General features: G+C 63.7%; 48 protein-coding genes and 1 tRNA gene (2 of these 49 only partly in view). 18 read left to right on the forward strand and 31 right to left on the reverse strand.

Annotated features, from left to right (window positions below; translation table 11 throughout):
• The 6 genes from AC1MHZ_RS16105 to AC1MHZ_RS16130 form a co-directional block, all read right to left on the reverse strand.
• Nucleotides 1-1,013 carry the 5' portion of a PepSY-associated TM helix domain-containing protein gene (locus AC1MHZ_RS16105; RefSeq protein WP_482966606.1) on the reverse strand. Its footprint begins 100 nt before the window's first position, so 1,013 of the gene's 1,113 nt are visible here — the first part of the coding sequence; the start codon lies at nt 1,011-1,013; the stop codon falls past the left edge of the window.
• Nucleotides 1,014-1,129: 116 nt separating this feature from the next.
• A complete protein-coding gene (locus AC1MHZ_RS16110; protein WP_482966607.1) occupies nt 1,130-3,559 on the reverse strand; it encodes a TonB-dependent siderophore receptor in 2,430 nt (809 codons plus the stop codon).
• 103 nt (nt 3,560-3,662) lie between these two features.
• Nucleotides 3,663-4,619, reverse strand: coding sequence for a FecR domain-containing protein (locus AC1MHZ_RS16115; RefSeq protein ID WP_482966608.1), 957 nt, complete (start codon nt 4,617-4,619; stop codon nt 3,663-3,665).
• Nucleotides 4,616-5,134 (reverse strand): RNA polymerase sigma factor, encoded by a 519-nt coding sequence (locus tag AC1MHZ_RS16120; RefSeq protein ID WP_084856276.1) that lies wholly within the window; start codon nt 5,132-5,134, stop codon nt 4,616-4,618. The genes AC1MHZ_RS16115 and AC1MHZ_RS16120 overlap by 4 nt, the downstream gene beginning before the upstream one ends.
• A gap of 118 nt (nt 5,135-5,252) precedes the next feature.
• The gene (locus AC1MHZ_RS16125; protein WP_084856274.1) at nt 5,253-5,963 is read right to left on the reverse strand and encodes a 3'-5' exonuclease; all 711 of its coding nucleotides are present in this window, start codon (nt 5,961-5,963) and stop codon (nt 5,253-5,255) included.
• A complete protein-coding gene (locus tag AC1MHZ_RS16130) occupies nt 5,960-7,897 on the reverse strand; it encodes a putative nucleotidyltransferase substrate binding domain-containing protein (protein ID WP_482966609.1) in 1,938 nt (645 codons plus the stop codon). The genes AC1MHZ_RS16125 and AC1MHZ_RS16130 overlap by 4 nt, the downstream gene beginning before the upstream one ends.
• A gap of 210 nt (nt 7,898-8,107) precedes the next feature.
• On the opposite strand from AC1MHZ_RS16130, the gene AC1MHZ_RS16135 reads away from it, so the two are divergent.
• Nucleotides 8,108-8,560 (forward strand): response regulator, encoded by a 453-nt coding sequence (locus AC1MHZ_RS16135; protein ID WP_324812455.1) that lies wholly within the window; start codon nt 8,108-8,110, stop codon nt 8,558-8,560.
• 157 nt (nt 8,561-8,717) lie between these two features.
• Here AC1MHZ_RS16135 and AC1MHZ_RS16140 read toward each other — a convergent pair whose 3' ends face one another.
• Entirely contained in the window at nt 8,718-10,895 is a 2,178-nt protein-coding gene (locus AC1MHZ_RS16140; protein ID WP_482966610.1) for a malate synthase G, read from the reverse strand.
• Between the two features lie 463 nt (nt 10,896-11,358).
• On the opposite strand from AC1MHZ_RS16140, the gene AC1MHZ_RS16145 reads away from it, so the two are divergent.
• The gene (locus AC1MHZ_RS16145) at nt 11,359-11,877 is read left to right on the forward strand and encodes a glycine cleavage system transcriptional repressor (protein WP_084856265.1); all 519 of its coding nucleotides are present in this window, start codon (nt 11,359-11,361) and stop codon (nt 11,875-11,877) included.
• Between the two features lie 248 nt (nt 11,878-12,125).
• Here AC1MHZ_RS16145 and rarD read toward each other — a convergent pair whose 3' ends face one another.
• The 4 genes from rarD to AC1MHZ_RS16165 form a co-directional block, all read right to left on the reverse strand.
• Complete coding sequence (gene rarD / locus AC1MHZ_RS16150) at nt 12,126-13,013, reverse strand: EamA family transporter RarD (protein WP_084856263.1); 888 nt, start codon at nt 13,011-13,013, stop codon at nt 12,126-12,128.
• Between the two features lie 63 nt (nt 13,014-13,076).
• Nucleotides 13,077-14,051, reverse strand: coding sequence for a serine/threonine protein kinase (locus tag AC1MHZ_RS16155; RefSeq protein ID WP_084856262.1), 975 nt, complete (start codon nt 14,049-14,051; stop codon nt 13,077-13,079).
• A gap of 108 nt (nt 14,052-14,159) precedes the next feature.
• Nucleotides 14,160-14,924 (reverse strand): TOBE domain-containing protein, encoded by a 765-nt coding sequence (locus tag AC1MHZ_RS16160; RefSeq protein WP_482966611.1) that lies wholly within the window; start codon nt 14,922-14,924, stop codon nt 14,160-14,162.
• Nucleotides 14,925-15,032: 108 nt separating this feature from the next.
• Nucleotides 15,033-15,770: a ComF family protein gene (locus AC1MHZ_RS16165; RefSeq protein WP_084856258.1), complete on the reverse strand. Its 738-nt coding sequence runs from the start codon at nt 15,768-15,770 to the stop codon at nt 15,033-15,035.
• An 89-nt stretch (nt 15,771-15,859) separates the two neighbouring features.
• On the opposite strand from AC1MHZ_RS16165, the gene bioB reads away from it, so the two are divergent.
• The 9 genes from bioB to AC1MHZ_RS16210 all read left to right on the forward strand — a co-directional run bounded on the left by bioB (nt 15,860) and on the right by AC1MHZ_RS16210 (nt 26,227).
• Nucleotides 15,860-16,918 (forward strand): biotin synthase BioB, encoded by a 1,059-nt coding sequence (gene bioB / locus AC1MHZ_RS16170; protein ID WP_224457690.1) that lies wholly within the window; start codon nt 15,860-15,862, stop codon nt 16,916-16,918.
• 2 nt (nt 16,919-16,920) lie between these two features.
• Entirely contained in the window at nt 16,921-18,093 is a 1,173-nt protein-coding gene (gene bioF / locus AC1MHZ_RS16175) for an 8-amino-7-oxononanoate synthase (RefSeq protein ID WP_416768075.1), read from the forward strand.
• A complete protein-coding gene (locus AC1MHZ_RS16180; RefSeq protein ID WP_084856252.1) occupies nt 18,086-18,817 on the forward strand; it encodes an alpha/beta fold hydrolase in 732 nt (243 codons plus the stop codon). The genes bioF and AC1MHZ_RS16180 overlap by 8 nt, the downstream gene beginning before the upstream one ends.
• A complete protein-coding gene (gene bioC / locus AC1MHZ_RS16185; protein WP_368829616.1) occupies nt 18,810-19,634 on the forward strand; it encodes a malonyl-ACP O-methyltransferase BioC in 825 nt (274 codons plus the stop codon). The genes AC1MHZ_RS16180 and bioC overlap by 8 nt, the downstream gene beginning before the upstream one ends.
• Nucleotide 19,635: 1 nt before the next feature.
• A complete protein-coding gene (gene bioD / locus AC1MHZ_RS16190) occupies nt 19,636-20,316 on the forward strand; it encodes a dethiobiotin synthase (protein ID WP_324812426.1) in 681 nt (226 codons plus the stop codon).
• Nucleotides 20,317-20,489: 173 nt separating this feature from the next.
• Nucleotides 20,490-20,786, forward strand: coding sequence for a pyrroloquinoline quinone biosynthesis protein PqqE (locus tag AC1MHZ_RS16195; protein ID WP_482966612.1), 297 nt, complete (start codon nt 20,490-20,492; stop codon nt 20,784-20,786).
• 243 nt (nt 20,787-21,029) lie between these two features.
• Complete coding sequence (locus tag AC1MHZ_RS16200) at nt 21,030-22,835, forward strand: phenylacyl-CoA dehydrogenase (protein ID WP_084856245.1); 1,806 nt, start codon at nt 21,030-21,032, stop codon at nt 22,833-22,835.
• Nucleotides 22,836-23,042: 207 nt separating this feature from the next.
• Entirely contained in the window at nt 23,043-24,326 is a 1,284-nt protein-coding gene (locus tag AC1MHZ_RS16205; RefSeq protein WP_084856243.1) for a GGDEF domain-containing protein, read from the forward strand.
• 122 nt (nt 24,327-24,448) lie between these two features.
• Entirely contained in the window at nt 24,449-26,227 is a 1,779-nt protein-coding gene (locus AC1MHZ_RS16210; RefSeq protein ID WP_416768073.1) for an acyl-CoA dehydrogenase C-terminal domain-containing protein, read from the forward strand.
• 316 nt (nt 26,228-26,543) lie between these two features.
• On the opposite strand, the gene AC1MHZ_RS16215 is transcribed toward AC1MHZ_RS16210, so the two are convergent.
• Nucleotides 26,544-27,467: a LysR family transcriptional regulator gene (locus tag AC1MHZ_RS16215; RefSeq protein ID WP_084856238.1), complete on the reverse strand. Its 924-nt coding sequence runs from the start codon at nt 27,465-27,467 to the stop codon at nt 26,544-26,546.
• A gap of 201 nt (nt 27,468-27,668) precedes the next feature.
• Here AC1MHZ_RS16215 and AC1MHZ_RS16220 point away from each other — a divergent pair, with 201 nt between their 5' ends.
• Nucleotides 27,669-28,946 carry an aspartate aminotransferase family protein gene (locus AC1MHZ_RS16220; protein WP_324812419.1) on the forward strand — a complete coding sequence of 426 codons (1,278 nt, stop codon included), beginning with the start codon at nt 27,669-27,671 and terminating at the stop codon, nt 28,944-28,946.
• Nucleotides 28,947-29,137: 191 nt separating this feature from the next.
• The gene (locus AC1MHZ_RS16225; protein WP_009681539.1) at nt 29,138-29,296 is read left to right on the forward strand and encodes a YqaE/Pmp3 family membrane protein; all 159 of its coding nucleotides are present in this window, start codon (nt 29,138-29,140) and stop codon (nt 29,294-29,296) included.
• Between the two features lie 32 nt (nt 29,297-29,328).
• Here AC1MHZ_RS16225 and AC1MHZ_RS16230 read toward each other — a convergent pair whose 3' ends face one another.
• From AC1MHZ_RS16230 to AC1MHZ_RS16275, 10 genes are all read right to left on the reverse strand, one after another.
• A complete protein-coding gene (locus tag AC1MHZ_RS16230; protein WP_482966613.1) occupies nt 29,329-31,161 on the reverse strand; it encodes an alpha/beta hydrolase family protein in 1,833 nt (610 codons plus the stop codon).
• Complete coding sequence (gene pqqE / locus AC1MHZ_RS16235; RefSeq protein ID WP_416768070.1) at nt 31,127-32,287, reverse strand: pyrroloquinoline quinone biosynthesis protein PqqE; 1,161 nt, start codon at nt 32,285-32,287, stop codon at nt 31,127-31,129. Before pqqE ends, AC1MHZ_RS16230 begins: the two co-directional genes overlap by 35 nt.
• Complete coding sequence (gene pqqD, locus AC1MHZ_RS16240) at nt 32,259-32,534, reverse strand: pyrroloquinoline quinone biosynthesis peptide chaperone PqqD (protein WP_084856229.1); 276 nt, start codon at nt 32,532-32,534, stop codon at nt 32,259-32,261. Before pqqD ends, pqqE begins: the two co-directional genes overlap by 29 nt.
• Nucleotides 32,531-33,286 (reverse strand): pyrroloquinoline-quinone synthase PqqC, encoded by a 756-nt coding sequence (gene pqqC / locus AC1MHZ_RS16245; protein WP_084856227.1) that lies wholly within the window; start codon nt 33,284-33,286, stop codon nt 32,531-32,533. The genes pqqD and pqqC overlap by 4 nt, the downstream gene beginning before the upstream one ends.
• A 144-nt stretch (nt 33,287-33,430) precedes the next feature.
• Nucleotides 33,431-34,342, reverse strand: coding sequence for a pyrroloquinoline quinone biosynthesis protein PqqB (gene pqqB, locus AC1MHZ_RS16250; protein WP_084856225.1), 912 nt, complete (start codon nt 34,340-34,342; stop codon nt 33,431-33,433).
• Between the two features lie 76 nt (nt 34,343-34,418).
• Nucleotides 34,419-34,490 (reverse strand): pyrroloquinoline quinone precursor peptide PqqA, encoded by a 72-nt coding sequence (gene pqqA / locus AC1MHZ_RS16255; RefSeq protein WP_003243383.1) that lies wholly within the window; start codon nt 34,488-34,490, stop codon nt 34,419-34,421.
• A 168-nt stretch (nt 34,491-34,658) separates the two neighbouring features.
• A complete protein-coding gene (gene pqqF, locus AC1MHZ_RS16260) occupies nt 34,659-36,968 on the reverse strand; it encodes a pyrroloquinoline quinone biosynthesis protein PqqF (protein WP_482966614.1) in 2,310 nt (769 codons plus the stop codon).
• A gap of 123 nt (nt 36,969-37,091) precedes the next feature.
• A complete protein-coding gene (locus AC1MHZ_RS16265) occupies nt 37,092-37,886 on the reverse strand; it encodes a carbon-nitrogen hydrolase family protein (protein WP_482966615.1) in 795 nt (264 codons plus the stop codon).
• A 15-nt stretch (nt 37,887-37,901) separates the two neighbouring features.
• Nucleotides 37,902-39,584 carry a flavin monoamine oxidase family protein gene (locus AC1MHZ_RS16270; protein WP_224457704.1) on the reverse strand — a complete coding sequence of 561 codons (1,683 nt, stop codon included), beginning with the start codon at nt 39,582-39,584 and terminating at the stop codon, nt 37,902-37,904.
• Between the two features lie 182 nt (nt 39,585-39,766).
• Nucleotides 39,767-40,228, reverse strand: a complete 462-nt coding sequence (locus AC1MHZ_RS16275) for an Lrp/AsnC family transcriptional regulator (RefSeq protein ID WP_084856216.1) — start codon at nt 40,226-40,228, stop codon at nt 39,767-39,769.
• 157 nt (nt 40,229-40,385) lie between these two features.
• Between AC1MHZ_RS16275 and AC1MHZ_RS16280 the strand changes: the two genes are divergently transcribed.
• Entirely contained in the window at nt 40,386-40,934 is a 549-nt protein-coding gene (locus tag AC1MHZ_RS16280) for a serine acetyltransferase (protein WP_084856214.1), read from the forward strand.
• Nucleotides 40,935-41,032: 98 nt separating this feature from the next.
• On the opposite strand, the gene AC1MHZ_RS16285 is transcribed toward AC1MHZ_RS16280, so the two are convergent.
• Nucleotides 41,033-41,809: a lipopolysaccharide biosynthesis protein gene (locus AC1MHZ_RS16285; RefSeq protein WP_368829611.1), complete on the reverse strand. Its 777-nt coding sequence runs from the start codon at nt 41,807-41,809 to the stop codon at nt 41,033-41,035.
• A gap of 239 nt (nt 41,810-42,048) precedes the next feature.
• Between AC1MHZ_RS16285 and AC1MHZ_RS16290 the strand changes: the two genes are divergently transcribed.
• A complete protein-coding gene (locus AC1MHZ_RS16290; protein WP_368829610.1) occupies nt 42,049-42,732 on the forward strand; it encodes a hypothetical protein in 684 nt (227 codons plus the stop codon).
• Nucleotides 42,733-43,064: 332 nt separating this feature from the next.
• Here AC1MHZ_RS16290 and AC1MHZ_RS16295 read toward each other — a convergent pair.
• The 5 genes from AC1MHZ_RS16295 to rpsU form a co-directional block, all read right to left on the reverse strand.
• A tRNA-Ile gene (locus tag AC1MHZ_RS16295) sits at nt 43,065-43,141 on the reverse strand.
• 15 nt (nt 43,142-43,156) lie between these two features.
• Nucleotides 43,157-46,900, reverse strand: a complete 3,744-nt coding sequence (locus AC1MHZ_RS16300) for a bifunctional diguanylate cyclase/phosphodiesterase (RefSeq protein WP_482966616.1) — start codon at nt 46,898-46,900, stop codon at nt 43,157-43,159.
• 159 nt (nt 46,901-47,059) lie between these two features.
• The gene (rpoD, locus tag AC1MHZ_RS16305) at nt 47,060-48,913 is read right to left on the reverse strand and encodes an RNA polymerase sigma factor RpoD (protein WP_084856205.1); all 1,854 of its coding nucleotides are present in this window, start codon (nt 48,911-48,913) and stop codon (nt 47,060-47,062) included.
• Nucleotides 48,914-48,980: 67 nt separating this feature from the next.
• Nucleotides 48,981-50,963 carry a DNA primase gene (gene dnaG / locus AC1MHZ_RS16310; RefSeq protein ID WP_084856203.1) on the reverse strand — a complete coding sequence of 661 codons (1,983 nt, stop codon included), beginning with the start codon at nt 50,961-50,963 and terminating at the stop codon, nt 48,981-48,983.
• Between the two features lie 283 nt (nt 50,964-51,246).
• Nucleotides 51,247-51,462: a 30S ribosomal protein S21 gene (gene rpsU / locus AC1MHZ_RS16315; protein WP_003255575.1), complete on the reverse strand. Its 216-nt coding sequence runs from the start codon at nt 51,460-51,462 to the stop codon at nt 51,247-51,249.
• A 205-nt stretch (nt 51,463-51,667) separates the two neighbouring features.
• Here rpsU and tsaD point away from each other — a divergent pair, with 205 nt between their 5' ends.
• Nucleotides 51,668-52,693: a tRNA (adenosine(37)-N6)-threonylcarbamoyltransferase complex transferase subunit TsaD gene (tsaD, locus tag AC1MHZ_RS16320; RefSeq protein ID WP_084856201.1), complete on the forward strand. Its 1,026-nt coding sequence runs from the start codon at nt 51,668-51,670 to the stop codon at nt 52,691-52,693.
• A gap of 16 nt (nt 52,694-52,709) precedes the next feature.
• Here tsaD and plsY read toward each other — a convergent pair whose 3' ends face one another.
• Nucleotides 52,710-53,279, reverse strand: coding sequence for a glycerol-3-phosphate 1-O-acyltransferase PlsY (gene plsY / locus AC1MHZ_RS16325; protein ID WP_084856199.1), 570 nt, complete (start codon nt 53,277-53,279; stop codon nt 52,710-52,712).
• A 74-nt stretch (nt 53,280-53,353) separates the two neighbouring features.
• Between plsY and folB the strand changes: the two genes are divergently transcribed.
• Nucleotides 53,354-53,710, forward strand: a complete 357-nt coding sequence (folB, locus tag AC1MHZ_RS16330) for a dihydroneopterin aldolase (protein ID WP_084856197.1) — start codon at nt 53,354-53,356, stop codon at nt 53,708-53,710.
• The gene (folK, locus tag AC1MHZ_RS16335) at nt 53,701-54,210 is read left to right on the forward strand and encodes a 2-amino-4-hydroxy-6-hydroxymethyldihydropteridine diphosphokinase (RefSeq protein ID WP_368829608.1); all 510 of its coding nucleotides are present in this window, start codon (nt 53,701-53,703) and stop codon (nt 54,208-54,210) included. Before folB ends, folK begins: the two co-directional genes overlap by 10 nt.
• Nucleotides 54,211-54,339: 129 nt before the next feature.
• On the opposite strand, the gene AC1MHZ_RS16340 is transcribed toward folK, so the two are convergent.
• Nucleotides 54,340-55,467 (reverse strand): tRNA nucleotidyltransferase/poly(A) polymerase-related protein, encoded by a 1,128-nt coding sequence (locus AC1MHZ_RS16340; protein ID WP_368829607.1) that lies wholly within the window; start codon nt 55,465-55,467, stop codon nt 54,340-54,342.
• A 59-nt stretch (nt 55,468-55,526) separates the two neighbouring features.
• On the reverse strand, nt 55,527-56,713 hold the 3' portion of the coding sequence (locus AC1MHZ_RS16345) for a SpoVR family protein (protein ID WP_084856190.1). 382 nt of this gene lie beyond the right edge of the window; 1,187 of the gene's 1,569 nt are visible here — the last part of the coding sequence; its start codon lies beyond the right edge, outside the window — the gene reads right to left on this strand; the stop codon is at nt 55,527-55,529.

Here is a 56,713-nt window from a genome sequence, read left to right on the forward strand (position 1 = left end):
ATCTGCATCGGCCGGCCGCCGTAGTCACCAAAGTGCAGCGGTTGCGACAGGAGCATGGTGTCCATGTACCAGGGCCTTTCACCGACGGCCGTGACCGCCAGCGTGCGGGCATCGATCAGTACCGGTGTCAGCAGATGCGACGTCAGGTGCGTGGCGCCTTTCATGAACACTGCATAGTGGTGCTCGCTGGAAAAGCGCGTGCCCGGGAAGGCGATGAAGTCTGGCTGCATGCCCGGTGCGGCCTGGGTGGCGATGTCCAGCAGGCGGCTGGCCGGCGCGCGCTCGGTGAGCGGCGGGGCATCGTGGTAGGGGGCGACCATCGCCGCCAGGCTGTCGTTGCGCCAGGCGGCGATGACCAGGTCGGAGAGGGCGCTGATCACACCGGTGACGCCGACCACCAACGCCCAGGTGAGGGTGACGACGCCGATCAGGTTGTGCAGGTCGAGCCAGCGCAGCCGGCGTGAGCGGTCGTTGCGCACCGTGGCGAACGTCAGGCGGCGCATGAACGGCGCGTAGAGCACGGTACCAGAGACGATCGCCAGCACGAACAGCACCCCCATGAACGCCAGCACCAGCTTGCCCGGCAGGCCGGCGAACATGTCCACGTGCAGGCGCAGCATGGTCATCATGAAGCCGCCGTTGGCTGCAGGCATAGCAACGGCTTCGCCCGTGCGGGCGTCGAGCATGAAGGTGTGCGACGAATTCGGCTCGGTACCGGCCGTGGCTGCCGTGATGGTGATCACGCCGTTGCGGTCATCCTCGTCGTAACCGAAATACTGCACCACTTCGCCGGGGCGATGGGCCTGGGCCTTGAGCACCAGTTGCTGCAGGTCCAGGTGTGGGGTATGGGCGGGCATTTCGCGCAGCTCGGGGGCGTCGCCCAGCAGGTGCTCCAATTCGTGGTGGAAGATCAGCGGCAGGCCGGTCAGGGCCAGCAACAGCAGGAACAGGGTGCAGACCAGGCTGCTCCAGGTATGGATCGCCGACCAGCGGCGGATGGTTTGGCTTTTCATCGCGATTTCCGAAAGGTGCTAGCGACGCAATCGCGGGCAAACCCGCCCCCACAAACTGCATCCCCTGTGAGAGCGGCCTTGCGCCGCGAAAGGGCCGCGCAGCGGCCCCCCGTTACTCAGAACTTGTAGGTGGCGCTGGCCACGACGCTGCGCTGGTCCCCGTAATAGCAGTAGTACGCGTCACAGGTGGAGATATAGTCCTTGTCCAGCAGGTTGGTGGCATTGAGCGCCACCGAGGCCCCCTTGAGGCTGTTGTCCAGGCGCCCGAGGTCGTAGTGCACGGCGGCATCGAACACCGTGTACGCATCGGCCTTGCCCAGCCAGGTATTGCCCTGATCGCCATAGGTGTTGCCGGTATAGCGCGCGCCGAGACCGATCCCGAAGCCGTCCAGTACACCGGTGTGCCAGGTGTAGTCGGCCCACAACGAGGCTTGCTGGTTGGGCATCAACTGCAGGCGGTTGCCCTTGTACAGGCCATCCTGCACTTCGGACTTGGCCAGGGTATAGGCCGCGACCACCTTCAGGTTCTCGGTCACGTCGGAGACGGCTTCGAGCTCAAGGCCGCGGACCTTCACTTCGCCGCTCTGGCTGGTGACGGTCACGCCGCCCACGTTGTTGGTGACCGAGACGTTTTTCTGAGTCAGGTCGTAGACGGCCGCAGACAGCAAGGTGTTGGAGCCTGGCGGCTGGTATTTGATGCCCAGTTCCCACTGCTGGCCTTCGGTGGGCTTGAACGAATTCACCGGGTCGGCAGAGGCATTGCTGGTCGGTTGGAACGACTCGGCATAGGACAGGTAGGGCACGAAGCCCGAGTCGAACACGTAACTGATGGCCGCGTTGCCGCTGAAGTTGCTGTCGCGCTCGGTGTTGGTGGCATCGCCCTTGTTGAAGAAGGTGGTGCCGGTATGCACCCAGTCCTCACGCCCGCCCAGGGTCAGGCGCCAATTGCCGAGGGCCATCTGGTCCTGGACGTAGACGCCAGTCTGACGGGTCTTCTGGTTGTAGTCGTAGAAGGCCGAGGACCGAGGTGGGCGGGTGATCGGCAGGCCATATACCGGGTCGTTGACGTTGCTGTCCGGGACAGAGCCATAGATCGCCAGGTAGTTGGTATTGGTGCGCTGGTGGTCCAGGCCGATCAGCAGGGTATGGCTGATATCACCTGTGCTGAAGTCGGCCTGGAAGTTGTTGTCGACGGCGAACTGGCTGATGTCTTCATCGACATTGGTGGACATCCGTTTGACATTGCCCAGGTCGTCCACCGGTGGGGCGGAGGTGTTGTAGGCGTTGACCGTGATCGTCTGGAACGCCAGGTCCGACTTGGTATAGCGCAGGTTCTGGCGGAACTGCCAGACGTCATTGATGCGATGCTCGAAGGCGTAGCCCAGCGCGTAGTAGGTGCGGTCGTAGAACTCGTAGTTCGGGTCGCCCAGGTTCTTGTGGTGGGAGACCTTGCCGAACGGCATGTCGATCTTGGTGCCCTGGATCGGGCGGAACTGGCTGGTAACGCCGGTATCGTCGCGGGTGAACTGGGTCAGGAAGGTCAGCGAGGTGTCTTCGTCGATGTTCCAGGTCAGGCTGGGCGCGAGGTTGTAGCGTTTGTCGTCGACATGGTCGATCTGCGTGCCGCCGTCGCGAAGCACGCCACTGAGGCTGTAGAGGAACTGGCCTTGGTCGTCGAGCTTGCCGGTACTGGCGAAGTTGATCTGGCGGTGGTTGTCGCTGCCGTACTGGAGCTGGATCTCCTGGTGGCTTTCAGCCTGTGGCCGGCGGCTGACCATGTCCAGCAAGCCGCCTGGGGGTGTCTGGCCGTAGATCGACGACGCCGGGCCACGCAGCAGCGCGAGGCGGTCAAGGTTCCAGGTTTCGGCCTTGGGATTGGCGTACACGCCACGGGGCAGCGGCAGGCCATCGAGGAACTGGGTCGGCTCGAAACCGCGTACGCGCATCCAGTCATAGCGCTTGTCGCTGCCGAAACTGGCCGAGACGATTCCCGGCATGTAGCGCACGGCATCATCGAGGCTGTTCACGCTGCGGTCGTCCATCTGCTGGCGGGTGGCGACGGAAATGGAGCGGGGGACTTCGACCAGCGCGGTATCGGTCTTGGTGGCGGAGGCGGTGCGGGTCGCGGTGTAGCCTTCCACCGGCCCCCATGCCGTTTCGTAGTGGCTACTGGCATTGATCGCCGTCTCCGGCAGTGCCAGGGTGCCGTCGGGCGCGGCCACCAGGCTGTAGCTCCCTACGCTGCTCTGCTGCAACTGCAGGCCGGTGCCGCGCAGGGCGGCTTGCAGGGCGCCGAGGGCGTCGTACTGGCCACTGACCGGGGCGGAGCTGCGACCATCCACCAAGGCCGGGTCCAGCGCCAGGGCGATGCCGGCTTGGCTGGCGATCCGGGTCAAGGTGCTGGCCAACGGGGCGCTGGGCAGGTCATAGGCGCGCAGGGTCGACTGCTCGGCGGCCTGCAGGGCGGGGCTGGCCAGCGGGACAGCGAGGGCGATGGCCAGGGCCATCAGGCTTGGGCGCAGGAAAGAATCAACGGCACGGGGCATGCAGCGGCTCCTCGACGGATAAGTGCTAGTTGCTTCCTTGCCGAGCGAGAATGGAAAAGTGACAGAGGCTTTCGAAAAAAATGATGGCGGCCCCTAGGGGCTGTTACTTGGCGCTGATGGTTACCCACCAGGGCGTATGCCGCTCGATCTTCACCGGCAGCACTGGCATGAGCGACGCCAGGGCCAGGTCGGTGTCGGTCAGCGGGAAGCTGCCGGTCACGCGCAGGTCGGCCACTTCGTCGGCAACGCCCAGGTGGTCGTTGCGGTAACGGCCCAGCGTTGCGACCAAGTCGGCCAGGCGCACGTTGTCGACCACCAGCATGCCGCGGGTCCACGCATCGGCACCCATGGCTACCGGGTCGACCCGGCCAAGACCATCGACGGTCATCAGTACTTGCTGGCCTTCGCGCAGAACCTGCTCGTCGCTGCTGTTGGATGGCCTGGCGGCTACCGCCGACTGCAGCACTTCCAGGCGCGTACCCTGGCTCTCGCGCTTGACCAGGAAGCGCGTACCCAGGGGACGCAGGCGTCCATCGTCGGTGCGCACCAGCAACGGCCGGGTGTCTTCATGGCCGGTTTCCACGGAGATCTCGCCCTGGTGCAGGACGATCAAACGTTGCCAGCCTGCATAGTCGATATCCACCGCGGTATTGGTGTTCAGGCTCAGCAGGGTGCCGTCTTCCAGGCGCAGTGTACGCAGCTCTCCGGTGCCGGTGCGCTGGTCAGCCAGCCAATAGCCCGGCGACAGCGATGGCGAGGCGATGCCGAGCAGCAGCGCACCCAGCAACAGCACCCCGGCCAAGCCGCCGCCGAACCCGCCCAGGCGCCTGCGCAGGTCTGCCCGCGATTGCAGCAGTGCCTGGCGGGCGGGGCCGGCGGCAGCGCTCACGCGTTGGTCGAGCATGCCCAGCTGGTGCCAGGCACGGGCGTGTTCCTCACTGGCGGCATGCCAGCGCAGGAAATCACTGCGTTCGTCTGGGGTGCAGCGGCCTTCGTCCAGGCTCAGCTTCCAGGCGATGGCGGCATCCAGGACCCTGGCCGACACCGGCGCGTTGTTCACAGCGGCGCCCCATAAAGGGCCACATAGCACTGGCGCATGCCTTGGGCGATGTACTGGCGCACGCGTGACACCGACACCCCCAGGCGTTCGGCGATCTCGGCATGGCCCATGCCGTCCAGGCGGTTATGCAGGAAGGCCGCGCGAGCCTTGCTCGACAGTTTGCCGAGCAGGCGGTCGATGGCCTTGAGGTCTTCGAGGATCAGGTGCTGCAGCTCAGGGGAGGGGTGTTCTGCCTCCGGCAGGCGCGCCAGCTCCGCCAGGTAGGCCTGCTCAAGGGCGGCGCGGCGGAAGTGGTCGAACAGCAGGCCCTTGGCCACGGCAACGAGAAAAGCGCGGGGTTCGCGGGGAGTGACCAGCTGCTCGCGACCGAGCAGGCGCACGAAGGTGTCCTGGCTCAGGTCTTCGGCGCGCTGGCGGCAGGCCGTGCTGCGTTGCAGCCAGGCCAGCAGCCAGGCGCGGTGGTCGCGGTACAGGGTACCGACCAGCTCGGCATGTGGGCTCTGCGCAGACGACAAGAAGCGTCTCCCGGGAATGAATGCGTTAACTAACGATAATTATTCGCGATTGTGACAGAGCCGGGGCACAGGGTGCAATTGACGCTTATCGGATAGATGCCTGGTGATTAGCCCGCTCCTACAGGCTGTACTGGTGCGCCTTGCGCCGACGCCACTGCTGCAGGCGCAGGTTCAACTGCAGGGGGCTGTCCAGCTGCTGGCGACGGGCCTGGCTGAACAGGATCAGGGCCAGTTCGGCGGTGACCTGGGCATCGGCACTGGCGTGGTGACGCTCTTCTACCTGCAGGCCGAAGCGGGCAATCCAGTCGTCCAGGCTGGCCTCGCGCAGCACGGTGTCGGGGTTGAGCATGGGGGCCAGCTCGGCCATGTCGAAGAACGGGTGCTGCAGGCGGTAGCCGAGGCTATCTTTGAGCGCCCGGGCCAGCATGCGCTGGTCGAACGGCGCATGGAAGGCCAGCACCGGGCTGTCCCCGATGAACTCCAGCAGATCGAGCAGCGCGTGGGCCGGGTCGCAGCCGGCGGCCAGGGCGCTTGGGCCCAGGCCGTGGATCAGCACGCTGGCGTTGGTCTTCTGGGCCGGCCGGTGCAAGGTGCGTTCGAATTGCTGGCCCAGGTCGATGGCACCGTCCTCGATGGCCACCGCACCGATCGACAATACCTGGTCGCGGTTGACGTTAAGGCCGCTGGTCTCCAGATCCAGCACCACCCAGCGTTGCTCGCGCAGGGACGAAACGCCCAAGGTCGGCGCCTTGGGCAAGCGCGCGAGGCGCTGGCGCAGGGTGTTGTCGAGCTCCGGCAGGGCCGGGCGCAGCCAGGCGAGCAGGTTCATAGCTGGTACCGCAGGGCCAGGCTGCTTTGCAGGCGCTGGGCCTGGCGCAGGGACTCGCGCAGGATGCGACGGTCCAGGTGGTTGAGGCTGTCTGGATCCAGCCGGTTGGAGTAGGGCAGGTTGTCGCGGCTCTGGCGCTGGTGCTGCTGCATGCGGGTCTGCTGGATGAAATGATAGGCCTCTTCGTACGCGGCGCCGTCCAATGGGTCGATGATGCCGCGGGCCACCAGGTGGCGCAGGCGCTCGAGGGTGTTGCAGGCCTTGATGCCATGAGCCAGTGCCAACAGCCGGGCGCCGTCGACGAAGGGTGTCAGGCCCTGAACCTTGAGGTCGAGGGTAGCGGCCTTGTCATTGCCCTGGCGGGTCAGCACGAATTCGCGCAGGCGCCCTACTGGCGGGCGCTGACGCAAGGCGTTGTCGGCCATCATGCGCTGGAAGATGCGGTTGTCGGCCACTTGTTCGAGCAGGGTGCGGCGCAGCTGTTCGCAACCGCTCTCATCGCCCCAGACCACGCGCAGGTCGAAGTAGATGCTCGAGCCGAGCAGGTTCTCCGGGCTCGCTTCGCGAATGAAGCCGCTGAAGCGTCGCGCCCATTCGCTGCGAGACAGGCACAGTTCTGGGTTGCCGGCCATCACGTTGCCCTTGCAGAGGGTGAAGCCGCACTGAGCCAGGCACTGGTTGATGTACTGCGCCAGTGGCAGCAGGCGGGCGCGGATCGCTTCGGCCTCGGCAGCATCGGTGGCCTCGAAGAGAATCCCGTTGTCCTGGTCGGTGTGCAGGGTCTGCTCGCGCCGGCCTTCGCTGCCGAAGCACAACCAACTGAACGGCACGCCCGGGTCGCTGCGTTCGGCCAGGGCCAGCTCGATCACCCGGCACACGGTGTGGTCGTTGAGCAGGGTAATGATCTGGGTGATCTGGGTGGAGGAGGCACCATGGGCGAGCATGCGCTCGACCAATTGGCCGATCTCGCCGCGCAGCGACACCAGGTTCTCCAGGCGCGGGGCGTGGCGGATGGTGCGGGCTAGGTGCACCAGGTCGACCCGCTGCAGGGAGAACAGGTCACGTTCAGAGACCACGCCGCACAGGCGCTGGTTGTCCACCAGGCAGACATGGGCGATATGCCGCTCGGTCATGGCCATGGCCGCGTCGAAGGCGCTGGCCTGGGGGCTGAGGTAGAACGGCTGCGCGGTCATGTAGCGCTCGATCGGCGCGGTCAGTTCGGCGCTGGCATCGGCCACGACGTGGCGCAGGTCGCGCAGGGTGAAGATACCGATGGGAAAGCGCTGCGGGTCGACGATCACGATGCTGCCGACCTGCTGCTCATGCATCAGCCCCACGGCTTCGCGCAGGGGCATCTGTGGCGCGCAGACCACCGGGTGGCGCATGGCCAGTTCACCCAGCGGGGTATTGAGCGAATACTGCGTTCCCAGTGTTTCCACTGCACGCTGGCGTACCTGCTGGTTGACCTGGTCGAGCAGGCTGCTGACACCGCGCAGGGCGAAGTCGCGGAAGGGCTCCGAGAGGGAGAACACGCGGATGAACGCGCCCTTGTTCAGTTGCAGGCAGAACGTGTCTTCGCCTGCCAGGTGCTCGGTGCGGGTGGCCCGTTCCCCGAGCAGCGCGGCGAGCGGAAAGCATTCGCCGCTGGCGATCTCGAACGTGGTCTCCACGCCCGGTTTGGTCACGTGCTGGCGCTCGCCGACCACCCGGCCCTGCTTGACGATATAGAAATGCTCCACCGGGCCGTCGGCCGGCTTGATGATACTTTCGCCGCTGGCGTAGAAACGCAGCTGGCACTGCTCCACCAGGTAGGCCAGGTGGCTGTGCTCCATCTGGTTGAACGGCGGAAAGCGCTGCAGGAACTGCAGGGTGCCTTGAATGTTTTGCAGAACCGCCGTTCTGCCGGCCTGGCTGTAGGCGTCCTTCTTGCTCATGGAACTGACCGCTTGGGGGGACCGTTGCAGGCCCTGTTGTTCTAAGGCTCCATGGTCGGCCGGTGGCCTTGCGGTGCCCATTGGACGTAAGTCTATAAGCTGCGGCGCGCGCTGCCCGGAGGCGCTTGGGTGTCAAATAGACGACGAAAGGCAGCTTGCATAGCGGTGTTTTGCGGTCTCAACTTTCAGCAACGGGATTTTTTTGACGAGATGACCATGGCTGAGCATGACGAGATCCTGAGTGACGCCGAGCGCGAAGCCTTGGCCAGGGTGAGCGCGCCTTCTGCTCCGCCGCAGGTGGTGCTGGTGGTGGATGACGATGCTGCGACCCGCGAGGCCCTTTGCCTCTATCTGAAGGCGAAGGGTTTTGAGTGCCTGTCTGCCGACGGCGCACAGGCAGCGTTGGAGCAGCTCAGGGGTAACCGGGATATTGGCCTGATGATCACCGATTTGCGTATGGCGCCAGAGGATGGCCTGGGGTTGATCCGGCTGGTGCGCGAATCGGAGCGGGCGGAATTGTCGATCATCGTGGTGTCGGGCGACACCGACGTGAAGGAGGCGGTGGATGTGATGCACCTGGGGGTGGTGGACTTCCTGCTCAAGCCGGTGGACCTGGGGAAGTTGGTGGCGCTGGTGAGGAAGGAGTTGCGGCTCGACCCGTAAAAGCAATCACGGGACAAGGCCGTGATGAGGGCCGCAAGGCGGCCCCGGGTAACGCCAGTCAGTTAAGCCTTATCGGCTGCATTTGGGGCTGCTTCGCAGCCCATCGCCGGCAAGCCGGCGATGGGGTCTTAACTGACAGGCATTCGCCCCTGGGGTATCACAGCCCGTTACGTGCCTTGAACTCGCGACGACGGCGGTGCAGCACTGGCTCGGTGTAGCCGTTCGGCTGCTTGGCGCCTTCGATCACCAGTTCGATGGCGGCCTGGAACGCGATGTTGTCATCGAAGTTCGGGGCCATCGGGCGGTACTGGGCGTCGCCGGCGTTCTGCTTGTCCACCACCGCGGCCATGCGCTTGAGGCTTTCAAGCACCTGCTCTTGGGTGACGATGCCGTGGCGCAGCCAGTTGGCCAGCAACTGGGCCGAGATGCGCAGGGTGGCGCGGTCTTCCATCAGGCCGACGTCGTTGATGTCTGGCACCTTGGAACAACCCACGCCCTGGTCGATCCAGCGGACCACGTAGCCGAGGATGCCCTGAGCGTTGTTGTCCAGCTCGTTGCGGATCTCGTCGGCCGACCAGTTGGTGTCGGCCGCCAGCGGGATGGTCAGGATGTCGTCCACCGAGGCCGGTGCACGCTTGGCCAGCTCGCGCTGGCGCTCCTGCACGTTGACCTTGTGGTAGTGCAGGGCGTGCAGGGTGGCGGCGGTCGGCGACGGTACCCAGGCGGTGTTGGCGCCGGCCAGCGGATGGGCGATCTTCTGCTCGAGCATCGCGGCCATCAGGTCAGGCATGGCCCACATGCCCTTGCCGATCTGGGCGCGGCCTTGCAGGCCGGTGGCCAGGCCGATATCGACGTTGTTGTTCTCGTAGGCGCCGATCCATTTTTCGTTCTTCATGGCGCCCTTGCGCACCACGGCGCCGGCTTCCATGGAGGTGTGGATTTCGTCACCGGTACGGTCGAGGAAGCCGGTGTTGATGAACACCACGCGCTCGGCCGCCGCCTTGATGCAGGATTTGAGGTTGACCGTGGTACGGCGCTCCTCGTCCATGATGCCGACCTTGACGGTATTGCGCGCCATGCCCAGCAGGTCTTCGACGCGGCTGAAGATCTCGGCGGCGAATGCCACTTCCTCAGGGCCGTGCATCTTCGGCTTGACGATGTAGACGCTGCCGGTGCGGGTGTTCTTGCGGGTGGTGTTGCCCTTGAGGTTGTGCAGGGCGATCAGGTTGGTGAACAAGCCGTCCTGGATACCTTCCGGGATCTCGTTGCCCTGGCCGTCGAGGATCGCCGGGTTGGTCATCAGGTGGCCGACGTTGCGCACGAACAGCAGCGAACGGCCGTGCAGGGTGACGGTGCCGCCAGCGGCCGCGGTGTATTCGCGGTCAGGGTTCATGGTGCGGGTGAAGGTCTTGCCGCCTTTGGTCACGTTCTCGGACAGGTCGCCTTTCATCAGGCCCAGCCAGTTGCGGTAGACCACGACCTTGTCGTCGGCATCGACGGCGGCGACGGAGTCTTCGCAGTCCATGATGGTGGTCAGCGCCGATTCCATCAGGATGTCCTTCACGCCGGCGGCGTCGGTGCTCCCGACCGGGGTGTTGGCGTCGACCTGGATCTCGAAGTGCAGGCCGTTGTGCTTGAGCAGGACTGCGGTCGGCGCGGCGGCGTCGCCACGGTAGCCGATAAGCTGGGCATCGTCGCGCAAGCCGCTGTTGCTGCCACCTTTGAGGGCGACGACCAGCTTACCGCCTTCGATGCGGTAGCCGGTGGAATCGACATGGGAGCCGGCAGCCAGGGGCGCGGCTTCGTCGAGGAAGGCGCGGCCGAAGGCGATGACCTTGTCGCCACGGACCTTGTTGTAGCCCTGGCCTTTCTCGGCGCCGCCTTCGTCGCTGATGGCATCGGTGCCGTACAGCGCGTCATACAGCGAGCCCCAGCGGGCGTTGGCGGCGTTCAGGGCGAAGCGGGCGTTCATCACCGGCACCACCAGCTGCGGGCCGGCCATGTGGGCGATTTCTTCGTCCACGTTCTGGGTGGTGGCCTGGAAATCGTCGGCTTGTGGCAGCAGGTAGCCGATTTCCTGGAGGAAGCTCTTGTAGGCTACGGCGTCATGGGCCTGGCCTTTGCGCGCCTGGTGCCAGGCGTCGATCTTGGCTTGCAGTTCGTCGCGCTTGGCGAGCAGGGCTTTGTTCTTTGGAGCGAGGTCGTTGATGATCTTTTCCGCACCCGCCCAGAACTGCTCGGCGACGATGCCGGTCCCTGGAATGGCTTCGTCGTTGACGAAGTCGTACAGGACCTTGGCGACCTGAAGGCCACCGACTTGAACGTATCCAGTCATTGCTTGCCTCACTCTGCTCAGCTATTTCGCTCTTCTGTATTAAGCCTGTAGCGCTTCTCTAAACACGGCACCAGTACTTGCCCTCGTGTGTGAGCGCGGCTGGGTGCGGCTCGCCAGACGGGCCGGCGGGCGGGTTGCGTATTTTCACAGGCGCCTTGGCAGACATCCAAACGACGTTTTGTAGTCCGCGCCGCGGCATACTACATGAAGCAGTAGGCGGGGTGGAATCAGACTAAAAGCGTCGTTGTGCGACCAACAGATCGCATAGGGTCACGCTGGGAGACGTTATGTTCGCAAAAAACAGGTGGATTGTTCCAGATAAATCTTGAAACAGTACACGATTCGTTGTGCGGACCGCCCTGCGGCAGGTTGCCGCGCCTTGCCTATACTGTTGCGATGCCCCCGTATTTCGCCGTGCGCAGCGGCGCCGGCCACCTGACTAGCAGAGCTGAGGAGCGGCCCCGTGGACCATCTTGTACTGACAGTGATCGCCCCCGACAAGGCCGGGCAGGTCGAACGCATCGCTCAATGCATTGCCGAGCATAACGGTAACTGGCTGGAGAGTCGCATGTCGCGGATGGCCGGGCAATTCGCCGGGATCCTGCGGGTCGCGGTGCCGGCCGAATCCTACGATGACCTGGTCGAGGCCCTGCACAAGCTGTCCAGCCATGACATCCGCGTGCTGATCGCCGAGAGCGGCATCGAGCCGTCCTGCACCTGGAAGCCGATCGCCATGGAGCTGGTGGGCAACGACCGGCCGGGTATCGTGCGGGACATCACCCGCTTGCTGGCCGAGCAAGGCGTGAACCTGGAGCGCTTCACCACCGAGGTAAGGCCGGCGCCTATGAGTAGCGAGCCGCTGTTCCATGCCGATGCGTTGCTGGCGCTGCCCCTGACCCTGTCACTGGATGATCTGCAGCACAGGCTGGAGAGCCTGGCCGACGACCTGATGGTGGAGCTCAAGCTGCGGCCCGAAGACTGAGCGCCGAGTATGTTCGCGGGTAAACCCGCGAAAGAGGTTATCCCAAGATCATGGGGGCGGTGCTGTGGATAACCTGGGGGCGCTCCTCCCCAGCCCAAGAAATTCGCAGGCTCCAGAGCTTTGAGCAAAAAACGTCCAGATATCAGGGGCTTGTGCACAAAGCACGGGGACGAGGGTGTGGATAACCTTTGGAGATGTCTCTGCAGGCCCCGTAATACGAGGCCTCCAGAGATTTGATCGTTTTTTGATCAGCTTCGCTTGCGCAAACTCAACCAGGCATCGACGCTATAGATGGCCAGGCCCGCCCAGATGAACATGAACGCCATCAGGGTGCTGGAGGACAGCTGCTCACCGAACAGCAACACCGCCTGCAGCAACACCAGGGTCGGCGCCAGGTACTGCAGGAAGCCCAGCGTGGTGTAGGGCAGGTGGCGTGCGGCGGCGTTGAAGCACACCAGCGGCACCAGGGTGACCGGCCCTGCGGCCATCAGCCAGAGCGCTTCGCTGCTGGTGTAGAACTCGGCCTGGGCGCTGGTCGCCGTTGGATGCAACAACAGCCAGCCGAGGGCCAGGGGTACCAGCATCCAGGTTTCCACCACCAGCCCTGGCAGGGCTGCCACCGGCGCCTGCTTGCGGATCAGGCCATAGAAGCCGAACGACAGCGCCAGCACCAGCGAAACCCAGGGCAGGCTACCGACCTGCCAGACCTGCTGGGCCACACCCACCGCCGCCAGCCCCACCGCCAGCCACTGCAGGCGACGCAGGCGCTCGCCGAGCAGCAGCATGCCCAGCAGCACGTTGACCAGCGGGTTGATGTAGTAGCCCAGGCTCGCCTCGAGCATGCGCCCGTTGTTCACCGACCAGACATAGGTCAGCCAGTTGCCAGCGATCAGTGCCCCGCTCAGGGCCAGGATGGCCAGGCGGCGCGGGTTGTCGCGCAGTTCGCGCCACCAGCCCGGGTGCTTCCAGACCAGCAGCAGGAGCGAGCCGAACAGTGCCGACCAGAGTACGCGGTGGACGATGATCTCGACCGCCGGAACGCTCTGGATGGCTTTGAAGTACAAGGGGAACAGGCCCCAGATGATATAGGCGCTCAGGCCCAGGATATACCCGCGACGCGGGTTTGCGGCGTGCATGCAGATTCCTTGCTTAGGTAACTAAATACAGCACGCCTATTGTAGACAGAGCGCCCAGCGCTTCTAAAACAATTTCAGCGGTTCTTCATCCAATGCGGCGATCTGTTCGCGCAGGGCGAGGATCTGGTCGCCCCAGTAACGTGGCTGGCCGAACCAGGGGAAGCTGGGCGGGAACGCCGGGTCGTCCCAGCGTCGGGCCAGCCAGGCACTGTAGTGCAACTGGCGCAGGGCGCGCAGGGGTTCGATCAGCGCCAGCTGGCGTGGGTCGAAGTCATGGAACTCGTTGTAGCCGTCGATCAGTTCGGCCAATTGGCCCATGCGTTCTTCGCGGCTGCCGGCGAGCATCATCCACAGGTCCTGGACCGCCGGGCCCATGCGGCAGTCGTCCAGATCGACGATATGGAACGTCTCGTCACGGTACATCAGGTTGCCGGGGTGGCAATCGCCGTGCAGGCGGATCACCTGGTGCGGGGTGCGTGCATAGATGGCTTCGACCCGCTGGAGCACGTCGCGGGCGACGGACTCGAAGGCCGGCAGCAGCTCGCGGGGAACGAAATCGCCGGCGAGCAGGGTTTCCAGCGAGGCGTGGCCGAAGTTATCCACTGCCAGTGCTTCACGGTGCTCGAACGGCCGCGCCGCGCCGACCGCGTGCAGGCGGCCGAGCAGTTGGCCAAGGCGGTAGAGCTGGTCCAGGTTGCCGGGTTCCGGCGCGTGGCCGCCCCGCCGTGGGAACAGGGTGAAGCGAAAGCCCTGGTGTTCGAACAGGCTGCGGCCGTCGTGCTGCAGCGGGGCGACGACCGGTACCTCGCACTCGGCAAGTTCGGCGCTGAAGCGGTGTTCCTCGAGGATGGCATCGTCGCTCCAGCGGCCGGGGCGGTAGAATTTGGCGATCAGCGGTTGCGCCCCTTCGATGCCCACCTGGTAGACGCGGTTCTCGTAGCTGTTGAGCGCCAGCACCCGGGCGTCGCTGAGAAAGCCCAGGCTTTCCACGGCATCCAGGACCAGGTCGGGGGTGAGGGTATCGAAGGGGTGGGACATGGAAGCTCCAGGCACGAGGGTGCGATGGACGCCATGGTAACGCAGGTTTGGAATGGGCTGGGGAGCCTTCGCGCAGGCCTCTTCGCGGGTGCGCGGCAAATGGTCGGGCTACAGCGGCACGCCCAGCAGCACGTAAGACGGGTGGAACTGCGCCTGCACCCGGCTGCCTGGGATGACCTTGGTCTGCTCCAGCCAGCGCGTCTCGGCGAACGCACAGAGCGTCTGCCCATTGCCCAGGACCAATCGCACCTCGCTGGGCCCGTTGTCATCGGCCAGCATGTCCTCGACCGTGGCCTGCAGGCAGTTGCTGCCCTCGGCGGCCGAGTCAGCCTCGCCGAGCACCTGCACCCAGCCTGCCTTCAGCAAGGCCACCACAGGCGTGCCCAGCGCCAGCTCCAGACGCTCGGTGCTGTCGCGGGTGATCAACGCTTCGATTTCCAGGCTGCCGCCCAGGTCCAGGCTGACACGGTCATGCCGCCCTTCACGGCGCAGCCCGCTGACCTGTCCATGCAGCTGGTTACGCGCACTGGTACGCAGCATCAAGCGGCCGAGCAGGTCGAGGTCGCTGCTTTCTTCCGCCGCCTCGAAGACCTGTGCTTGCAGCGCCTGCAACCGTTGGTACAGACGCAGGACCCGTTCGCCCTCGGCGGACAACCGCGCCCCGCCGCCGCCCCGCCCTCCGGTGCTGCGCTCCACCAAGGGGCGGCTGGCCAGGTTGTTGAGCTCGTCGATGGCATCCCAGGCGGCCTTGTAGCTGATGCCGGCAGCCTTCGCGGCGCGTGTGATCGAGCCCTGTTCGGCGACGTGCTGCAGCAAGGCGATGCGCTGCGGGCGACGGGCGATGTGCTGGGTGAGCAGGGCGGGTAGGGACATGGTGGCGTATCGGTCGTGGTGAGGATGCAGTGACGGTGCCGCTCGCCTGCAGGCAAGTCAAGGTTATGCAACAGGTACGGTAGGCCAGCCCCCAAGGCTGCGCGACACTCAACCCTGCCCCGGCTTGGGCGTACGCGCCAGGCAATACACATCGACCCGCCGCGCCCCGGCCTTGCGCAGCAATATCGCGATGGCCTGGGCGGTTGCACCGGTGGTCAGCACGTCATCGACAATGGCCAGGTGCAGCCCATCGAGCCGCGCCCCGGGCGCCAGGCCGAAGGCCATTCGCAGGTTACGCTTTCGTGCCCGGGCACCGAGGGTTTGCTGGGCCGGTGTATCGCGGGTGCGCTGCAGCAGCGTTTCATTGCACGGGACCGCCAACTGCCTGGACAGCCATCGGGCAAGCATCGCCGCCTGGTTGAAGCCCCGCTGGCGCAGTCGACGCCGTGTCAGGGGCACGGGCAACAACTGGTCAGGTTTTGCCATGCCCTCCCCGTAGCGATGCAGCAGGGCCTGCCCCAGCAGCAAGGCCATCAGCCGGCCCAGCGGCCACTGGCTGCGGTGCTTGAAGCGGCTGACCAATGCATCGACCGGAAAGCCGAAGTGCCACGGTGCCACGACTTGCTCGAAGGCTGGCGACACGCGACTGCACTGGGCGCAGGTCAAGCCGCTCATCGGCAAGGGCAGGGCGCAACGGGTGCAGTGCTCGTCCAGCCAGGGCAGGGCCTGTTCGCAGTGCATGCACAATGGGTAAGGCTGTGCGCTGGTTTCATCGCAGAGCAAACAGGTGTGATCAATATTTGAGCACTTGTAAACCATGCGCTTTATGGGTGGTTGACAGTCCATGGTCCTTCCCTGAGTATGCGGCGTATCCGTGATGCGCTGGCGGGCTTTCCTGTCCCGGCGCCAGTCAAAGCCTAAACAAGGAAACGCCGATGAGCGCCAGCACAACTGCAACAACACGTCACGACTGGACCCTCGCCGAGGTCAAGGCTCTGTTCCAACAGCCGTTCAACGACCTGCTTTTCCAGGCGCAGACGGTGCACCGCGCGCATTTCGACCCTAACCGCGTGCAGGTTTCCACCTTGCTGTCGATCAAGACTGGCGCCTGCCCGGAAGATTGCAAATATTGTCCGCAGTCCGGCCACTACAACACCGGGCTGGAAAAGCAGAAGCTGATGGAAGTGCAGAAGGTCCTGGAAGAAGCCGCCCGCGCCAAGGCCATCGGCTCTACCCGCTTCTGCATGGGCGCTGCCTGGAAACACCCGTCGGCCAAGGACATGCCCTACGTACTGGAGATGGTCAAAGGGGTCAAGGCCATGGGCCTGGAAACCTGCATGACCCTCGGCAAGCTCGACCAGGAGCAGACCAAGGCCCTGGCAGAGGCCGGTTTGGACTACTACAACCACAACCTTGATACCTCGCCGGAGTTCTACGGCAGCATCATCACCACCCGCACCTACGGCGAACGCCTGCAGACCCTGGCCTACGTGCGCGACGCCGGGATGAAGATCTGCTCCGGCGGCATCCTCGGCATGGGCGAGTCGCTCGATGACCGCGCAGGCCTGTTGATCCAGTTGGCCAACCTGCCGGAGCATCCGGAGTCGGTGCCGATCAACATGCTGGTCAAGGTCGCCGGTACGCCGTTGGCCGACGAGGAGGATGTCGACCCGTTCGATTTCATCCGCATGCTGGCGGTGGCACGCATCCTGATGCCCAAGTCCCATGTGCGCCTCTCCGCCGGCCGCGAGCAGATGAACGAACAGATGCAGGCCCTGGCCTTCATGGCCGGTGCCAACTCGATCTTCTACGGCGAGAAACTGCTGACCACGGCCAACCCTCAGGCCGACAAGGACATGCAGCTGTTCGCCCGCCTTGGTATCCAGCCAGAAGCCCGTGAAGAGCACGCCGACGAAGTGCACCAGGCGGCCATCGAACAGGCGTTGGTCGAGCAGCGCAGCAGCGAGCTGTTCTACGACGCAGCTTCGGCCTGACCATGGCCTTCGACCTGGCGGCCCGCCTGGCCGAACGGCGCGCTGCGGACCTGTATCGGCGGCGGCCGCTACTGGAAACCCCCCAGGGGCCGGAGGTGGTGGTCGACGGCCAGGCGCTGCTGGCCTTCTGCAGCAACGACTACCTGGGGCTGGCCAACCACCCCGAGGTGGTCGCGGCCTGGCGCGCTGGCGCCGAACGCTGGGGCGTCGGTGGCGGCGCCTCCCATTTGGTGATCGGCCACAGCACCCCGCACCATGAGGTGGAAGAAGCCCTCGCCGAATTGACCGGGCGCCCGCGTGCGCTGCTGTTCTCCACGGGCTACATGGCCAACCTCGGCGCCATCACAGCGTTGGTCGGGCAGGGCGATACCGTGCTGCAGGACCGTCTCAACCATGCCTCGCTGCTCGATGGTGGCCTGCTCAGCGGTGCGCGCTTCAGTCGCTACCTGCACAACGACGCGGCCAGCCTGGCCAGCCGCCTGGCCAAGGCCACCGGCAATACCCTGGTGGTTACCGATGGCGTGTTCAGCATGGATGGCGACCTGGCCGACCTGCCGGCGTTGGCACGAGCCGCGCGCGCGCGCGATGCCTGGCTGATGGTCGATGATGCCCATGGCCTGGGCACGCTCGGTGCCAATGGCGGCGGTATCGTCGAGCACTTCGGCCTGGGCGTGGAAGACGTACCGGTATTGATCGGCACCCTTGGCAAGGCCTGCGGCACCGCAGGTGCCTTCGTGGCCGGCAGCGAAGAACTGATCGAGGCGTTGGTGCAGTTCGCCCGGCCCTACATCTATACCACCAGCCAGCCGCCGGCGCTGGCCTGCGCCACGCTCAAGAGCCTGGAGCTGCTGCGCCGCGAGCGCTGGCGTCGCGAGCACCTCGAGGCGCTGATCCGCCAGTTCCGCCGGGGCGCTGAACAGATTGGCCTGGACCTGATGGACAGCCCGACCGCGATTCAGCCGATCCTGATCGGTGACAGCGCGCGCGCCCTGCAGTTGTCACGCATGCTGCGCGAGCGGGGCCTGCTGGTCACCGCCATCCGCCCGCCGACCGTACCTGCCGGCAGCGCCCGTTTGCGCGTGACCCTCAGCGCAGCGCACAGCGAGGCCCAGGTCCAGCTATTGTTGAATGCATTGGCCGAGTGTTACCCCTTGCTGGAGTCCGCCGATGCGTAACCGATTGATCCTTCTGCCGGGCTGGGGCCTGGGCACTGCTTCGCTGGAACCGTTGGCCGCGAGCCTGCGCGCGCAGGACCCGCGCTTGCAGGTCGAACTGCGGCCATTGCCGGAGCTCGCCGATGGCGATGTCCAGGCCTGGGTCGAGCGCCTCGACCGCACGCTGCCCACCGACAGCTGGTTGGGTGGCTGGTCGTTCGGCGGCATGCTCGCCAGCGCGCTGGCGCACAAACGCGGCGACCATTGCTGCGGCCTGCTGACACTGGCCAGCAACCCCAGTTTCGTCCAGCGTCCGGATTGGGCCCATGGCATGGCGGTGGACACCTTCGGCACCTTCCTCGATGGTTGTCGCAGCCACCCCCAGGTGACCCTCAAGCGTTTTCGCACCCTGTGCAGCGAAGGCGCGCAGATGCCGCGCACCTTGTTGCGGCAATTGGGCATAGGCGTGCCCGACACCGACCCGTTGTACCTGGCCACAGGCCTCGAAGTCCTGGCCAAGCTCGATACCCGCAATGCCCTGGAGCAATACGGCGGGCCTCAGCTGCATTTGTTCGCCGGCAGCGACGCGCTGGTACCGGCAGAAGCGGCCAAGGCCCTTAGCGAACTGTTGCCGGACGTGGAAGTCGGCCTGGTCGAAGACAGTTCCCACGCCTTCCTGCTGGAATACCCACAGGAACTGGCGGCGGGCATCAAGAGTTTCCTGCATGAGAGTGGCGATGACTGACCTTTCCCGTCCGACCCTGCCCGGCACGTTGCCGGACAAGCGCCAGGTCGCGGCCTCGTTCTCCCGCGCAGCGGCCAGCTATGACAGCGTGGCGGCCTTGCAGCGTGCGGTAGGTATGTCCCTGCTCGAGCAGTTGCCGGCAGGCCTGCAACCTGCGTGCTGGCTTGACCTGGGTAGCGGCACAGGGCATTTCAGCCGAGCATTGGCCAAGCGTTTCCAGGGGAGCGCCGGCGTGGCGGTGGACATCGCCGAAGGCATGTTGCGCCACGCCCGTGAGCAGGGTGGCGCCCAGCATCATGTGGCCGGCGATGCTGAACGGTTGCCGCTGCGCGATGAAAGTGTCGACCTGGTGTTCTCCAGCCTCGCGGTGCAGTGGTGCAGCCAGTTCGCCAGCGTGCTGGGCGAGGCCTGGCGTGTGCTACGGCCAGGCGGTGTGCTGGCATTCAGCAGCCTGTGTGTTGGCACGCTCGACGAGCTGCGCGCCAGTTGGCAGGCCGTGGACGGGCTGGTGCATGTCAACCGCTTCCGGCGCTTCGAAGACTACCAGCGACTGTGCGGCGAGAGCGGCTTGCAGGTGCTTGGCCTGCAGCGGCGCCCCCATGTGCTGTATTACCCCGATGTACGCAGCCTGACCCATGAGCTCAAGGCCCTGGGCGCGCACAACCTCAACCCGGGGCGGCCATCCGGGCTGACCGGACGGGCGCGCATGCAAGGTTTGTTGCAGGCCTATGAAAGCTTCCGCCAGCCGCAGGGCCTGCCAGCCACCTATCAGGTGGTGTATGGGGTGTTGCGCAAACCGCTCGCAGGCGAGGTGTGACATGGGCCAGGCCTATTTCATTGCCGGTACCGACACCGACGTCGGCAAAACCACCATCGCCGCCGGGTTGCTGCATGCAGCACTGTCCCAGGGGCTGAGCACCTTGGGTGCCAAGCCAGTCGCCTCGGGGTGTACGGTGACGGCCAAAGGGCTGCGCAATGCCGATGCCCTGGCGCTGATCGACCAGAGCTCTGTGAAGCTGCCTTACGAGCAGGTCAACCCTTTCGCCTTCGAGCCGGCCATCGCTCCCCATGTGGCGGCCCGCGAGGCAGGCGTAAGCCTGGAGGTTTCGACGTTGCTGGCCGCCATGCGCCATGTACTGGACCAAGGCGCCGACTTCACCTTGGTCGAGGGGGCCGGGGGCTGGCGGGTGCCGTTGTCTGGTCATGCCAACCTGTCGGACCTGGCCATTGCCTTGAAGCTGCCGGTGATCCTGGTGGTGGGCGTGCGCCTGGGCTGCATCAACCATGCCCTGCTCAGTGCCGAGGCGATCGCCCGGGATGGCCTGCAGCTGGCCGGGTGGGTGGCCAATATCGTCGACCCGCGGACCTCACGGCTGGAGGAAAACCTCGCCAGCCTGGCCGAGCGCCTGCCGGCGCCCTGCCTGGGCAGGGTACCGCGGCTCAAGCAAGCGACGGCCGAGGCGGTGGCGGAGCACTTGCAACTGGATTTGCTGGACTAGCGCCACACGTTCACGCACCTCTGTAGGAGCGGACTTGTCCTGCGGTCGGACATATAGCTCCATGGCCACACGCTATTGCATGGCATAAGGCTATTAGGGATTTAAACGGGCCTTTTCCGCCAATGGCTGCTTTAATGAGGCCTGCTCTTCATCCGATTCTTTGGAGCCCTGACATGGAAATCACCGGTAGCACTGCCTATTACGCAGGCCTTGGCGCCCTCCAGGCCGGGCAGCACCGTGTCGACCAGGCTGCCAGTCAAATCGCCAACGGCGCCGTCGAGCGTGCCGCCACCAGCCAGTCCAGCGACTATCAGGCCGAGCGCTTGCGCGCCGTCGACCGCAGCCAGCAGATAGATCTGGCCACCAGCAGCGTCGAGTCGGCCCTGGGCAAGCATCACGTCGAGCTTGGCGCCAAGATCGCCAAGGCTTCGGACGAAATGCTCGGGCGATTCATCGATACCTACGCCTGATTAACGGGGCGCGTTTCCCTGTAGGTCCGCCGCACCGTCGCACCTGCAGGGACCCGCGCGGTCATTGGGTGCGCGGGATGGTGGCATTTATGCCATGTTTCGCGGCACAAATGGCACCATAGTCCGTCCTTGACATTGGCCTGTGCTAAACGTAAGTTTCAAACAACTGTTTGACGCAAAGCCGCCAAGAGCTGGTCGGTGCCCGCGGTCTTTCCACCGGACTCATCACAGAGGTTCATCGCTATGCCTGATTACAAAGCCCCCTTGCGTGATATTCGCTTCGTTCGCGACGAACTGCTCGGCTACGAGGCGCACTATCAGAGCCTGCCGGGTTGCCAGGACGCCACGCCCGACATGGTCGATGCGATCCTCGATGAAGGCGCGAAGTTCTGTGAACAGGTACTGGCCCCGCTGAACCGCGTCGGCGACCAGGAAGGCTGCACCTGGAGCGAGTCGGGCGTTAAGACCCCGACCGGCTTCAAGGAAGCCTACAAGCAATTCGTCGAAGGTGGCTGGCCGAGCCTGGCCCATGACGTCGAGCACGGCGGCCAGGGCCTGCCGGAGTCGCTGGGCCTGGCCCTGAGCGAAATGGTCGGCGAGTCGAACTGGTCGTGGGGCATGTACCCAGGCCTGTCCCATGGCGCGATGAACACCATCTCCGCCCACGGCACGCCCGAGCAGCAGCACACCTACCTGACCAAGCTGGTATCCGGCGAATGGACCGGCACCATGTGCCTGACCGAACCGCATTGCGGTACCGACCTGGGCATGCTGCGCACCAAGGCCGAGCCCCAGGCCGATGGCAGCTACAAGGTGTCTGGCACCAAGATCTTCATTTCTGCGGGCGAACACGACATGGCCGAGAACATCGTCCATATCGTCCTGGCCCGCCTGCCCGACGCCCCGGCGGGCACCAAGGGCATCTCGCTGTTCATCGTGCCGAAGTTCCTGCCCAACGCCGAAGGCGGTGTAGGTGAGCGCAACGGCGTGAGCTGCGGTTCCATCGAACACAAGATGGGCATCCACGGCAACGCCACCTGCGTGATGAACTTTGACGGTGCCACCGGCTATCTGATCGGCCCGGCCAACAAGGGCCTGAACTGCATGTTCACCTTCATGAACACCGCTCGCCTGGGTACCGCGCTGCAAGGCCTGGCTCACGCCGAAGTGGCTTTCCAGGGTGGCCTGAAGTACGCCCGTGAACGCCTGCAGATGCGCTCCCTGACTGGCCCGAAGGCGCCAGACAAGGCCGCCGACCCGATCATCGTCCACCCGGACGTGCGCCGCATGCTGCTCACGATGAAAGCCTTCGCAGAGGGTAACCGCGCGATGGTGTACTTCACCGCCAAGCAGGTGGACATCGTCAAGTACAGCCAGGATGAAGAAGCGCGCAAGAAGGCCGACGCCCTGCTGGCCTTCCTCACCCCGATCGCCAAGGCGTTCATGACTGAAGTCGGTTTCGAAGCGGCCAACCACGGCGTGCAGATCTATGGCGGCCACGGCTTCATCGCCGAGTGGGGCATGGAGCAGAACGTGCGCGACAGCCGCATTTCCATGCTGTACGAAGGCACCACTGGTATCCAGGCCCTGGACCTGCTTGGCCGCAAGGTGCTGATGACCCAAGGCGAGGCGCTCAAGGGCTTCACCAAGATCGTCCACAAGTTCTGCCAGGCCCAGGAAGGCAACGAAGCCGTCCAGGAGTTCGTCACGCCGTTGGCGGCGCTGAACAAGGAATGGGGCGAGCTGACCATGAAGATCGGCATGGCGGCGATGAAGGACCGTGAGGAAGTCGGTGCTGCTTCGGTGGATTACCTGATGTACTCCGGCTACGCCTGTCTGGCCTACTTCTGGGCCGATATCGCCCGCCTGGCTGCGGAAAAACTGGCCGCCGGTACCGACGAAGTCGCGTTCTACACCGCCAAGCTGCAGACCGCGCGCTTCTACTTCCAGCGCATCCTGCCGCGCACCCGTGCCCATGTGGCCGCGATCTTGTCCGGTGCCGACAACCTGATGGCGATGAAGGAAGAAGACTTCGGTCTGTCCTGCTAAACCGCCCGGCTGTACCAGAAACCGTCTGCCCTGACCGGCAGGCGGTTTTTTTTGGCTGCGTTTGATGGAGTGGGGCTTAGGGGGGGCGAAGATCGCGCGCCACCCGCGCGGGCGCTTGCCCGATGCGCATATTCATCTATTCATGTGCGCTGCCGATGAACTAAAGGCACAATGCCATTATTGATCTGCCGGGTCGGAGATTGCCTTTTGTTTCGTCTATCCGCTGTACGCGCGAGCCACTTCCTGCCCTCGCTGTTCCTGTTGCTGGGAGGGTTGGCGGCGGCCTATGTGAAGGACCTCAATGTGTTCTTCACTTCCTTGTTCAACGTACTGCCCACCCTCGTGCTGCTGCTGGGTGGAGCCTATTGCGCGGTGTATCGAAGGCAGCGCGAGCTGTTCCTGATGGTCACGGTGTATATCGCCTATTTCCTGCTCGATACCCAGACCGATTTCTACCGCGACAACGGTAAGGTGCGTGAGGACGCGGCAGTGGTGTTCCACATGGTCTGTCTGCTGTTACCGGCGTTGTTCGGGCTGTACGGGGCCTGGCAGGAGCGCACTCACCTGGCCCAGGACCTGCTGGCGCGTTTCGCGGTGCTGTTCGCGGTGGGCAGCGTGGCGTTGGCCCTGGAGCAGCGCTACCCGGACGCCTTGCTGGGGTGGTTGGCGGAGATTCGCTGGCCTTCGCTGCATGGACAATGGATGAGCCTTGTCCAACTGGCATATCCCGTGTTCCTGGGCATGTTCATCCTCCTCGTGGTGCAGTACCTGCGCCAGCCAAGGCCGTTGCATGCGGCGCAGGTCATCGGCCTGCTGGGCATCTTCTGGATGCTGCCCAAGACCTTCATCCTGCCGTTCACCCTCAACATCATGTGCAGCCAGGTGATGCTGATGATCGCCGCAGCGGTGTCCCACGAGGCCTACCAGATGGCGTTTCGCGACGAACTGACCGGCCTGCCGGGCCGGCGGGCACTGAACGAGCGCTTGCAGCGGCTGGGGCGCAACTATGTGATCGCCATGACCGACGTGGACCACTTCAAGAAATTCAACGACACCCATGGGCATGATGTCGGTGACCAAGTGCTTCGCCTGGTCGCCAGCCGGTTGGGCCGGGTGACCGGAGGAGGGCGTGCCTACCGCTACGGCGGCGAGGAGTTCGCCCTGGTGTTTGCCGGCAAGACTGCCGAGGAATGTACGCCGCACCTGGAGGCCGTGCGCGAAATGATCGCCAACTATGCGATCCAGCTGCGCGACCGGAACAACCGCCCACAGGACGACTCGGCAGGGAGGCAGCGCCGCGCTGGGGCGCCGGGCAATGCGGTATCGGTGACCATCAGTATCGGCGTCGCCGAGCGCCAGGCTGCCCATCGCACGCCGGACGACGTGCTCAAGTCCGCCGACCAGGCGCTCTACAGCGCCAAGGGCGCGGGTCGCAACTGTGTCATGGTGTTTGGCGAGCATTCCAGGCGTGGTGCAGTACGCATGGCGTGACTATGTATGATTATTTGGTCGCGTGATGACCCTATGTCTCGCAAACGTTGTTCGGGTACACTCGTTTCACCTAGTGCCGCGGTCCTGCCGGATCGCCCCGACCCTTATAGCGAGAGGTTGTCATGGCTGACTATAAAGCGCCCCTGCGCGATATGCGTTTCGTTCTGAATGAAGTCTTCGAGGTGGCCAAGCTCTGGCAGCAATTGCCTGCCCTGGCCGAGGCTGTCGATGAAGAGACCGCCATGGCCGTGCTGGAGGAAGCGGGCAAGGTCACCAGCAAGACCATCGCCCCGCTGAGCCGCAGTGGCGATGAAGAGGGGTGCCATTGGGAGAACGGCGCCGTACGCACGCCGGCAGGCTTCATCGAGGCCTACAACACCTATGCCGAAGGTGGCTGGGTGGGCGTCGGGGGCGACCCGCTGTTCGGCGGCATGGGCATGCCCAAGGCGATTTCCGCTCAGGTCGAGGAGATGGTCAACGCTTCTAGCCTGGCCTTCGGCCTGTACCCGATGCTGACCGCCGGGGCGTGCCTGTCGATCAACGCCCATGCCAGCGAAGCGCTGAAGGAAAAATACCTGCCCAACATGTATGCAGGTGTGTGGGCAGGCTCCATGTGCCTGACCGAGCCCCATGCCGGCACCGACCTGGGTATCATCCGCACCAAGGCCGAGCCCCAGGCAGACGGCAGCTACAAGGTCAGCGGTACCAAGATCTTCATCACCGGCGGCGAGCACGACCTGACCGAGAACATCATCCACCTGGTGCTGGCCAAGTTGCCGGACGCACCGGCCGGCCCGAAGGGGATCTCGCTGTTCCTGGTGCCGAAGTTCCTGGTCAACGACGATGGCAGCCTGGGCGCACGTAACCCGGCCAATTGCGGGTCGATCGAACACAAGATGGGCATCCAGGCCTCGGCGACTTGCGTCATGAACTTCGACGGCGCCACCGGCTACTTGGTGGGCGAGGCGAACAAGGGCCTGGCGGCGATGTTCACCATGATGAACTACGAACGCCTGGGTGTCGGTATCCAGGGCCTGGCGTCGGCCGAGCGCTCCTACCAGAACGCTGTCGAATACGCCCGCGAGCGCTTGCAGAGTCGTGCGCCAACCGGGCCCCAGGCCAAGGACAAAGCGGCCGACCCGATCATCGTTCACCCCGATGTCCGCCGTATGTTGCTGACCATGAAGGCGTTGATCGAAGGTGGCCGCGCGTTCTCCACCTACGTTGCCATGCAGCTGGACAGCGCCAAATACAGCGAAGACGCCACGACCCGTAAGCGCAGCGAGGACTTGGTGGCATTGCTGACGCCAGTGGCCAAGGCCTTCCTCACTGATCTGGGCCTCGAGTGTGCGGTGCACGGTCAGCAGGTATTCGGCGGCCATGGCTACATCCGCGAGTGGGGTCAGGAGCAGTTGGTGCGTGATGTGCGTATCACTCAGATCTACGAAGGCACCAATGGCATCCAGGCCCTGGACTTGATGGGGCGCAAGGTGGTGGGCAATGGCGGTGAGTTCTACCGCCTGTTCTCCGACGAGATCCGCCTGTTCATCGCCAGCGCCGGCTCCGAGCTGGGCGAGTTCACCACCCCGCTCGCCACATCGCTCGAGCAACTCGACGGGCTCACCGAATGGGTGTTGGCGCGGGCCAAGGGCAACCCCAACGAAATCGGGGCGGCATCGGTGGAATACCTGCATGCCTTCGGTTACGTCGCCTACGCGTACATGTGGGCGCTGATGGCTCGCGCTGCGCTGGCAGGTAAGGGCGACGAGGCCTTCTATGCCGCCAAGCTGGGTACCGCACGCTTCTATTTCGCTCGTCTGTTGCCGCGTGTGGGCTCGCTGGTGGCCTCGGTCAAGGCGGGCAGCGAAACGCTCTACCTGCTCGACGCCGCGCAGTTCTGACCTGGTTGGTGTAAGCCCGCTCCTACAGAGCCCTGGCGGTGAAGTAGGAGCGGGCTTTTTTGTGGATGGCTTTTAACAAGAAGTTACATTCATGTGTGATTTTGTAAGCTATCTCCTACACGACGTGACGGTGTTTTTCCTCTTTCCTAAGATTGGATCCACGGTTAATCTTTCTCACAAGGACGTAGCGCAGGAAGCGCAAAGGACAGAACAGGGACACGTAGGATTCCTGCCAGGACGGTGGGGCGATAGGGATGTCGAAGGGAAACAGTCTGGGAAACCCCGCTTAGGCGGGGTTTTCTTTGTGTGCGTTTTTTCAGCCAAGCACGTCCAGGGGCGACATGCCGGGCTGACGTACGTCGGCCTCCTCTTCCAGCAATGTGCGCAGCAACTCCACCGAGGCCTGCTGGCGTTGGGCATCGCGAAATACCAAGCCTACCTTCAGTGGTACCCGCGGTTCGCTCAAGGGCTTCCACAGCAATGTCTGGTCGTCTTCTCCTACATCCTTGGCCCGCCCAGGCAAGATGGTCGCCAACGCGGTGTGCGCCAGGCTGTCGAGAATCCCTGCCATGTTGTTCATCTCTGCCTCCACTTGCGGCCTGCGCCCCAGGTTGGCCAACTGGGTCTGCCAGATCTGGCGCATCTGGAACTCCTCGCCGAGCATCAGCATGGGCAATTCCGCAGCCTGGCGTACCGAGACCTTCTTGAAATCCTTCAGGGGGTGGGTATTGGGGATGACCAACTGGAGTTCGTCTTCATACAGCAACAGGCCATGCAAGCCAGGTTGGCGGGGTGGCAGGTAGCTGATACCGATGTCCAGGCTGCCGTTGAGTAGGCGCCGCTCGATTTCCATCCCCGAGAGTTCATAGATCTGCACCACCAGGTGCGGCTGAGCTTTGCGCACACGTTCGAGCAATTGCGGCACCAGGCTGGGCCGCAGGGTGCGCATGACGCCGATGGCCAGGGTACGCAGGGCTTGGCCCTTGAAGTTGCGCATGGCCTCGTGGGCGCGCTGCAGGCCATCGAGCAACGGCAAGGCATGGTTGTACAGGGTGTGGGCGGCCAGGGTGGGCAACAGGCGCTTGTTGCTGCGCTCGAACAGGTTCAGGTCGAGGCTGTGCTCGAGGTGGCGGATCTGCTGGGAGAGTGCGGGTTGAGACAGCGACAGGCGTTCGGCGGCCCGGCCCACATGGCCTTCTTCATACACCGCGACGAAATAACGCAACTGACGAAAATCCATAAGTTCTACTTATCGAAAAAGCTGGAAAAACCAAATGGCCGCGAACCCGCGACAAGCCTAGTCTATCGCTGTATTCCGGCGGTTCACAGCAACCTTTGCAGCTATTGTTACCCGTTCGGAAAAAGACTTTTGATAGGCCAGGCAAAATAAATCTTCCTCATAAGCCTTGGCTGCCTTCTACCGTGCATGGCTGGAGCCCCGATGAACCTGTTCAACCTGCGCCGATCGACCCCTGTGGTCGCCGAGCCCAAGCGCGCGCTCGTGAGCGAGCCGCTGGCAGCGCCCCTGTCTCGCGAGCGGCTGATGCCAAGCGCAGAGCGGGCACTGCAGGTGTTCGTACGTGGGCAGGGCTCCTGGTTGTGGGATGACCAGGGGCACGCCTATCTGGATTTCACCCAGGGTTGCGCGGTCAACAGCCTGGGCCACAGCCCCAGCGTGCTGGTCAAGGCCCTGGCCAACCAAGCGCAGGCGCTGGTCAACCCCGGGGCGGGTTTTCATAGTCGCGGCCTGCTGACGCTCGTCGACCAGCTGTGCCAGAGCACGGGCAGCGACCAGGCCTACTTGCTCAACAGTGGTGCCGAGGCCTGCGAGGGCGCAATCAAGCTGGCGCGCAAGTGGGGCCAACTGCATCGCAATGGCGCCTATCACATCATCACCGCCAGCCAGGCGTGCCACGGGCGTAGCCTGGGCGCCCTGTCGGCCTCCGACCCGCTGCCATGCAATCGCTGCGAGCCCGGCCTGCCGGGCTTTAGCAAGGTCCCATTCAATGACCTGGCGGCCCTGCATGCAGCCGTGGACTCGCGCACCGTGGCGATCATGCTCGAGCCGATTCAGGGCGAGGCCGGTGTGATCCCTGCCACGGTCGAGTACCTCAAGGGTGTCGAGCAGCTGTGCCGCGAGCTGGGGATCCTGTTGATCCTCGACGAGGTCCAGACTGGCATCGGTCGTTGTGGTGCCTTGCTCGCCGAACAGACGTACGGCGTACGCGCCGACATCATCACCCTGGGTAAAGGCTTGGGGGGCGGCGTGCCGCTGGCGGCCCTGCTGGCCCGTGGCACAGCGTGTTGCGCCGAGCCTGGCGAGCTGGAGGGCAGCCATCATGGCAACGCCTTGATGAGCGCCGCAGGCCTGGCAGTACTCAAGACCGTGCTGGAGCCTGGTTTCTTCGAGCACGTGCAGGATAGTGGCCGCCACCTGCGAGAAGGGCTCAGCCGGCTGGCCGGTCGGTACGGCCAGGGCGAGGTGCGTGGCCAAGGGCTGCTCTGGGCCTTGCAGCTGCGCGACGAACTGGCCAGGGAACTGGTCGAGGCCGCGCTGCATGAGGGTTTGCTGCTCAACGCGCCGCAGGTGGACGTGGTGCGATTCTCTCCGGCACTGACCGTGAGCAAGGGCAATATCGACGAGATGCTCCTGCGCCTGGCCCGGGCCTTCGCCCGCCTGCATGTCCAGCAACACAGCCGCCGCGAGGTATCGGCCTGAATGGCCGCCGCGACGTAACGAATTTCAACGAACCGTCTCGCGTTCCTGCGCATCGCCCTTGGCCTGCAGTTTTTGGCCCGGGGCGTTTTTTTTGCCCGGTGGATGGGCACAACGCAGTCCGCCGCTGTCCATGGAGGAACCTTGGAGGAATGCAGCTAGTCTCTTGTTAAACCTAACAAGGAGAGCATTGCATGGACTTCATTCGCATCATCATCGCCATCATTCTTCCGCCACTGGGCGTGTTCCTTCAGGTGGGCTTCGGCGGTGCGTTCTGGCTGAACATCCTGCTGACGTTGCTCGGTTACATTCCAGGCATCGTGCATGCGGTCTATATCATCGCCAAGCGGTGATATCGCTGGGGCCGCCATGCGGCCCCAGGACGCTACCTGCCTAATACCCGGCAATAGAACTTCCATTCTTCTTCCAGTGCATGGGCCAGGTGCCTTGCCTGGCGAAACCCATGCCGCTCACCGGCATAGAAATGCCCCTCGGCCTCGACGCCGTTGGCCTTGAGCGCGTCGAGCATGGCGCGGGTCTGCTCTGGCACCACCACGGCATCCAGCTCGCCCTGGAAGAAGATCACCGGCGCCTTGATCCGCCCGGCATGCAGCAAGGGTGTGCGTTGCCGGTAGCGCTCGATGTCACGTTCAGGGTCGCCGATCAGCCAGTCCAAGTAGTCGCCTTCGAACTTGTGCGTGGCGCGCCCCAGGGCGACCGGGTCGCTGACGCCGTAGAGGCTGGCGCCAGCGCGGAACACGTCATGAAAGGCCAGGGCGCACAAGGTGGTATAGCCGCCGGCACTGCCACCGCGGATGAACGCCTTGTGCGGGTCGACCAGGCCCAGCCCGGCCAGGTGATCGACCGCGGCGCAGGCGTCCTGCACGTCGAGTTCGCCCCAGCGCAGGTGCAAGGCGTGGCGGTAGGCACGGCCATAGCCGCTGCTGCCGCGGTAGTTGAGGTCGGCCACGGCGAAGCCACGCTGGGTCCAGTACTGGATGCGTGGGTCGAAGACGGGGTAGCAGGCCGAGGTCGGGCCGCCGTGGATGAACACCACCAGCGGAGATGGCCCTTCCTGGCCTCTGGCCGGGTAGTAGAAACCATGGGCCTCGCCATCGCCGCTGGGGTAGCGAATCGGGCGCGGGCGGCTGACCCGGGCGGCGGGGAGCGGCAGGCCACCGCCAGCCAATACCCGGGCATGCCCGGTCTGCCGGTCGAAGGCGATGACCGCCGGTGGATTCAGTGGCGAGGCGGCGATGGCATAGACGTGCCGCTCATCCAGGGCCAGGCTGCGAAAACGCGTGTAGTCGCTGCCCAAGCGCTGGGCCGGCTGGCCCCCGCTGCGCAACCCCAGCAGTCCGAAACCGTCCTCGAACCAACTGGCAAGGTACGCGTCTGGCCCGAGCGCCAGCCAGGTGCTTGCGCCCAGCTGCCAAGGCGCGGCGGCATGATCCGCAGCGATAGCCGGCAAGGGCTGCCAGGCACCGTCGACCTCACCCCAGGGTTGCCAATAGCCGTTGCGGTCGGACAGGCAGTACAGCCGGCCCTGGGTATCGAAGCGCGGCTGCTGCAAAGACGCCTGCTGGCCAGCATCGCCTGCGACACAACGGGCTGGGCCCCAGCCACCTTGGCGGTCGCGCTCCCGGCACATCAGACGGGTAGCGGTCCAAGGCTGCTCGGGGCGATCCCATTCGACCCAGGCCAGGCGCCGGCCATCGTCACTGAGCGTAGGCGAGGCATAGAAATCCGCGCCTTCGGCCAATACCTTCCGGGCCTCGGCGCTGATCGCGACCAGCCGGTGTTGCACCTGGCTGGCATGGGCCTCCTCCACCGCGAATACCCAACCCTCATGCCACAGCACATCGCCATAGCGGCATTGCGTAGCTTGGGTCAGCGGACGTGGCGCCGAGCCGCCGAGGGCTTGGGTATACAGCTGCTGGTCGCTTTCATTGACGAACACCAGCCCGTCGCCGCCAAGGCAGAAGCTGCCACCGCCATATTCATAGACCCGGCTGCGCGCACTGAAACCGTCGGGCGTCAGGCAATGGGCCTGTTCGTTACGCCAGTGCCAGAGGCGGCAGGCACCATCGGCGGGGCGGAACTCGTTCCAGAACAGGCCGGCGGCGCCGACCTTGAGTTCGGCGAAGTCGGTGCCGGCAGCCACGGCCTGGGCAGCACTGAAATCAGCCTCGGGCAATGACATGGGAGTTGCGCTCATTGCGGAAGGTCATCTCTTCGATGGTCTGCTGGGCGGTCTCGGCTTCTTCACGGGCCTTGAGGATGAGGCCGTGGTCGGCCGACTTGGCGCACACCGGGTCGGCATTGCTGGCATCGCCGGTGAGCATGAATGCCTGGCAGCGGCAGCCGCCGAAGTCCTTTTCCTTTTCGTCGCACGAGCGGCATGGCTCGGGCATCCAGTCGTAGCCGCGGAAGCGGTTGAAGCCGAAGGAGTCGTACCAGATATGCCGCAGGTCATGCTCCCGTACATTGGGAAACTGCACCGGCAACTGGCGTGCGCCATGGCAGGGCAGGGCGGTACCGTCGGGGGTGATGGTGAGGAACAGGCTGCCCCAGCCGTTCATGCAGGCCTTGGGGCGCTCCTCGTAGTAATCCGGTGTGACGAAGATCAGCTTACAGGGGTTGCCGGCCGCCTTGAGCTTCTCGCGGTATTCGTTGGTGATGCGCTCGGCCCGTTCCAACTGTGCGCGGGTAGGCAGCAACCCCAGGCGATTGAGGTGCGCCCAGCCATAGAACTGGCAGGTGGCAAGCTCGACGAAATCGGCTTCCAGGGCGATGCACAGCTCGATGATGCGGTCGATCCTGTCGATGTTGTGCCGATGGGTGACGAAGTTCAGCACCATCGGGTAGCCGTGGGCCTTTACCGCCCGGGCCATCTCAAGCTTCTGGGCGAAGGCTTTCTTCGAGCCGGCCAGCAGGTTGTTCACCTGCTCGTCGCTGGCCTGGAAGCTGATCTGGATATGGTCCAGGCCAGCCTGCTTGAATGCGGCAATCTTCTGCTCGGTCAGGCCGATGCCCGAGGTGATCAGGTTGGTGTAGTAGCCAAGGCGCCGCGCCTCGCCGATCAGCTCGACCAGGTCCTGGCGCACCAGCGGCTCACCGCCCGAAAAGCCCAGCTGGGCCGCGCCCAGCTCGCGGGCCTGGGCCATCACGCTGAACCACTGCTCGGTGGAAAGCTCCTGGCCCTGGGCGGCGAAGTCCAGCGGGTTGGAACAATATGGGCACTGCAGCGGGCAGCGATAGGTCAGCTCGGCCAGCAACCACAGCGGCAAGCCAACCTCGGGCTTGGCCGGCACGTCAGGCGAGGACGATCCAGTGTTCGGCACGGGCCACCTCCATGAACTGCTCGATATCGTCGGCCACTTCCGGGATACCGGGGAACTGGCGCTCCAGTTCGGCGATGATCGCTGCCACGTCACGCTGCCCATCGATCAACGCACCGATCAGGCCCGCGCTTTCATTGAGCTTGATCATGCCCTCGGGGTAGAGCAGTACATGGCCCTTCTGCGCCGGCTCATACTGGAAACGATAGCCCGGGCGCCAGTTCGGCACCTGTCGACGGTCGAAACTCATAGGGCGATCCCCTTGTGCCAGGCCCGCTCGTTGGTAACGGTGTGGTAGGGCGGGCGGTTCAATTCATAGGCCATGCTCATGGCATCGAGCATGGTCCACAGGATATCCAGCTTGAACTGCAGGATCTCCAGCATACGCTCCTGGCCCTGGCGGGTGGTGTAGTGCTGCAAGGTGATCGCCAGGCCGTGTTCGACATCACGCCGGGCCTGGCCCAGGCGGGTGCGGAAGTATTCATAGCCGGCCGGGTCGATCCAGGGGTAGTGCTGGGGCCAGCTGTCCAGGCGCGACTGGTGGATCTGTGGGGCGAACAGCTCGGTCAGCGAGCTGCTGGCGGCTTCCTGCCAGCTGGCGCGGCGGGCGAAGTTGACGTAGGCGTCCACGGCAAAGCGTACGCCTGGCAGTACCAGTTCCTGGGAGCGCAACTGCTCCGGATCCAGGCCCACGGCCTGGCCCAGGCGTAGCCAGGCCTCGATGCCGCCATCTTCGCCCGGGGCGCCGTCGTGGTCGAGCAGGCGCTGAATCCACTCGCGACGCACTTCGCGGTCCGGGCAGTTGGCCAGGATCGCCGCATCCTTCATCGGGATGTTGACCTGGTAGTAGAAGCGATTGGCCACCCAACCCTGGATCTGCTCGCGGGTGGCGCGGCCTTCGTACATCGCTACGTGGTACGGGTGGTGGATATGGTAATAGGCGCCCTTGGCGCGCAGGGCCTGCTCGAACTCGGCAGGGGACATCGGCAGTGCGTCGCTCATTCGGCGGACTCCTGTTATGGCGAGGTCTTTGTAGGAGCGGGCTTGCCCCGCGATCAAGGGCGAAGCCCTTGCCATGTTCCGGCGTTCTGCCGGGGCGGCCCTGTCGCGGCACAAGGCCGCTCCTACAAGGGGCGAGCAGCCCCCTTACAACTCGATACTCATACCGTCGTAGGCAACTTCGACGCCCCGGCGTTGCACTTCGGCCCGTTCGGGGGACGCTTCGTCGAGGATCGGGTTGGTGTTGTTGATGTGGATGAGCACCTTGCGCTGGCGAGGGAAGCCCTCCAGCACCTCGAGCATACCGCCTGGGCCATTCTGCGCCAGGTGGCCCATCTCGCGGCCGGTACGGGTGCCTACGCCCCGACGCTGCATTTCGTCATCCTCCCACAGCGTGCCGTCGACCAGCAGGCAGTCGGCGTCTTGCATCATCTGCAGCAGCTTGTCGTCCACCTGGCCAAGGCCTGGGGCGTAGAACAGCTTGCCGCCGGTACGCAGGTCCTCCACCAGCAGGCCAAGGTTGTCACCGGGGTGCGGGTCGAAGCGGTGCGGTGAATAGGGTGGTGCGGCGCTGCGCAGGGGGAAGGGGGTGAACCTGAGGTTCGGGCAGGCTGGGATGACGAAGCTGCCTTGCAGCTCGATGCGGTTCCACACCAGGCCACCGTTCCAGTGGCTGAGCATATTGAACAGCGGGAAACCGGTGGTCAGGTCTTGGTGGACCATGTCGGTGCACCAGACCTGGTGCGGGCAGCCTTCACGCAGGCTGAGCAGGCCGGTGGTGTGATCGATCTGGCTGTCGAGCAGGACGATCGCGTCGATGCCGGTATCGCGCAGGGCACGGGCTGGCTGCATGGGCGCGAAGCCCTGCAACTGCGCGCGGATGTCCGGCGAGGCGTTGCACAGGACCCAGTGCTCACCGTCATCGGAGAGGGCAATGGACGACTGGGTACGCGCTGTGGCGCGCAGGGTGCCGTCGCGGTAGCCCTTGCAGTTGACGCAGTTGCAGTTCCACTGGGGAAAACCGCCGCCAGCGGCGGAACCGAGGATCTGGATGTACATGGCCCCTCTCTGTGCAAAGCCGTATGCAGAAAACGAAAACGCCCCGGCGGACCGAGGCGTCGAAGCGCTGCGGTAATCAGCGGTTGGCGAAGTACATGGTCACTTCGAAGCCGATACGCAGGTCAGTGTATGCAGGTTTGGTCCACATGGGCGTTCTCCTTCCGGATGGGGTTGGGGTGGTCAGCTACTTGTTTGGCGCCGCCTGAAGAAGGAGGTTCCATTGGCTGAGATTGCGCTATCTTACAAGAAAAATTTGTACCGAAAGGTTAATTATTCGAAAAGTGCCATTGCAGTCTCCGTAACAATCCTGCGGATTTCACTGCCCATGCCCATCGGGTGCCGGACCATTGGCCAGGCACAGCCAGCCATGATCGGCTGCCAGCAGCGCTTGCCTGAGATCATCGAGTTGTTCTTGCGTTGTATTCAGGATAGACCGCTGCATGAGGTCGAGGTCGTCAGTTTGTGTCGCCAGGTATGTCTGCCACGCCCAGTCGGCGACCTCGGCATTGGCCATGGCGCTTTCCTCGAATTGCGCGGCCAGCGCCTGGCGGGCTTCGGAGGCCAACGGCAGGTCTTCTGCCAGCAGCTTTAGTACATGGCCAAGGATCTGCCGGAGACTGGTGTTGGGCGACTGCACGCCGAAGAGCAGGCCACCGACCCCTTCGACCTGACGAAAGGCGCTGAACACGGCGTAGCCCAATTGCAGCTCGACGCGCAGGCGCTGGTAGAAAGGCCCCTGCAGCAAATGGGCGAGCAGGCGGCCTGCAGCTTGCAATGATGCAGGCAGCGGGCAGAACAGCAACAGGGCCTGTTCGTTGCTCTGGGTCTCTACCTGCTGCCACTCGCGGCCCTTGAAGGGTTCGGGTGATGCAAGGCCGGTCGGCAGGCCTGGCAGTGTTTTCAAGGTCGTTCCCAGGGCCGATTGTGCGGCCTTGTCGAAGCCCACCAGTAACCCGTGCCAGCGAGCGGCCTGCCATAGCTCGCCCGGCCATTGCTGCGCTGCTGCAGGGGCGGGCTGGGTCATGCCCCGGACGGCATCGGGCAAGGCCTTGAGCAGCATGCGCAGCGGAATCAGCTTGGACTCCGGCGCGCAGGGCCGTGCACGGGGAGCCGTCGCGGCGGCCCTTAGCAGTGGCAGGGCTTCCTTCATCGTATGCACGACGGCTTCCGGTAGACCTGCGCAAGTCAGCTGCCAGCAATCGCCAATGGCGATGAATGCCAATTTCACCGAAGCACGCTCGGCGCGCTCGACCAAGGGCTGCAGTGCATGCACGAACACCGGCTGCAAACGTGAGCGTGCATCCGACGAGACCTGCCAGCGCAGGTAGAGCGCGGCGAAACGGCGTGATGGGGGCAGGCTGGTGCTGATGGCCAGCCCCTTGGGCAATGGCGCTCTGTCATGCGGGTTGAAGCCGGGCTGGAGCAATGGCTCGGCTGGAGGGAGTTGCCATCGACCATGTTCGCTACCGGGCAGGGTCAGCAACAGTGCGCTGAATGCCCGAAGACCTTGCTCATCCAGCCCCTGGAAAGGCAGCCTCATGCTGTCCCGGCGAGCCAGTTCCAGGGCGCTGGCCGCTTGTTCGCGGTTGTATTGCAGGCGGGCGAACAGCTCGTTCAAACCCTGTGGATGCGCTTTGCGCAGGAAGCCCAGCCAGCCGTGCAACGATGCTTGGACCTGCTCGGGTGGGGCATTTTCGCTTGACTGCAGGTGCAGCGCCCAGAGCAATTGACCTGCGTGTGAGTACAGAAGCTCGGCCTTCGAACCCTGCAGCCAGCCTTGTTCGCGCGCGTAGCCCAACCAGCTGCCGGGGCGATTGTCACTGAGGCAAGCGCGCAAGAGCTCGAAGGCCTGTTCTGCCTGCGGTGGCAACTGCTCGTGGGCGAACACCAGGTCCAGTGTGCCATCTCGTACGACCGGAGGGGCCATCGGCTCGCAGAGAAGGGGGGGCACAGGTATTCGTGCAGCACGCTTGCCGCTTGGGAACAGCGAGGCGAAGCGCAAGCCCAGCGCCTGCAGAGCATCCAGTGGCTGAGGGCCGCACAGGCTCAGGGTGATGTGGCCACCTTGGTAGTACGTCTGGTGGAACTGTCCGAGCCCCTGCTGGAACGCTGGGTCGTGAATGGGCAGGGTATGCCGGTTGCCCGCCTGGAAACCGCTCAACGGATGGCGGGCGGATACGCGCTGGAGCAAGGCGAATTGCCGCTGGGCCTCGGGGCTGCGCGACCAGGCGATGAACTCCGCGTGGATCACTTCCCGCTCACGATGCTGGCGTTCGATACCCAGGTCGGGCTCGGCGAGCATCTGGCAAAGACGCTCCAGCCCGCCTGCCAGGGCGGTGGGCGGGACTTCGAAGAAGAAGTCGGTGGTGCGCTCGCGGGTGCTGGCGTTGACCTGGCCGCCCAAACCCTGGACGTAGCGCATCAGGCCGTCTTCCAAGGGAAAGCGGGCGTTGCCGAGAAAGAACAGGTGCTCCAGGAAATGCGCCAGGCCAGGCCACCTGGCTGGGGCGTCATGGCTGCCGGCGTGTACCCGCAGCGCCGCCGCAGCGTGTTTGAGCCGCGGGGCATGGCGCAGGGTGAGCTGCAAGCCGTTGTTGAGGGTGAGGTGGCGGGTGGCGTCGGGCATGGGGTAATGCTAACGCATTTGTCGCCCAATCGCGGGGCAAGCCCGCACCCACAGGGATTGCGCACCATTCTTGTAGGAGCGGGCTTGCCCCGCGATTGGGCCGCGCAGCGGCCTCGACCGATCTCAGCCTTTGCGTAGATGCAGCTCCTGCCGCAAATCCGTCAGGTAGGGAAACGCCTCCCGCCCGCGCACTACCCGTTCTCGATCCAGCTCCGCCAGCAGCACGCGCTCCTCTCGCTCAGCGATTGCCAACACGTCCCCATCCGGCCCAACGATACTGCTCTGCCCGCAATACCGGATCTCGCCTTCCGCCCCACAGTAGTTGGCGTATACCAGGTAGCACTGGTTCTCCTGGGCTCGCGCGCGCACGGTAACCTGGCAGATGAAGTCGTAAGGCTCCATATTCGCAGTCGGCACCAGGATCAGTTCGGCGCCGGCCAAGGCCAGGCGACGCGCATTCTCCGGGAACTCGATGTCGTAGCAGATCAGCAAACCGAGCTTCCAGCCGCCCAGCTCGACCACCGGGAAGTGATCGGGGCCGGGGCTGAACATGGCGCGGTCCAGCTCACCGAACAGGTGGGTCTTGCGGTAGTTGCACAGGCTGCGCCCCTGGGCATCGATCAATTGCACGCTGTTGTAGATCGCGCCGTCCTCGGCCTGTTCGGGGTAGCCGTAGACGATGGCGATGCGGTGGGCCTGGGCGATTTCCACCACTGCCATGGCCGACGCGCCGTCATTGGCCTCGGCCAGGCGTTGCACGGCTTGCAGGCCAATGTTATAGCCGCTCAGGAACATCTCCGGGCATACCAGCAACCGGGCGCCGCGAGCGGCCGCCAGCTGCGCCTGCTGGTGCAGGCGCTCAAGGTTGCCGGCCACGTCCAGTGGCCGGGGCGCGCCCTGGTAGAGAGCGATGCGCATGGTGCCTCCTTGTCTTCAGTCGGGCAGGGCGATCGGCCCGATCTCGTGGAAGACGTCGCCTGGGCCTGGGTTCTCCGGGTGGGTCTTGCCACCGAAGTGGTTCATGATACCCCACACGGCGTTGAGCGACGTTTGTACCGCCCCTTCCACCCAGGCCGGTGTCCACGACACATCATCGCCGGCGATGAAGATACCGCGCTGCTCGGCCGGCATGTCCTGCTGCATGAAGTGCGCATACATGCGCTGGTTATAGCGGTAGTGCCCCGGCAGCGCGCCCTTGAAGGCGCCGAGGAAGTACGGGTCAGCTTCCCAGGAGATGGTGATCGGGTCACCGATGATGTGGCCGGCGATATCGGTCTTCGGGTAGATCTTCTTCAGGGCATCTAGGGCCAGCTGCACGCGTTTCTCGGTCGGGTGCGGCAGCATTTTCAGGGCGTCGCTCATCCACGCGTAGGACAGGCAGATGACCCCAGGCTTGTCGTCGCCGTTGTCGAACAGGTAGGTGCCTCGGGTCAGGCGGTCGGTGAGCGTCATGCTCATCAGGTCGCGGCCGGTCTCCGGGTCCTTGTCCTTCCAGAACGGTCGGTCGACCATGACGAAAGTCTTGGACGATTGCATGTAGCGGGTGCGGTCCAGGGCCATCCACATTTTTTGCGAGAACAGCGACTCCTCGCAGTCGATCTGGGTGGTCAGCAGCCAGGTCTGGCAGGTGGCGAGCACGGCCGCGTAGTGGCGGGTGTCACCCCAGTTGTCGGTGACCGCCAGGCTACCGTCGCTGGCGCGGTGGATGCGCTTGACCCCGGCGCGCGGTGCACCGCCGTGCAGCGAGCTGAGGCTGGTGCCGGCCGGCCAATGGGCGCAGCGCTCCGGCACGTGGCGCCAGATACCCTGCGGCACCTGCTCCACGCCGCCGACCACCAGATGCTGATGGTCGTCGCAGTTGGTCATCACCACGCGGAAGATTTCCAGCATCGAGTTGGGGAAGTCCGAATCCCAGCCACCGGTACCGAAGCCGACCTGGCCGAACACTTCGCGGTGCTGGAAGCTCAGCTTGGCGAACGAGCGCGACGTGGCGACGAAGTCATAGAAGGTGCGGTCGTCCCACAGCGGTACCAGGGTGTTCCACAGCTCCTTGAGGCGCGGCACGTCGCGGTCGCGGATGGCCTGCTGGATATCGCCGAACTGGGCGCCGCTTTCCAAGGCATCGGCCCAGGCGTCGGCCACCTCCTGGAACAGCGCCGGCAGGTCGGAGATCTTCTCGGCGTAATAGGTCTGGCCTTCCAGGTCGATCACGGTGCTGCCCGAGGCTGGGGTCAGCGGGTTGGGGAATGGCTTGGTCTCAAGGCCCAGCTTGTCGACATAGTGGTAGAAGGCCGTGGACGAGACCGGGAAGCGCATGCCGCCCAGCTCGGCGACGATGCCGTCGGTGCCATTGAAAGCCTGCGAGCGCAGGCGCCCGCCCAGCTTGGACGCCTCGTACACCACGGGCTTGAGGCCCAGCTTCATCAGCTCATAGGCCGCCACCAGGCCCGCGATGCCGCCACCGACAATCGCGACCTCCTCACCGTGGCGCTCTGCCGGGATGCTGCCCAGGCCCGCGGGGTGCTCCAGCCAGTCGTCGAAAGCGAAGGGGAAGTCCGGGCCGAAGATGGTGATGGGTTTCTTGCCGTCGGCGGGGTGGCGGTTTTTCTTATTCATGTGATGACCTTGCCAGGGGCTGCGCAGGGGCGGAGCCTGAGTATAGGAAATTGCCTGGAGGCCATTTTAGGGGGTGGGGTGTTCGTAATTAAGGTGCAGAGTGGCGTCGTTATGTGTGGATGATCGTCTAAACGATCATTCATTTGCACATAATGACGACAGGCATGAGCCCGCGCATCAACTCAGCCCGGTTGCCCCCGGTCGACCTTGCTGCTAAGGATGATCGAGGTGGTGGTCTTCTCCACCCCTTCCAGGCTGCCGATCTGGTCGAGCAACTGGTCCAGCTGTTCAGGCGAGTCACTGCTTAGCCAGGCGACGTAGTCGAATTCGCCGCTGACCGCACACAACTGCTGGACCTGCCCCATGGCGGTGAGCCGGCGCACGATGTCCTTGCCCGAGCGTGGCTGAGCTTTGATGCCCACATAGGCTTGCAGCCCGCCGCCGATCAGGCGCTGCCCCAGCCGCACGCCATAGCCGGTGATGACCTTGCTCTTCTCCAGGCGCTCCAGGCGCGAGTTCACGGTGGTGCGGGCAATGCCCAGCTGGCGGGCGAGGGTGGCGACGCTTTCGCGCGCGTTGATCTGCAGCAGGGCGATCAACTGGCGGTCGATTTCGTCGAGGGCGATGGGACGGATGTCGGACATGATGGGTCTCTTTTGTCAGCGGCGTAGCCTAGTATTGGACGGCTAGCGTGCGCAAGAAGGCCTCTGACTCCTATCGTAATGAAAATACAGCGGTTGGCTTGCGGCGCACGTGGATGCCCTCCATCATCGACCCTCAGCTCTGCAAGCAGGCCCAACAGTGACATTCGAAGAATTGCTCGAATGTTGGCGCACGGAAGTCTCCAACAAGAAAAAGCCAGGCCGGTGTACCAGTCTGTTCTTCAACGTGCTTCGCCGTGCGCGCAAGGACAATAAGTTGCGCTACCTATTCTGGTTCCGCTTCGCCCAATACTGCCATGGCAAGGGAGGCGCATGTGCGGCCTATGCGCGTCGGCTCAATGAACGTTTGAACTTGAAGTATGCCGTCGACATTGGCCTGGAGGCTTCGATTGGGCCTGGGGTACGTATCGCTCACCTGCCGGGCGTGGTGATCAGTGGCCACGCTCGAATCGGACGCAACCTGTTCATTCGCCAGAACTGCACCATCGGCATCAAGACATTGGGGCTGAAGCGTTATCGCTTGGAGCTCGGCGACAATGTCAGCATCGGTGCGAACAGTTGCGTGATTTCGGATGATGTTCACATAGGCGACAACGTGACCATCGGTGCCATGTCATTGGTCAACAAGCCTATTCCCGACAACTGCGTTTTCTACAACCAGCGCACTGCCGTTGTCATCGAGAGATGACCTCAAAAATGGCGACGTCCCTGTAGGAGCGGGCTTGTCCCGCGATGGGGCGCGTAGCGGCCCCAACTGCTCAAACAGACAGCATTATCCCAAAGGCTCTAGTTGACCATGCCCCTGAATGCCTCGAGCGTGATCTTTGGCACCACACTCTCCGGAATCCGAGAACGGGCAGACAGATTGTAGATTCTGAAGCGCTCGCCAACGACCTGCCGTGCCGTCAGTTCGAATGACGGCAAGATTCGCTCTTCAAAATGCTGGTCCAGACCACAAGGCGATCTGTGCGAGTCGTCCTTTTCGTAGAAACGCCCTGCCGACTGATCCAGGTCGACACCTACGAGGAATACCCGGCTAAAACCCACGTGATAGGCAATCTGTAGCGCTACGTAAGCCACGGTACGCGCGTCGAAGAAACCATGGGAGAGGTCCTTGCTGAAACCCAGCGAGCGAGCACGTCTATCCAGGCTGTTTCGATTGCGTACCAGCGCCTGGTCTCGATGGACATAGCGCTGAAAGAAAGACAGGTCAGGGGCTTTGTGCAGGAAAAAAACCTCACCGGCCGGTGGGGCCGACAGTGTTTCGTACTGATCCTGCCACATCGCCACCCGCTGACTCTTTGCCATGGCTTGTGCAAACAACTGGGGCTGCTGGCGTGAAAAGTCCCGATCCGTGCATACATAGAAAAACGGGTTAGTCCCTGCCGTATCCAGCATTGCGATAGAGCCGTTCATGGCGATGATCGGCACATTGGGGAATTCATCGATGGGAAAGTGCTTGGCCGAGACGCCCGAGGCCAAAAGGATGACTGGGCCGCTAGCAATATTCCGACACTTTTCGAATTCCTCGGCTCGTTCGGGCAAGGAGGAAGCAGTACGCATGGGGTCGCGTTTATCTCTAGGTTAGGTAGAAGCAACAAATGCTATAGAGTTTGAAATGTACTGTTCGTTCCGCCTGCGCTATACCCGTGGCTCATGTGCAATCGGGGCGACGAAGCGCATGCGCTGAACGTCGTGGCGTAATGATGTTATTTCGGCGACAATGTCGCGGATCCAATTTTCAGGGGTGCCAGCGCTAGCTGCCATCGAGTTTTTGAAAAATCAGTTCGCAATGGTTTGGCATGTCGAAAACAAAGGATTTGAGTCAACTGGACGTTGATGGCGTATTTTGCATCAGTCTTCGCGAACGCGAAGACCGGCGCGCGTTGCTAACGAAAGAGTTCCACGGCAGTGGCCTCGCGATTGAGTTCCTCATCGTCGAGCGCGACCAGCAAAGCCCGGAACGTGGATGCTTCGATTCCCATATGAAATGCGCGCGGTTGGCGCTGGAACGAGGCTATCGGCGTGTGCTGGTGCTGGAGGACGATGCGACGCTGGTGTCGTTCGGCGTTCAGCAAGTCAGCCAGATCAATACGTTCCTGAACAAGAAATCGCCTGAGTTGTTCTACCTGGGCGCCAACCTTGGCCGGGTATGGCTCACCTGGTACAGAGGGGTGGCAAGGGTGCGCACCAAAGGGACGCATGCCTATATCTTGTCGAGCGAGGGGTGCCGACATCTGTTGAGTCATGCCCCTTATTCCGGCACCGCAATCGATAAAGTGTTTTCGAAAAAATTCAGGGCCTACATGGCGTTCCCAATGCTGAGCCAGCAGCAGCCTGAGGAAATCGCGCCAAGCGACGTGTTGGCCGCCCGGTCCCTGGATGGTACGTTCCCGGATGCCGAGTTCTGGGCGAACAACTGGCGAAAGCAGTACACCCAGGTGTTCCAGAATTTCGGGAAAACCCTGTTGCGCCGCGATATCTAGCTCGTGTGCTCAGCTGCGTGCCGGTGATGAGCGCATGCAAGCGCTTCGGCTTGCCAGCTGAAGTGTGGCTACTCGGGTTGTTGCCAAATCCAGAGCGCGTCGTTCATGAGAGGCCTTCATCGATGAGCCGATTAGCGAACCTATTCGGCTCACTGTCTATTTTCCAAGCCAGGCCGTTTGGCTTTGAGTTGGTAGGGTTCTGTCAGAGTGGAACCTGATTGCGGACCGGTGTGGACACAGTGTGGACGCTTGTCCCGCTTGTGAAAGGTCTATATCCGCGAAAATGTGAGGCTGCAGAAACGGCAAAGCCGCACAGTGCGCGGCTTTAAAGATGGTGGGCCCACACGGACTCGAACCGTGGACCAAAGGATTATGAGTCCTCTGCTCTAACCAACTGAGCTATAGGCCCCAGAGGTGGCGGGGATTATAACGAGGGTTTGAGGTGGGTGCCATCTGAAAGATCTGATAGTGCTATACGAAGAAAGGTTGCTGCGAACTCCTCCGGGGGCAGGGGCGGGCTGACGATGTAGCCCTGGATCTGCTCACAGCCTTCGATGGCCAGGAAGTGCTGCTGATCCTGGTTCTCCACACCTTCGGCAATGATGGTCAGCTGCATGCTGCGGCCCAGGGCGATGATTGCGCGGGTAATGGCAGCGTCGTGGGGGTCGTCCGGCAGGCCGCGGATGAAGGACTGGTCGATTTTGAGGATGTCCAGTGGCAGGCGCTTGAGGTAGCTCAGCGATGAATAGCCTGTACCGAAGTCGTCGATGGCCAGTTGCACGCCCAGGTCCTTGAGCTGGTGAAGGATGGCCAGGGCTTCTTCGGCCTGGCTCATGATGAAGTTCTCGGTGATTTCCAGCTGCAGGTCGCCGGCCTTGAGCTGGTACACCTTGAGCAGGTGTTCGATGCGCCTGGCCAGGCTCGGTTGGCGCAGCTGGGCGCCGGCGAGGTTGATCGACAGGGGGCCGAACGGCTTGTAGAGGGCCTTCCAGGCGAACATCTGGCGGCAGGCCTGTTCCATCACCCAATCGCCCAGCTGGAGAATGGTGCCGTTCTCCTCGGCCAGGTGGATGAACTGCTCCGGCGGTACCTCGCCGAAGGTCGGGTGCCGCCAGCGAACCAGGGCTTCGGCGCCGACCAGGCTTTGGCTCTTGAGGCTGAACTTAGGCTGGAAGCACAGGCTCATTTCGTGACGCTCGATGGCGCGGCGCAGTTCGTGCTCCAGGGCAATGCGCTCGCTGGCCTGGGCGGTGAGGTCGCGGGTGTAGGCTTCGACGCGGTTGCGGCCCTTGGCCTTGGAGCGATACATGGCGGCGTCGGCGTTGCGGATGAGGCTGGCGACGTCGCTGCCGTCCTGGGGATAGAGGCTGATGCCGATGCTCGCGCTGGTGAAGAACTCATGTTCGCCGGCCTGGAAGGGCGCATGGAAGCAGGCCAGCAATTTGTTGGCGATGGCGTTGGCATCGCTGGGGCGATGCAGGCCGGGCAGGAGGATGATGAATTCGTCACCGCCCAGGCGGGCTACGGTGTCGAGGTCGCGTACTTGTTCCTTCAGGCGGTGGGCGATACTTTTTAGCAACAGGTCGCCCACGGGGTGGCCTAGGCTGTCATTGATGTGCTTGAAGCGGTCCAGGTCGAGGAACAGGACCGCGCCCTGGCGATTGGCCTCCTGGGCGCCGCTGAGGGCAGCCTGCAGGCGGTTTTCGAACAGGGCGCGGTTGGGCAGACCGGTGAGCGGGTCGTGGTGGGCCTGGTAGTCGAGCTTGGCCTGGGCAAGCTTGAGGCTGGAGATATCGGCGAACACAGCGACGAAGTGGGTGATCTCATGCTCGCGGTTGCGCACGGCGCTGATGGTCAGCCAGCCGGGGTAGAGCTCGCCATTCTTGCGCTTGTTGTAGATTTCTCCCTGCCAGTGGCCTTCGGCGGTGAGCTGGTGCCACATGGCGGCATAGAACGCGCTGTCGTGCTGGCCGGAGGCAAGCAGGCGCGGGGTCTGCCCGAGGGCTTCTATTTCGCTGTAGCCGGTGATTTCGCTGAAGGCGCGGTTCACCGCGCTGATGCGTTGCTCCGGGTCGGTGATCAAGACGCCTTCTGCGGTGTTCTCGAATACGGTGGCCGCCAGCTGCAGTTTTTCCTGCATCAGGTTGCGCTCGGTGATGTCGCGCACGATGGTCAGCATGCAGTCGGTACCGGCGATCGGCAGCGGTCGGGCTGACAACTCGCACAGGCGAATCTGCCCGTCGCTGCGGCGTATGTGGCAACTGAAGTCACGTACGAAGCCGTCACGCTGGAGCTGATCGACCAGGCGCTTGCGTTCGTTGAGGTCGACCCAGATGCCCAGGTCGAGGGAGGTCTGGTCGCTGGCAGGATTGATGTCGTAGCCGGTCAGGCGGCAGAAGCCTTCGTTCGCCTCCAGCAACAGGCCGTCACTCTGACGTGACAGCAGCAGGCCGTCGGGGGAGGCGTGGAAGGCCTTGGCGAACTTCTCCTCCGAGGTTTGCAGTTGTTGCTGGGTTTCCTTCAGCTGGCTGATGTCCCGCACGGCCACCACCAGCGCCCGGGCGCCATCGAGTTCGAACGTTTCAGCGGAGACCAAGCCGGTGAATATTTGGCCGTTGCTACGTCGGAACCGGGTCTCCAGATTACGGATGGCACCGCGCTGCAGGCGCTCCAACAGGACGGGCCCGGCACCTGCGACTGCCCAGAGGTCCAGCTCAGTGGCGGTGCGACCGATCACCTGGCTCGGGCTCAGGCCGATCTGCTCTTCGAAGGCTTCGTTGACCTCCAGCAGGCAGCCATCGCTGTGCCGGGCGATCACCAGGATGTCCGGGCATTGTTGGAACACCGAGGCGAACTTCTGCTCCGACAGGCGCAGGGCATCCTCGGTACGCTTGGTTTCGCTGATGTCGATCATCAGGCCGCGCAGCAACGGGCGGTGCCCATGTTCGATCATGCTGACGATATTGCGCACCCAGAGGGCTTGGCCATCGGCGCGGATCACCCGATAGTCGAGGCTGTGGTCGCGTCCGGCGGCGGTCTCGCTGTCGCAGAAGGCTTGGGCCCAGAGCGCATCCTCGGGGTGCAGGATGCTGCGCCAGAACCCTGGCTTGAGCCAGTCGCCCAGGGGGTAGCCGAGCAGATCCTCGGCATGGGGGGAGACGTAGCTGTAGGTGAAATCGTTGGCGTCGGCTTCCCACGCGATGGCCGACAGGCTTTCGACCAGGCTGCGGTAGTGGTACTCGCTGCTGCGCAGTTCCTGCTCGAGCGCGATACGCCGGGAGATTTCCGAGCTCAGGCGCCGGTTGATGCGGATCACCACGGCGAGGATGGCCATCAGCAGCAGGACTGCGGGCAGGCCATAGAGCAGCAGGTCGTTCCAGAACGAGCGTTGGTCGACGACATTGCCAACCCAGCGTTGCTGGATCTGGTTGACTTCGCCAGGACTCATGTCTGCTATGACCTTGTCCAGAATACCGATCAAGACCTTGTTGCCTCTGGGCGTGGCCATGGCCAACTGATAGCGGTAAGGCGTCTCGCCACTGACGTACAGGCCTTCGAGCTTGAGTTGTCGCAGGGCCCAGATACTCGAGGCGAGGTCACCGACCACAGCGTCCACTTCATCGGTGGCCAGGGCCTGTAGGGAGGAGCTGACGTTGGGCAGTGCGACGAGGTTCAGGTCCGGGTGGTGCGTGCGCAGCAGCTCATGGGGCGCGTAGTTTTCCACCACGGCGACCTTGAGCCCGTACAGTTCCTTGAGTGTGCGGGGCTGTGGCCCGCCGTCATGGGCCAGGATGACGATGGGGAAGTCCAGGTAGGGGCGGGTGAAGGACAGGTAATTCTGGCGTTCCGGTGTCGACATGATGCCAGGGAGCAGGTCCAGGCGGTTTTCCTTGGCTTGCAGCAGGACGTCGGTCCAGCCTCTGGGCTCGACCGGCTTGAGCTGGATGCCCAGGCGTTCCTCGATCAGGGCAACGTAGTCGGCGGCCAATCCCTGGTAGCGGCCCTCCTGGTCGCGGAACTCGAAAGGTGGCCAGGAGGCATCGATACCCAGACGTAGCTGGGGGTGGGCGCCGAGCCAGGCTTTCTCTTCATCCGTCAGGGTCAAGGCGCCGGCCGTTGTGGTCCAGAGAAGCAGGATCGACAACAGAAGGGCCGGCACAAAGGACATAGCGGCCTCTCGTTCAAGGGGTATGAATCGAGTGTAGACGGGCAAAGCGTGCCGGGTGACTCAGTTCGCGGGTCAACCATCGCGATGCAACGCCATGCCTGCAGCCCAGAGGGGCCGCTGGCTGAAAAGAAAAACCCCGGCCTGGGCCGGGGTTCGTCATCACTCGTCGAGGAAGGAGCGCAGGTGCTCGCTTCGCGTCGGGTGGCGCAGCTTGCGCAACGCCTTGGCTTCGATCTGACGGATCCGTTCGCGGGTCACGTCGAACTGCTTGCCGACCTCTTCGAGGGTGTGATCGGTGTTCATGTCGATGCCGAAACGCATGCGCAGCACCTTGGCTTCGCGTGCGGTCAGGCCCGAGAGCACGTCACGGGTGGCTTCCTTGAGGCTTTCGACCGTGGCCACATCGATCGGGGACTGCATGGTCGAGTCCTCGATGAAATCGCCCAGGTGCGAATCTTCGTCGTCACCGATCGGGGTTTCCATGGAGATCGGTTCCTTGGCGATCTTCAATACCTTGCGGATCTTGTCCTCAGGCATTTCCATGCGCTCGCCCAGCTCTTCCGGAGTCGGTTCGCGACCCATTTCCTGCAGCATCTGGCGGGAAATGCGGTTGAGCTTGTTGATCGTCTCGATCATGTGCACCGGAATACGGATGGTGCGCGCCTGGTCGGCGATCGAGCGGGTGATCGCCTGGCGGATCCACCAGGTGGCGTAGGTCGAGAACTTGTAGCCGCGACGGTATTCGAACTTGTCCACCGCCTTCATCAAGCCGATGTTGCCCTCCTGGATCAGGTCCAGGAACTGCAGGCCACGGTTGGTGTACTTCTTGGCGATGGAAATCACCAGACGCAGGTTGGCCTCGACCATTTCCTTCTTGGCGCGGCGGGCCTTGGCCTCGCCGATCGACATGCGACGGTTGATTTCCTTGATTTCGGCAACGGTCAGGCCGGTCTCGGTCTCGAGGTCGATCAGTTTCTGCTGGCAGGCGACGATCGCGGCGTCCTTCTCACCCAGGGCGGCAGCCCACTTGGTGTTGCGCTTGGCCAGGTCGCCGGACCAGGTTTGGTCGGTTTCATTGCTTGGGAACAGGCGCAGGAAGTCGGCGCGTGGCATGCGGGCATCACGCACGCACAGCTGCATGATGGCGCGTTCCTGGGCGCGCAGGCGCTCCAGGGCGCTGCGCACGCGCTCGACCAGCGCGTCGAACTGCTTGGGCACCAGCTTGATCGGCATGAACAGGTCTGCCAGGGCCTGGAGGGCTTCGATGCTCTCCTTGCCGCTGCGGCCGTGCTTTTTCAGGATCTTGCTGGTGGCCTGGAGCTGGTCGGCGACGGCGCCGAAACGCTGACGGGCAACTTCCGGATCCGGGCCGCTTTCGCCCTCGTCCTCGCTGTCGTCACCGCTTTCTTCGCTGTCTTCCTCTTCGTCTTCTTCTTCCTTGGCAGCCGCGGCCTTGGCGCCAGGGATCGGCACTTCCTCGGTCGGGGCGGCGATGTTGTCGTCAGGGTCGATGTAACCGCTGAGGACATCGGACAGACGGCCACCTTCGGTGGTGACGCGGTCATATTCGCTGAGGATATAGTCGACAGTACCCGGGAAGTGGGCGATGGCGCCCATGACTTCGCGAATGCCTTCCTCGATGCGCTTGGCGATTTCGATCTCGCCTTCGCGGGTCAGCAGCTCGACGGTACCCATTTCGCGCATGTACATGCGCACCGGGTCGGTCGTGCGGCCGATATCGGTTTCAACTGCCGCCAACGCTGCGGCGGCTTCTTCGGCTGCGGCTTCGTCGGTGTCGGCTTCCGCCAACAGCAGGGCATCCGCATCCGGAGCACTCTCGAATACGTTGATCCCCATGTCGTTGATCATGCGGATGATGTCTTCCACCTGTTCCGGATCTGAAATATCCTCAGGCAGGTGGTCGTTGACCTCCGCGTAAGTCAGGTAGCCCTGCTCACGGCCGCGGGTGATCAACTCTTTGATACGAGATTGCTGTTGCGCTTTTCCGGACATAACACCCTATCCACTGAAGGTCTTGGCGGGCAAAAAACAAGCCGAGGATTATACCCGAGCATGGACCTCACGCGCCAGATGAGGTCGGGGTTTGTGCGGGAACATTCCGGCTCAGCAGGGCAAGGAGCTGCGATTTTTCCTCGCTGCTCAATTCGCTTTGACGTGCTTTCCTGAGCAGATGTTCCAGGCTGCGCTCGCGTTGGCGGGCGGACAAGCTAGTTATAGTGTCGAAAAACTGTTGTTCAAGGTTGTCGGCATCGATCAGCCATTCCTTTTCCGCCAGGGCCCGCAGCAGTCGGCCTTGTTCGGTGCCGTGCCAGCGTGCGATCAGTTGCATTGAGCTTAGCTTAGGATTCTTCTGCGCGGCTTCGATCAAGGCCACCAGCAGCTGGCTGTAGAGGTGCTCTTCGTCGGCGAAATGGCTGGCATCTTCCACCTTGCCGGCCAGCAGCGGGTAGTGCAGCAAGGTGCGCAGCGCCGACAGCGTCGGCGGCTCCACCGGTGCGGGCACCCTTGGCGGCGCTTCGCCGCGATGGCCGTCACGTTGCCAGGGCTTGCCGCCTTTCTTGTCCCAGGGCTTGCCATCCCATTGTTTCTTGCCGCCTTTGCTGGGCGTCCATGGGCGCTGTTCTTGCTGGGCGGGCGCATGGTCGTACGGGTGCGCCTCGCTGTAGTCGGGGGTGTAGCTGGCCATGGCGTCGTAGTCATAGCCGGGGTCGTAATCCGGGGTGCTGGGGGCTGGTGCGTGCTGGGCCAGCTGTTCGACCTGTTGCGGATCCAGCCCGGTGATTTCCTTCAGGCGGTTGCGCATCAGCTGGCGCAGGTTGGCACCGGGAATCTTTTCGATCAACGGTGCGGCCAGGGTCGCCATGTGCGCCTTGCCTTCCAGCGAACGCGGGTCGGCCTCGTTGCCCAATTGCTCGAAGAAGTAGTCCGCCAGTGGCTGGGCGTGCTGGTTGATGCGGGCCATGAAGGCATCGGTGCCTTCTGCGCGCACCAGGCTGTCCGGGTCTTCGCCTTCGGGCAGGAACAGGAAGCGGGCACGGCGGCCGTCCTGCAGACTGGCCAGGGTTGACTCCAGGGCGCGCCAGGCAGCCTTGCGGCCGGCCTGGTCGCCATCAAAGCAGAACAGCACGCTCGGCACCACGCGGAACAAGCGCTTGAGGTGCTCTTCGCTGGTGGCCGTGCCCAGTGTCGCCACCGCATTGCGCAGGCCTTGCTGGGCCAGGGCGATGACGTCCATGTAGCCCTCGACCACGATGATCTCGTCGAGGTTGCGGTTGTGCTTGCGCGCCTCGTACAGGCCGTACAGCTCTTGCCCCTTGTGGAACACCGGGGTTTCCGGAGAGTTCAGGTACTTGGGCTTGTCGTCCCCGAGGACCCGGCCGCCGAACGCGATGACCCTGCCACGGCTGTCGCGGATAGGGAACATCACGCGGTCGCGGAAACGATCGTAGCGCTTGCCGCTTTCGGCATTCTCGATCAGCAGGCCTGCATCGATCATCACCTTTTGCTGCAGGCTGTCCGCGCCCAGGTGCTTGAGCAGATTGTCCCAGCCCGGTGGGGCGAAGCCCAGGCCGAAGTCACGGGCGATTTCGCCGGACAGGCCTCGGCCCTTGAGGTAGTCCACCGCCGCCTTGCGGGTCGGGTGGCTGCGCAGCGCCTGGCGATAGAACTCGGCGGCGGCTTCCAGCAGCGGGTAGAGGGGCGAGTCGGTGGGCTGGCGGGGCTTCTGCCCGCGACGGCCTTCCTCCCGAGGGACCTCCATGCCGGCGGCCCGGGCCAGCTCTTCGACCGCCTGGGGAAAGTCCAGGTTGTCGTGGTCCATGACGAAGCCGAGCGCGTTGCCGCCAGCACCACAACCGAAGCAGTAGTAGAACTGCTTGTCGGGGCTGACGGTGAAGGAGGGGGTTTTCTCCTTGTGGAACGGGCAGCAGGCGGAAAGGTTCTTGCCGGTCTTCTTGAGCTGGATACGCGAGCTCACCACATCGACGATGTCGGTGCGGTTGAGAAGGTCGTCAATGAAGCTTTGGGGAATCAGCCCGGCCATGGCAGTCTCGTCATCTGGCAGCTGGCAAGTCTAATCGCTACGCGCCGGTTGAGGGCGAGCAGTTGATGCGGGAGATGTGAGGAAAAGTGTGCTCGTCAGCCACGAATGGCTCGTCAGTCAGGACGTGCACGACTGGTCGGGGACCAGTTCTGACGTGTTCAGGCAGGTTGCCCATGCGCTGTTGCGAAGGGCGCCTCTGGCCGAGGCCGGAGGTTTGAAGCAACTGCTGCCATCAGCCCGGCACGAGGCCGGGCGGGCAGAAGCTTTGCGTTGAACGCCTGTATCAGTACAGACGAACGGCGCGGCGCTGTTCGCGCTGAACCTTCTTGGCGTGACGCTTTACAGCGGCAGCGGCTTTGCGCTTGCGCTCGGCAGTCGGCTTCTCGTAAAACTCGCGGCTACGAACTTCAGCCAGTACACCGGCTTTTTCGCAGGAGCGCTTGAAACGACGCAGAGCTACGTCGAAGGGTTCGTTCTCTTTAACTTTGACGGCTGGCATCCAGGGCTACCTTAATTCATTACCGGGGTAGACGTGCTCCTGGCAAAACAAAAGGTGTGCTGGAGAACGTCGGTTTTCAAGGGTTGCGGATGTTAACCCTTAGCTGGCCGGAATGCAAAGCCTCTGATCGAAAACCGCTGGTCGGCATGTGGTACGGAGACTATCATGCGCGCCTTCGAATTCAGCCTCCACAAGGCACGGACCCATGCTAGTACTGGGATTGGAAACATCCTGCGACGAAACTGGCGTCGCATTATACGACAGCGAGCGCGGCCTGTTGGCCGACGCGCTGTTCAGCCAGATCGACCTCCACCGCGTCTATGGCGGCGTCGTGCCGGAGCTGGCCTCGCGTGATCACGTCAAGCGCATGCTGCCCCTGATCCGCCAGGTGCTGGCCGAGGCTGGCTGCGTCGCCACCGAGATCGATGCCATTGCCTACACCGCCGGCCCCGGTTTGGTCGGCGCCCTGCTGGTCGGCGCTTCGTGCGCCCAGGCGTTGGCGTTCGCCTGGGATATCCCGGCGATCGGTGTGCACCACATGGAAGGCCATCTGCTGGCCCCCATGCTGGAGGAGACGCCTCCGGCGTTTCCGTTCGTCGCCTTGTTGGTGTCCGGCGGCCACACCCAGCTGGTGCGGGTCGATGGCATCGGCCAATACGAACTGTTGGGCGAGAGCCTGGACGATGCGGCGGGCGAGGCATTCGACAAGACAGCCAAGCTGATCGGCCTGAACTACCCGGGAGGGCCCGAGATCGCTCGCCTGGCCGAGCAGGGGGTGCCCGGGCGCTTCGTGTTCCCGCGGCCGATGACCGATCGTCCGGGCCTGGAATTCAGCTTCAGCGGCCTCAAGACCTTCGCCCTGAATACCTGGCAGCAATGCCGCGATGCCGGCGACGACAGTGAGCAAACCCGTTGCGACCTGTCCCTGGCATTCCAGCAGGCGGTGGTGGAGACTCTGACCATCAAGTGCAAACGCGCCCTCAAGCAGACCGGCCTCAAGCGCCTGGTCATCGCCGGCGGCGTGAGCGCCAACAAGGCCCTGCGGGCCTCGCTGGAAACCATGCTGGCCAGCCTCAACGGCAATGTGTACTACGCGCGCCCCAAGTTCTGCACCGACAACGGCGCCATGATCGCCTACGCCGGGTGCCAGCGCCTGTTGGCCGGGCAGCGTCAGGACCTGGCCATTGCCGTACAGGCGCGTTGGCCGATGGAGCAGTTGCCGGCGGTGTGAGGCGATGTGTGCAAGGTCAGAAATGCCGTTCGCGCCCGGCGAACAGGTCGCGTAGATTGCTGCGATGGCGCCAGACGATGAGTACCGTGAGCACGGTGATCGGCAACAACGCCTCGGGCTCGCGCCAGGCCAGCAATGGCAGGGTCAGCGGGGTGGCGATCAGCGCGGCCAGGGAGCTGGTGCGGGTGAGGTAGAAGGTCAGCAGCCAGGCGGCGATGGCCAGCAGCGCGGCGGGGAAGTACAGGCCCATGAGCATGCCGGCTGCGGTGGCCACGCCCTTGCCGCCCTTGAAGCAGAAGTACAGTGGGAACAGGTGGCCGATCACCGCGCAGAGCCCGACCCAGGCTTGCTCCTGCAGGCCCAGGCCGGCCAGCTGGGCCAGCAGCACGGGCAACAGGCCCTTGCACAGGTCGCCCAGCAGGGTCAGGATCGCCAGCTTGCGGCCTGCCAGGCGTAGCATGTTGGTCGCGCCGGCGTTGCCCGAGCCACTGGAGCGCGGGTCCGGGCTGCCGCTGAGGCGGCTCAGGACAATGGCGAAGGACAGAGAGCCGAGCAGGTAGGCAAGCAGCGCCAATAACCAAAACATGCTAACTATTCCGGGCGAGGACGCCCTGATTCTAACGGCGCCAGTCGCCCTTGTCGTGCTGTGGAGAGAAGTGCTTGGACAGAGTGTTCATCGAAGGCCTGGAAGTCGATACCGTCATCGGTGCCTATGACTGGGAGCGGGATATTCGCCAGTGCCTGCGCCTGGACCTGAGTTTCGCCTGGGACAATCGCCCGGCGGCTGCCGGTGACGACCTGGCCTTGGCCCTGGACTACGCCAGTGTCTCGGCACGTGTCCAGGCATTCGCCGAGCAGGCCCGTTTCGAGCTGGTGGAAACATTCGCCGAGCGCCTGGTCGCGGTATTGATGGAAGAATTCAACATTCCTTGGGTGCGCCTGAAGCTGACCAAGCCAGGTGCCGTACCGGCGGCCCGTGGTGGCGTTGGCGTGGAGATCGAGCGCGGATGTCTCTGAGTACGGTTTACCTGGGCTTGGGCAGCAACATCGACCGCCAGGCGCACCTGTGCGCCGGGCTCGATGCCCTGGCGGGCTTTCTGCAGGGCATGCGCTGCTCACCGGTGTTCGAAAGCCAGGCGGTGGGCATCAAGAGCGGGCCGTTCTACAACCTGGTGGTCACCGGGCAGACCGACCTGCCGCTGCTGGAGCTGGATCGTCGGCTCAAGTTCATCGAGGCGGACAACGGCCGTTATGCGCCTGAGCGCAAGGGCTTGCCGCTGGATATCGATGTGCTGATGTATGACGACCTGCTGGGAACTTTCGACGGCCTGGTGCTGCCCAGGGCCGAGATCCTCAAGAATGCGTTCGTGCTCTGGCCGTTGTCGTTGATCGCGCCGCAACTGGTGCACCCGGGCGTCGGCAAGACGATGGGGCAGCTGTGGCAGGAAGCGGATATCGACCAGGCGTTGGCACCGGTGCCCTTCGAGTGGCGTGGGTTGCAACTGACCCGGATGTGAAGGCCCAATCGCCGGCAAGCCAGCTAGCTCCCCCACAGGTACGGCGGTGTTTCTGACAACAGCGCAAGACAGGTGGGGGCCGGCTTGCCGGCGATTGCGGTTGTATAAACGCGAAAAAAACCCCGAAGGTTACCGGCGCTTGTAGGCTTCGAGTGCTTCCAGGCGTTGCGCCTTGAGTGCTTCCCCCAGCGCTTGCCCGGCCAAGCCTTTCTCCACCAGTGGTTTCACATCCACTGCTTTGGCAGCGGCCGCCGCGTCGCGCAGGTAATCGGCCTGCGGGTAAGCCTGGTCGTTCCTCTGACCACGCGCCTCCATCTCGCACGCAGCAATGAAATCCTCGAAGCGCTGCGGGCGACGGTACACGTCGAACTTCTGCAGCAAGTCCAGCAGGCTGGCAGCGCTCAGTGCCTTGGCGTTGTGGCAAAGGGGCTGGCACTCATTGACCAGGGACGCGAGCTCCTGGCATTCCCTGGGGGCCTTGAAGCGCTGGTTGACTGCCTTGACCTGGCTCGGCTCGCCCAGCCCCTGCAGCAGGCAGGCCCAGCGTACATTCAGTGGCTGTTGCGCGCGAGCCGCTTCTCGTAGTGCTGCCAGCGGGTCTGGTCGCTGCGCGTCGAACAGTGCATTGATCTCCGGCATCAGTTCCTTGAGCGCATCGCAATCGCGCAGCACCTGGATGAACACCTGGGGCTGGTCTTCCATCAGGGCTCGCTCGATTTCCTTCCAGCTGCGCTCGGCCGTCAGTGCTTGAAGCTCGCCCGATGCGCTGATCTGGCGCATCAGCTCGAGCGTCTCGCCGGCGACATGGAAGCCCAGCGGGGCATAGCGGGCCGCGAAGCGGGCTACACGCAGGACACGCAGGGGATCTTCGGCGAATGCTGGAGAAACATGGCGCAAAATGCGTCGATCGAGATCTTCCTTGCCGTTATACGGGTCGCACAGATTGCCATGCGCGTCCTCTGCCATGGCATTGATGGTCAGGTCCCGGCGGACCAGGTCTTCTTCGAGGGTGACCTCGGGGCTGGCATGGAAGGTGAAACCGCCATAGCCGCGCCCGCTCTTGCGCTCGGTGCGCGCCAGGGCGTACTCCTCGCCGGTGCGAGGGTGGATGAATACCGGAAAATCAGCCCCGACCGGGCGATAGCCCAGGGCTTGCATCTGTTCGACCGTGGCGCCGACCACCAGCCAGTCGATATCGCTGACCGGGCGCCCGAGCAAGCGGTCGCGCACGGCGCCACCGACCTTGTAGATCTGCATGTAGAACCTCCATTACTGCCCACAGCATACCCTGTCGGCAGTAATGGAGGGCTGTTTGCTCAGAGATGATGCACCACGGCAAGATCCATACGGCCGTACTCACCCGCTTCGTTCTGCTCGCCTCGCGGCGGCATATGGTGGGTTTTCATGACTTGGTCGCCTTGGACGGTTTCCAGATGGATATCGAAGCCCCACAGCCGATGCAGGTGCCGAAGCACTTCCTCGGTGGAGTCGCCCAGCGGCTTGCGGTTGTGTTGCTGGTGGCGCAGGGTCAGGGAACGGTCGCCGCGGCGGTCGATGCTCCAGATCTGCACGTTGGGTTCGCGGTTGCCCAGGTTGTACTGGGCAGCCAGTTGCTCACGGATGATGCGGTAGCCGGCTTCGTCGTGGATCGCCGGTACCAGCAGGTCGTCGCGCTGGTCATCGTCCAGGATGCTGAACAGCTTCAGGTCGCGGATCACTTTGGGTGAGAGGTACTGCAGGATGAAGCTTTCGTCCTTGAAGCTGCTCATGGCGAACTTGATGGTGGAAAGCCAGTCGCTGCCGGCGATATCAGGGAACCAGCGCCGGTCTTCTTCGGTAGGGTGCTCGCACATGCGACGAATGTCGGTATACATGGCGAAGCCCAGGGCATAGGGGTTGATGCCACTGTAGTACGGGCTGTCGAAGCCCGGCTGGAACACCACACTGGTGTGGGACTGCAGGAACTCCATGATGAAGCCGTCGGTCACCAGGCCTTCGTCGTACAGGTCGTTCATCAGGGTGTAGTGCCAGAACGTGGCCCAGCCTTCGTTCATCACCTGGGTCTGGCGTTGGGGGTAGAAATACTGGGCGATCTTGCGCACGATGCGCACCACTTCCCGTTGCCAGGGTTCGAGCAACGGGGCGTGTTTTTCGATGAAATACAGGATGTTTTCCTGGGGTTCGGCGGGGAAGCGCACATCATCGCGCTCGTTGCCTTTCTCCGAGCCCTTGGGAATGGTGCGCCACAGGTCGTTGATCTGGCGCTGCAGATGCTCCTCGCGCTCTTTCTGCCGCCGGCGTTCTTCCTCGGCGGAGATGGGGTAGGGGCGTTTGTAGCGGTCCACGCCGTAGTTCATCAGGGCATGACAGGAGTCGATCAGGTCTTCGACGGCATCGATGCCGTGGCGCTCCTCGCATTGGGCGATGTACTGCTTGGCGAATACCAGGTAGTCGATGATCGAGCTGGCGTCCGTCCAGGTGCGGAACAGGTAGTTGCCCTTGA

Source organism: Pseudomonas sp. FA-1, assembly GCF_056856075.1.

What these genes read in the sequence shown, in the direction of transcription:
- AC1MHZ_RS16110 (WP_482966607.1), bottom strand. Translation starts at nt 3,559, where the DNA reads ATGCCCCGTGCCGTTGATTCTTTCCTGCGCCCAAGCCTGATGGCCCTG.
- AC1MHZ_RS16125 (WP_084856274.1), bottom strand. Translation starts at nt 5,963, where the DNA reads ATGAACCTGCTCGCCTGGCTGCGCCCGGCCCTGCCGGAGCTCGACAAC.
- AC1MHZ_RS16130 (WP_482966609.1), bottom strand. Translation starts at nt 7,897, where the DNA reads ATGAGCAAGAAGGACGCCTACAGCCAGGCCGGCAGAACGGCGGTTCTG.
- AC1MHZ_RS16135 (WP_324812455.1), top strand. Translation starts at nt 8,108, where the DNA reads ATGACCATGGCTGAGCATGACGAGATCCTGAGTGACGCCGAGCGCGAA.
- AC1MHZ_RS16140 (WP_482966610.1), bottom strand. Translation starts at nt 10,895, where the DNA reads ATGACTGGATACGTTCAAGTCGGTGGCCTTCAGGTCGCCAAGGTCCTG.
- rarD (WP_084856263.1), bottom strand. Translation starts at nt 13,013, where the DNA reads ATGCACGCCGCAAACCCGCGTCGCGGGTATATCCTGGGCCTGAGCGCC.
- AC1MHZ_RS16155 (WP_084856262.1), bottom strand. Translation starts at nt 14,051, where the DNA reads ATGTCCCACCCCTTCGATACCCTCACCCCCGACCTGGTCCTGGATGCC.
- AC1MHZ_RS16160 (WP_482966611.1), bottom strand. Translation starts at nt 14,924, where the DNA reads ATGTCCCTACCCGCCCTGCTCACCCAGCACATCGCCCGTCGCCCGCAG.
- AC1MHZ_RS16165 (WP_084856258.1), bottom strand. Translation starts at nt 15,770, where the DNA reads ATGGACTGTCAACCACCCATAAAGCGCATGGTTTACAAGTGCTCAAAT.
- bioB (WP_224457690.1), top strand. Translation starts at nt 15,860, where the DNA reads ATGAGCGCCAGCACAACTGCAACAACACGTCACGACTGGACCCTCGCC.
- bioF (WP_416768075.1), top strand. Translation starts at nt 16,921, where the DNA reads ATGGCCTTCGACCTGGCGGCCCGCCTGGCCGAACGGCGCGCTGCGGAC.
- AC1MHZ_RS16180 (WP_084856252.1), top strand. Translation starts at nt 18,086, where the DNA reads ATGCGTAACCGATTGATCCTTCTGCCGGGCTGGGGCCTGGGCACTGCT.
- bioC (WP_368829616.1), top strand. Translation starts at nt 18,810, where the DNA reads ATGACTGACCTTTCCCGTCCGACCCTGCCCGGCACGTTGCCGGACAAG.
- bioD (WP_324812426.1), top strand. Translation starts at nt 19,636, where the DNA reads ATGGGCCAGGCCTATTTCATTGCCGGTACCGACACCGACGTCGGCAAA.
- AC1MHZ_RS16195 (WP_482966612.1), top strand. Translation starts at nt 20,490, where the DNA reads ATGGAAATCACCGGTAGCACTGCCTATTACGCAGGCCTTGGCGCCCTC.
- AC1MHZ_RS16200 (WP_084856245.1), top strand. Translation starts at nt 21,030, where the DNA reads ATGCCTGATTACAAAGCCCCCTTGCGTGATATTCGCTTCGTTCGCGAC.
- AC1MHZ_RS16210 (WP_416768073.1), top strand. Translation starts at nt 24,449, where the DNA reads ATGGCTGACTATAAAGCGCCCCTGCGCGATATGCGTTTCGTTCTGAAT.
- AC1MHZ_RS16215 (WP_084856238.1), bottom strand. Translation starts at nt 27,467, where the DNA reads ATGGATTTTCGTCAGTTGCGTTATTTCGTCGCGGTGTATGAAGAAGGC.
- AC1MHZ_RS16220 (WP_324812419.1), top strand. Translation starts at nt 27,669, where the DNA reads ATGAACCTGTTCAACCTGCGCCGATCGACCCCTGTGGTCGCCGAGCCC.
- AC1MHZ_RS16225 (WP_009681539.1), top strand. Translation starts at nt 29,138, where the DNA reads ATGGACTTCATTCGCATCATCATCGCCATCATTCTTCCGCCACTGGGC.
- AC1MHZ_RS16230 (WP_482966613.1), bottom strand. Translation starts at nt 31,161, where the DNA reads ATGAGCGCAACTCCCATGTCATTGCCCGAGGCTGATTTCAGTGCTGCC.
- pqqD (WP_084856229.1), bottom strand. Translation starts at nt 32,534, where the DNA reads ATGAGTTTCGACCGTCGACAGGTGCCGAACTGGCGCCCGGGCTATCGT.
- pqqC (WP_084856227.1), bottom strand. Translation starts at nt 33,286, where the DNA reads ATGAGCGACGCACTGCCGATGTCCCCTGCCGAGTTCGAGCAGGCCCTG.
- pqqB (WP_084856225.1), bottom strand. Translation starts at nt 34,342, where the DNA reads ATGTACATCCAGATCCTCGGTTCCGCCGCTGGCGGCGGTTTTCCCCAG.
- pqqF (WP_482966614.1), bottom strand. Translation starts at nt 36,968, where the DNA reads ATGCCCGACGCCACCCGCCACCTCACCCTCAACAACGGCTTGCAGCTC.
- AC1MHZ_RS16265 (WP_482966615.1), bottom strand. Translation starts at nt 37,886, where the DNA reads ATGCGCATCGCTCTCTACCAGGGCGCGCCCCGGCCACTGGACGTGGCC.
- AC1MHZ_RS16270 (WP_224457704.1), bottom strand. Translation starts at nt 39,584, where the DNA reads ATGAATAAGAAAAACCGCCACCCCGCCGACGGCAAGAAACCCATCACC.
- AC1MHZ_RS16275 (WP_084856216.1), bottom strand. Translation starts at nt 40,228, where the DNA reads ATGTCCGACATCCGTCCCATCGCCCTCGACGAAATCGACCGCCAGTTG.
- AC1MHZ_RS16285 (WP_368829611.1), bottom strand. Translation starts at nt 41,809, where the DNA reads ATGCGTACTGCTTCCTCCTTGCCCGAACGAGCCGAGGAATTCGAAAAG.
- AC1MHZ_RS16290 (WP_368829610.1), top strand. Translation starts at nt 42,049, where the DNA reads ATGTCGAAAACAAAGGATTTGAGTCAACTGGACGTTGATGGCGTATTT.
- AC1MHZ_RS16300 (WP_482966616.1), bottom strand. Translation starts at nt 46,900, where the DNA reads ATGTCCTTTGTGCCGGCCCTTCTGTTGTCGATCCTGCTTCTCTGGACC.
- rpoD (WP_084856205.1), bottom strand. Translation starts at nt 48,913, where the DNA reads ATGTCCGGAAAAGCGCAACAGCAATCTCGTATCAAAGAGTTGATCACC.
- dnaG (WP_084856203.1), bottom strand. Translation starts at nt 50,963, where the DNA reads ATGGCCGGGCTGATTCCCCAAAGCTTCATTGACGACCTTCTCAACCGC.
- rpsU (WP_003255575.1), bottom strand. Translation starts at nt 51,462, where the DNA reads ATGCCAGCCGTCAAAGTTAAAGAGAACGAACCCTTCGACGTAGCTCTG.
- tsaD (WP_084856201.1), top strand. Translation starts at nt 51,668, where the DNA reads ATGCTAGTACTGGGATTGGAAACATCCTGCGACGAAACTGGCGTCGCA.
- plsY (WP_084856199.1), bottom strand. Translation starts at nt 53,279, where the DNA reads ATGTTTTGGTTATTGGCGCTGCTTGCCTACCTGCTCGGCTCTCTGTCC.
- folK (WP_368829608.1), top strand. Translation starts at nt 53,701, where the DNA reads ATGTCTCTGAGTACGGTTTACCTGGGCTTGGGCAGCAACATCGACCGC.
- AC1MHZ_RS16340 (WP_368829607.1), bottom strand. Translation starts at nt 55,467, where the DNA reads ATGCAGATCTACAAGGTCGGTGGCGCCGTGCGCGACCGCTTGCTCGGG.